A 57,671-nucleotide genomic window follows, 5' to 3' on the forward strand; every position below is an offset into this window, starting at 1 on the left:
ATGGCGGGCATGGTGATTTCCTCAGCGGGGTTGTGCTGTCCTGTATGCAGCGGCTGTGCCTATTATCTGTTCAGATCATGGTGACTGGCTACTAGTAGCCAGTCACGTTGAAACACAAGGGTTCGTGCGCCACGAAGAACCCCACGTCGCATCACACCGAGTCATTCCCGCGCAGGCGGGAATCCAGGCGTGTCCACAGCGTACTGCGGTCTAAGCGCCAGCCAGTCGGTTCAAATCATGGTGACTGGCTACTAGCCAGGGTCGCTTCGCTGGGTTTTGTGAGCGACTCTCAACCTGCCCGACACACATAAAAAACCGCCATCCCTGCACCGGCAGGCATGGCGGTTTTTTTGAGGGGGTGCTCAGCGCGCCGGCATCCATGCCGGCGCGCCGGGCTGTGCTTCGCCGCCCAGATCGGCCGGCAGCAGGCGTTGCAGCGCCTGCACATACTGTTGCAGCGCCGTCAGGCCGGCGGGCGTCAGCGCAAAAAACGACTGCGCGCGCGCGCCGCTGGCGTCCTTGCGCACGCAGACATAGTCTGCCGCCAGCAGTTTTTTCAGGTGGGCGTCCAGATTGCCGTCCGACACGCCCAACTGGCGCTTGAGCTCGCTGAAGGTTTGCTCGCCGGCGCCAGCCAGAAACGCCACCAGCTGGGTGCGCAGGGGTTGATGAAGCAAAGGGTCGAGAGGTTCCATACTGCACTTTCTGCAATCCACCAGACAGTATGCGCGCAAGCGCGCCACGCGGCCAGTGTGGACGGCGCTCACCCTGGCCAGCGGGATGGGCGCTTACTTGCCGGCGGCTTCGCCGCGCAAATCAAAGCGCGCTGCCAGCACCCCCGGACTGACGCCGTCGCGCGCCTGGCCATTGCTGCCCGGCACATCGCCCGGCAGCGAGAACACAATATTGCCGCCGATGCAGTCCTGACCGCGCTTCCAGATTTTGCCGTCAAAGCTCACTTGATCGCGGTAGACAAACACATCGCGCTTCACCCGCACGGTGAGCTTGGCTTGGTCGCTCTTGGCCAGCAGCGAGCCATCCACCTGCACATTCACCGGCAAATCCGCCCCGGCCGGATACAGCAGCACAAAATCCCGGTCAGCTGGCGCGGCCTGGCCGTAGCGCACTACCGGCAGGCGTTGAATATCAGTCGAGGACGGCGCGCCCAGGCCGGCGCAGGCGGTGAGCAGGGTGGCGCAAGCCAGCAGGGAAGCAGCACGGATCATCATGGTTATTCTCCTAAATTAGGCACTATTGCCGTCAAAAAGTCAGTTCACAGGCGCACGCAGCCCTCCGGCGCGCCATGCGGCTGGATATACACACAACACAGGGATGTTTTAAGAGCCGCTCACAAAATCCAGCGAAGCGGCCTTGGCTAGGCGTGTGACCGCAGACAGTACAAGCAGTACGGCAAGGTCACACAACAACGCCAGGGGGTTTTGTGAGCGGCTCTTAGAAAGGGCGCTGCCGTGTCAGGGTTGGCCGCCCACACGCACAATCAACTGGGTGCGCACCGCCGGCTGGCCGCCGGGCGGTAGATCCGCCTTGAGCCAGGGAATATTCAGCCAGCGGGTGTCGCGGCGCAGCCACGGCTCGCCAGGAATGCGCGCCTCGCCGCTGAGCTGGCCGTTTTTCAGCAGCACATCCACCGGCTGGCGCAAGGTCAGCGGCAACTGCACCGGGCTTGGGCTGGCGAACACATCGCCGGCCAGCTCGATTTGCACCGGAATCACCGTACCCACCGGCAGGCGCACCACTTGTGCGCCCGGCTGTGATTGGTGGAACTCGCGCAAGGGGGTAATCGGCAGCTCGACCGGCGGGGTTTGGTGCAGCAGTCGATCCAGCGTCAGCGGGGCCAGCACCACCACCGACAACCAGGCCAGCATCTGCCCCAGCCGCAGCGAAGCCGGGCGATGGCGGCCGTGGTCGAGCATCAGCGACAACATCGGCAGGCCCAGGCCAAACACCGCCGCCGCCACCCAGCGCATGCTGTCGTAGGGCAGCCGCGCCAGCAGGCTGACAATGCCCAGCGCAATGGTCAGCAGCCCCGCCCATTCCAGCAGCTCTTCAGAAAACAGCCCGTGCAGATACAGGCTGACGCCGAGAAACACCAGCCACACCGCACACACCATATAACCGCCGCCATAAAAAAACATGGCAAAGGTGGTCAGCGTGGCCAGGCCCATCAACAGCCATAACACCTTGACTACTTGACGGTGAATAAACGACCACGCCTCATCACGGGTTTGCTTGGCCTGTCGCGTCCAGTGCCAGTCCAGCGTGGCCACTGTGGCCAGCACCGTCAGCAACAGCGCCAGCCAGGCCAGCGCACGCTGGGTGAGGTCGGGAAACTGATCGGGGGTGAGAATGTGCTCAGACAGCACAAACAGCACAAACAGCACACCGGCCGGCACCCCCCATAACCATAGGGTGTGACGCTCCAGACGCAGATTGCGCTGGCCGGCGGTAAGCATGCTGTGAATGGCGTGTAATTGTTGGCTGGGGACGGTCATGGCGAGTCCTGGGCTAGGTCATCAGCGTGAACGTCATTGTGCCAGCGTCTGGTGTGAATGGCGTTCACTCTGTTTTACAGAGTTTATTACTCTGCAAAACAGAGTGTCAAGCAACAAGATGCCCAGTCAATCTGAAATCACGCGACGCTTCCCTTCCGGTGTGGTGCTGCTGGCAACAGTCGGGCCGCGCTACACCGCCAGAAGCCGCTTAGCGTTCAATCCCCGCCCAGCCGGCATCTGGATAACGCGCGCCGCTCACCTTGGCCGGGTCGAACATGGCGTCCAGCTCGGCTACCTCCGCCGCCGACAATGCCAACTCTGTGGCGGCGGCGTTGGCGCGCAGGTGCGGCAATTTGCGCGCACCGGGGATGGCGATCAGCTGCGGGTGCTTGTGCAGCAACCACGCCAGCGCCACCTGGGCGTGGCTGCACCCACGCGCGGCGGCAAACCCGCCCAGCGCATCCACCAGGCGCTGATTGGCCTGTGCCGCCTCGGCCTGAAAACGCGGGTTGTGCCGGCGAAAATCATCCTCGGCCAGGTTCTCCACCTGAAAATTATTGGCCAGAAACGCCCGCCCCAAGGGGCTGTACGCCACCAGGCTCACCCCCAGCTCGGCGCAGCACGGCAATAACTCGGCCTCGACCTCACGTTGCCACAGCGAATACTCGCTCTGCACCGCCGCCACCGGATGCACCGCCACCGCCCGCCGCAAGGTAGCTGCGGAGACTTCAGACAAACCAATCTGCGCCACCTTGCCGGCCTGCACCAACTCCGCCATCGCCCCGACCACGTCTTCAATCGGCACGGCAGGGTCGCGGCGATGGCAGTAATACAGCCCAATGCGCTCCACCCGCAAACGCTGCAAAGACGCCTCACACGCCGCGCGGATATAGCCCGGGCTGTTGTCGATGCGCCGGCCATACTCCCCCGGCTGGCGCACAATGCCAAACTTGGTCGCCACCACCACCTGCTCGCGCGCACTGGCGGCAAGCCCGCGCAAAAAACGCCCGAGCAAGGCTTCGTTATGGCCATGGCCATACGTGTCGGCGCTGTCGAACATCCTCACCCCCAAGGCCTGCGCCTCGTGCAGCACCGTCAGCGACACCTCATCATCACTGGGCCCATAAAACTCACTCATGCCCATACAACCCAAGCCAATGGCGGATACCGCCAGCTCGGACGCGCCGAGAAAACGTGTTTGCATATCGATCACTTTCAGGAAAAAACAGCCGCGCGGCGGGAAAAACCCCGCCTGCAGGATGCGCATATCGTGTGTGTGGGGGGGGGCGGGAGGCGCCAAGCATGGATGACCAGAAAACGCTTATTCAACGCTGAGCCGATAGCGCTTAGCCGCCGTTCACCCCCGTGTGGCGCGCCGAGCATCGCAGAAAATCAGGGAGGTTTCCGCCACGGCTAAGCGGCGGCGCAGCCGACGCGCCATTCCGTGGCGGCCCTGACTTTCGAGAAGCGCAGGGCACCCGAAGCCGCAGGCGTAGGGCGTGGCGCCCGGGTCGCCTTTCTTTTCCCCCTTTTCTTTGGCGAGACAAAGAAAAGGGGTCGGGTGCGGGGGGAACCCCCGCCCAATATTCAGCCCCAGCCTACCCGCGCGTCAGCGCGGCATCATCACAATCACGCCACCGTAAACCCCCCATCCACCGTCACCCCCTGCCCACTCACATAACTGGCCGCCGCCGACAACAAAAACGCCACCAAACCCGCCACCTCTTCCGGCTGTCCCGGCCGCCCGGCTGGTGTGGTTTGCAACACAGCCTCCAGGTTTTCCCGCCCGCCAAACCCCTGCTCCGCCATCGGCGTCACAATCGGCCCCGGATTCACCGCATTGATGCGCACCCCATGGGCAAAATTCTCCAGTGCCGCACTGCGCGTCAGCCCCAGCACCGCATGCTTGCTGGCCGTGTAGGCCGCTCCATTGGCAAACCCCACCTGCGCCACCACCGACGCCGTGTTGACAATCGCCCCGCCGCCCTGGGCGCGCAACACCGGAATCTGCGCCTTCATCGCCCAGAACATCGCCTGCACATTGGCCAGCATCACCTCGGCAAAATCCGCCGTGCTCAAGGTGTGCAAGGGGCCGGCGCGGCCCAGCACGCCGGCATTGTTAAACGCGCCATCCAGCCGGCCAAACTGGGCGACTGCAGCGTCCACCAGACGCGCGTGTTCGGCTTCCACGGTGATGTCGGCCGGGCATGCCCAGGCTTGTCCGCCTGCGGCACGCACGTCTACCGCCACGGCCTCCAGCAGATCCGCGCGCCGTGCTGTCAGGGTGAGGTGGGCACCGGCACGGCCCAGGAGCCGCGCCGTGGCGGCGCCAATGCCGGATGAGGCGCCTGTGATCAGAATGCTTTTGCCTGCCAGATCGGCCAAAAGAGAAGACATGTGCTGTACTCCTGTGTGAGAAAAATCGTCTACACAGGCTAATCGCCGGCTGGCTGTGCAACAATCCACGCCAGATTGCATGACTTGTTGAGGAAAATTCACTAATGCCGGCCACCAGCCTGAACGATTTGCATGCATTTGCCACTGTGGCCCGCTTGCGCAGCTTTCGCCAGGCTGCCGCCGAGCTGGCCGTCTCGCCTTCGGCGCTCAGCCATGCCTTGCGCGGGCTGGAAGCTCGGCTGGGAGTTCGCTTGCTCAACCGCACCACCCGCAGTGTGGCGCCGACTGAGGCGGGCGCACGTCTGCTGGCGCGCTTGGTGCCCGCGCTGGGCGATATTCAGACGGCGCTGGACGAGGTGAATGCCTTTCGCGATTCACCGTTGGGCAGCTTGCGCATCAATGCGCCGCGTGCCGCCTGCGAGCAGGTGTTGGCGCCTTTGGTATGCCGCTTTTTGGCCCGCCACCCCGGCATGCAGGTTGAGCTCGTGGCCGACGATGCCCTGGTAGACATTGTTGCTGCCGGGTTTGATGCCGGCGTGCGTTTTGGCGAGCGTTTGCAACAAGATATGGTGGCACTGCCGATCGGCCCGGTGCAGCGCTTTCTGGTGGTAGCTGCACCGGCCTATCTGGCCCGATATGGCACGCCTGCCACACCACACGCGCTGACCCGTCATTCCTGCGTGCGTCTGCGTTTTCCGAGTGGAGCGCTTTATCGCTGGGATTTTGCCCGCGATGGCGAAACACTTGGGGTCGAGGTGGACGGGCCGATCACCGTGGGGGAAATGCCTTTGGCGATATGCGCGGCAGAGGCGGGTATCGGCTTGGCTTATGTGCATGCCAGCTATGCCGCCCAGGCACTGGCCGACGGCCGTTTGGTGAGCGTGTTGGACGACTGGCGTTGCACTGACGAGCATTTTTATCTGTACTACCCGAGCCGGCGTTTGTTGCCGGCGGGCTTGCGGGCATTTGTGCAATGGGTGCGGGAATCTGGTGCTGAGGCTTGAATGCTCCGTGGCAGTGGTAGACCGGCTGCGGTGGTCCAGCTGTTTTTCTACGGTGTTTGTCTGGCCTTGCTGGTGTCTTTGTGCCATCGGAATGCTTCTGATGCATGATGTTTTTGGTTGGGTGTTTATGCGCTCAAGCGACTGTTTATTTTATATGCATTAATCGGCAACTCATTATCTATGGAGAATTTTGTTTTTTCTTGCCTAAAAGGCATATCCAATGAGTTAAGTTATTTATAGTGGCATGGTTTGTTTGGAAAATATTGAATAATGATGTGCTGTATGTCTTGGGAACGGTACTTGGTTGTGTTGTGCTTTTTACATGATTTTTGGCATGAAATCGCTAACTCATGGCTTGCTATGGACATAAAAATCTCGTAGATATACGATGCCAGCGTCAAGTGTTGACATGTCATGCGTGTCATGAGTACCCAAAGGCTTCAGCGGGTTTTGGGCCGGGATGATGTTTTTCGCATGCAGGGCAATCCATGGTTTGCTTGTGGCTGTCTCATTTGTCGGTGGCTGTGTTCGGCCCTGCACAGACATCTGTCTTACTCTTCAGGGTGATGATTGACCACGGAGCGTATCAATGGAATTCGTAGCCGGTAAAAAATACAAAATCGTCAACCGTGACAGCAAGCGCGTCTTGGCCGACAGTGGTGGCAAACTGATTGTGTATGATGGCCCGGATCAACCCGACCAATATTGGTTTGTGCTGGATTTTGGCGCGCAAGGTTATCGCCTGATGAACGCCGTGCACCTGGGCGCCGTTATTGCCGACAGCGGCGGCAACCCGATTGCTTACCAGGGCCCGGATCAGCCCGATCAGTACTGGAACATCTATCTGGATGGAGACGGCTACATCTTGCGTTGCCGCCCCAGCGGCGATGCGCTGGCTGATGTGAATGGTCTGCGTGTGTCGCCGGCTTCTGGCGGCGTGCAGTCCAACCAGCACTGGCTGTTTGTGTAATACCCCCTGCCGGCGCGTTCGCGCCGGCAAAGATGCAAGCCCGCTTTGTCGGGCTTGCACGCATGCCAGCCGGGTGCGAACATCGGCGCATTCCTCTTGCGTTCTACCCACGCGCCCATGACCGCCGCCACCCCGCCTGACGCCCCCGAATCGCCCCCCTCTTCTGCTGTGCCGCCTAAGCCGCGTCGTCGCTGGCCTTGGGCGCTGGCCGTGGTGTGCCTGTTGCCCTTGCTGCTGCTGGCCGCGCTGGGCAGCGAAGCCGGCTTGCGCGCGGCGCTGGCGGCGGCGCAGTCGCTCAGCGGCGGCGCCGTGCAGGTGGCGGCGCTGGACGGCAGCCTGGCCAGCGGCAACTTGCGCTTGCGCGGGGTGCTGGCGCGCACGGCCTTGAGCGAATATCAGCTGGATGAGTTGGCCCTGCGCTGGCGGCCAGCCGCGCTGTGGCGCGGTCGGCTGGACATTGACGCCCTGGAGCTGGGCGTGCTGCGCCTGCGCACCCTGGCCCCCGACCCCACCCCACCCAGCTTGCCCGCCGACCTGCGCCTGCCTCTGGCGCTGCATATCGAGCGCCTGCGCCTGGCGCGGCTGGAGGTTGGCAGCGTGGCGCTGGGGCCGCTGCTGGCCAAGGTGGATAGCGATGGCGAGCAGCATCGGCTGTGGGTCAGCGAGGCGCGCACGCCGTGGGGCGAGGGCCATGGCGAATTCACCCTGGCCGGCGCGCAGCCGTTTGCGTTGTCCGGGGTATGGCGGCATGGCGGCCAGCTGGACGGCGCGCCAATCAATGGTGAAGCGCGCTTGAGTGGGGATTTGCGCGCCTTGCAGCTGGCGCTGGCCTTGGGCTATCAGCACAGCGCGCTGGGCGCGCGCGCCACCTTGGCGCCGTTTGCCGCCCAGCCCTTTGCCCGCCTGCGCCAGGCCGAAGCCACGCTGGTGCGGCTGAATCCGGCGCAATGGCTGCCCGGCGCGCCCGAGGCGGATATTTCCTTGAGCGTGGCCAGTGCGCCGGTGTCGGCTGCGCGTCAGCGCTTGCGGCTGCGCGCCGACAATGCCTTGGCCGGCGATTGGGCGGCCAAGCGCCTGCCTTGGCTGGATGGCGACGCCGAACTGGACATCAACGCCGACGCGCTGACGCTGCGCCAGCTGACCGTGCATGCGTTGGATGGCGAATTCACTGGCAGCGGCCATTGGCGGCCTGAGGCCTTCAGCATGGACGGCGTGTTGCGCGGCCTGCGCTTGCAGCGCTTGGCCCCGGCGCTGCCGGACTGGCCGGCCGATGGCGCGGTGCAGTTGCGCGGCCGGCCAGACGCGCCGCAATTCAGCGTGCAACTGAACGACCGCCAGCAGCGCGAGTTGCGCGCTGAGCTGGCGCTGGCCGGCATCGGGGCGGCGCGCAAGCTGCTATTGAACACCCTGCAATTGCGCGATGGCCCCGCCCGGCTGGACGGCGCTGGCGAGCTGGCCTTGGCCGGCGAGCGGGCGTTTCGGCTGCAGGCCACGCTGCGCCAGCTGAATCCGGCGCGCTGGTCGCCGCAGCTGGACGCCGGTCAGCTCAACGCCGCCTTGAGCGTGCAAGGCGCGGCGCAGCCCTTGCGCGTGCAGGGCGAACTGACGCTGGCCGACAGCCAGTATCGCGGCCAGCCGGCGTCGGCGCGCTTGCGCGGCCAGTGGGACGGCCAGCGCGCGCATGGCCTGAGCCTGGACGCCCAACTGGGCGGCAACCAGCTGCACGCCGACGGCGCGCTGGGCGGCGAGCGCGACAGCCTGCGCTTCACCCTGGCCGCGCCCCGGCTGGAACAGCTGGGCAGCGGCTTTGCCGGCGAGCTGCAAGGCCAGGGCCAGCTATTGGGCCAGGGCTGGCGGCTGCGCCTGAATGGCGAATTGCGCGCCCGCCGACTGCGCGCGCCCGGCGGCGTCAGTGTGGATAGCCTGCAACTGCAAGCCCGGCTGCCGGATGATTTCAATCTGCCCGGCGAAGCCACGCTGGAGGCGCGGCAACTGCGCGCCGCCGGCTGGCAAATCAGCAGCGCGCAGGCGCGCTACCAGGGCCAGCGCGCGCGCCACACGCTGAGCGCCAGCGCGCGCGGCGATGGCCCGCAGGGCGAATTTGATGTGCAAGCCGCGCTGGAAGGCGGCTGGCAAAACGGCCAGGGCTGGCAAGGCCGGGTGCTGAAACTGAGTAATCAAGGCCGTTTGCCGCTGGCGCTGGACGCGCCGGCCAGCGTGCAAGTGCAGGACGCCCAACGCTGGCGGCTGAGCGGCGCGCGCCTGCGCGCCTTGGGCGCGCGGCTGAATATCGAGCAGCTGGCGCGGCGTGGCGCGCTGTGGAGCAGCCAGGGCCAGCTCAGCGCGGTGTCGCCAAGCGAGTGGCTGAAAAAATTCAACCTGGCCAGCCCACTGGACGGCCCGCTGCTGCTGGGCGCCGACTGGCGCGTGCAAGACAGCCAGGGCCGGCTGACGCTGCGCCGCGAAGCCGGCGATGTCTGGCCGGCAGGCCAGAGCGCGCGGCCTTTGCGGCTGGAGCAGGCGCAACTGCAATTCACCGTCTCGCCGCAGCGCTGGCAGGCGCAGGCCCAACTGCGCAGCGCCCATCTGGGTCGGCTGGACGCCAATGGCGACTGGCGGCCGGCGGCCAATGGTTTGCCCAATGCGCAAAGCCCGCTGCGGCTGGCCGTCAATGCTGACGCGCCAGACCTGGCCGCCTGGGCCACCTGGCTGCCGCCGGGCATGCGCGTGGGCGGACGGTTGGCCGCCAATGTCAGCGTGGAGGGCAGCCTGGCGGCGCCGCGCTGGCGCGGCGCGCTCAAAGGCGAGGCGCTGGCGCTCAGCCGGCCGGCCGACGGCCTGGCGCTGGAAAACGGCCAACTGCGCGCCAGCTTGCAAGACGAGCTGGTCAAGCTAGATACTCTCAGCCTGCGCGACCGCCAGGGCGGCGAGCTGAGCCTCAGCGGCCAGGCCAACTGGCGACGCCCGGGCAGCGCGCAGTTCACCCTGAATGTGCGCAAGCTGGCGGCGCTCAGCCACCCCAGCCGCAGCCTGAGCGTCAGCGGCCAGGCGCAGTTGCGCCAGCAGGGCAGCGGCTTGTTATTGTCTGGCGGCTTTACCGTCGATCAGGGCCGCATCACCCTGCCGGACAGCGATACCCCCAGCCTGGGCGACGATGTGGTGATTGTCGGCCGGCCGCGCGCCGAGCCAGACGCGCCGCTGGCCATCCCGGTGGCGGTGGCGCTGGATCTGGACCTGGGCGAGCAATTCCGTCTGAGCGGCAAGGGCCTGGACGTGAAACTGGCCGGCCGCCTGCGCCTGGCCGCCGACGCCGGCCAGGCCCCGCGCGCCACGGGCGCGGTGCGGGTGGTCAGCGGCCACTACGCCGCCTATGGCCAGCGGCTGGACATCAGCCGGGGCGTGCTGACCTTTGTCCGCCGCCTGGACGACCCCGGCCTGGACGTGCTGGCGGTGCGCAAGGGCCTGAGCGTGGAGCCAGGGGTAGAAATCTCCGGCACCGCCCAGGCGCCGCGCGTGCAATTGGTGTCCACGCCCGAGCTGCCCGATAGCGAAAAACTTTCCTGGCTGGTGCTGGGGCGCAGCGCCACCGCCTTGCGCGGCGGCGAAACCGATTTGCTGTTTTCGGCTGCCAGCACGCTGTTGGGCAGCTCCGGCGCGCTGGGCATCCAGCAACAGTTGGCTGCGCGCCTGGGGCTGGACGAGCTGAGCGTGGGCGCCGCCAGCAACCGGCCAACCGTGCAAAGCAGCAAAACCGTGGCCAGCCGCAATCCACTGGACAATCAAGTGGTGACCCTGGGCAAGCGCCTGGCCAGTGGCCTGTATCTGGGCTATGAGCAAAGCCTGACCGGCGTGGGCCAGGCGGTGAAGCTGACTTGGGAATGGTCGCGGCAGTGGTCGATGGTGCTGCGCGCTGGCGAGCAAAGCGCGCTGGATGTGGTGTATGGGCGCGGATTTGACTGAACAGCGCTGATTCGGTGCGCCGCTGGCCGTGCTTGAGGCCGCACCTCAGTCAAAGCCGCTACGCGGCATGGGCTTGCATGGTGCTGCCAAGTGCGTGGCGATCGTGCTGTGTGATATGGGTTAGCGCCGGATTTGCCTGGGGCGGACATCTGGAAAAACCTGCCCATCGCCAAGGCGGCTGCGCTACCATCCACAGTAAGAGCTGCTCACAATCCCCTGGCGTTGTTGCACGACCTTGCCGTGTCTGCCTGGCCGGGCGTGTTGGGCTGAGTTTTGTGAGTGGCCTAAGCATTGCCTGTCAGGCCGTGCGCCAAGTTTCGTTCATCTCGTCCTTCGGGCGGGCGTGTGTCGCCAGTCAGTCTGTGGCGACCTGTCTTGTGATGAGTGAGCTGTGCAGAGCCGACCAAGATCGGCCAGGCGTGTGGCGGGGTGGAGTGGCCCACTGGCAGGCTTCTGATGATGACCGGGAGACTATCATGCGCGTGCTGCTCGCCATCCTGTTGCCGTGTACCGCGTTTTTCCGTCTGCGCCGCACTGGGGCAGGCGTATTCAGCCTGTTGTTGCAACTGAGTGTGGTGGGTTGGCTGCCCGCCGCGTTCTGGGCGGTATATGTGCTGGGGCGAGCCAGCGCCAGCCATGGCCACGCCCGTCACCATGGCCACCATGCCACGCCGCATCCGCCGGTGGCGCGTCCCACACCGCCGGCTCCGCCGTCCATGCCCAGCCCGGCCGGGCGTGGCGCCGTCAGCGCCAAAATGCCGCGCCGCCGCTAGCCACGCCTTGCAAAGAGCCACTTGCCACGTCCAGGCAGATTTTGTCTGCGGCGCTTAACGTCGCTCACAAAACCCCCTGGCGTTGTGGTGTGCTTCCCGTACCGTCTGTGATTATCTGCTTGGTCAGAGCGGTTTTGTGAGTTTTGTCAGCAATTTTTAACCCGGCAGGCGTACCCAGGCCAGTTCTGGTGGCTGTTTCAACGATTGATAAATCACGCAGTAGCGCTCGGACAGCCGCAGCAGGGTGGCCAGTTTCTCGTCGCTGGCGTCGGTATCCAGTTCAAATGTCAGGCGGATGGCGGCAAAGCCCACTGGGGCTTCCTTGCTGACCCCCAGTGTGCCGCGAAAATCCAGTTCACCCTCGGCGCGTACCCGGCCGCCACGCAACGCAATGCCCATGGCCGTGGCCACGGCCTGCAAGGTGACGCCAGCGCAGGCAATCAGCGCTTCCAGCAACATTTCGCCCGAGCAGGCGTCTTCACCGCTGCCGCCTGCGGCCGGATGCAAGCCAGCCCGCAGGGTGGTGTGCGGCGTGCGGATGGTGACGGTCTGCTCGCCTGGGGCCAGCTCGCCGCTGGCGGACAGGGTCAGGCAGGCGCAGGCGGGGTCTTGCTGATAAGCGGTTTTCAGTGGCGCCTGGCGGGCTTTCAGTTCATCTGCATTCATGGTGAGGCTCCTCGTGACGTCCGTCGGGATGCGGACTGAACCAGCATGGCAGCATGTGTCAGGGCTATCGTCCATGCCACCTTGGTGCTGGGACGGCCTGCCATGGTCTAAACGTTGTAAAAAAACAACATTTTGCCCTGGGGTAGTGCAATACAGCGCACTTGTCATGCCTACTCAGAGCCGCTAACAAAACTCAGCGAAGCGCGCCTGGCTAGGCGCGCGGCCGCCGACAGTACAAGGAGTACGGCAAGGCCGTGCAACGACGCCAGGAGGGTTTTGTTAGCGGCTCTAAAATGCCACAGCCCCGGTGGCGATCACCGGGGCTGTGGCAGACGTGCGGGGTAGTTGGTTTATTTGCTCAGCGGAACCAGCAAGGGGGTAAAGCCCAGCGTCTTGAGCTTGGTCGAGGCTTCGTCAGCTTCGGCGCGGGTCTTGAACGGCCCCAGATGCACACGGGTTTCGGTGTGAGCTTCCACGCCGGCTTCTTTCAGCTTGGCCACCATTTTTTCGGCATTCGCCGTGTTGGTGAACAAGCCCAGTTGCACGCGATAGCCGGCCGAGCTGCCATCCGGCAGGGCGGTTTCTGGCTTGAACGCCTTTGGCCGCTCGGGTTCAGCCGGTTTGGCTTCTGCCTTGGCGGGTGCTGGCGCCGGAGCGGGTTCGGGCTTGGTTGGTTTGGCCGGCTCAGGGCGTGGCTCGGGCTTTTCTGCCGGCTTGGGCTCGGGCTTGGCCGGTGGCGCAGGCTTGTCGGCCGGTTTTTCTGCCGGTTTTTCTGGCTTGGCCGGGGGCTGGGCCGGTTTGGCTGCCGGGGCCGGCGGTGGCGGCGGTGCAGTCGGCTTGGGTGGCGGCGGCGCAGGTGCAGCATGAGGGGCCGGTGCTGGCGCCGGCTCAGGTTTGGGTGGGGCCGGCGGCGGTGGCGGCGGGCTGCTGATCTTGTCGGCTTCTTCCGGGCTTACCGCGTCTGGCGCCACCGGGCTGGGCGGCGGGGCTTCGGCTGGCGGCGGCGGTGGCGCATCCTTGATCTTGCCACTGGCCACGGTGGGGCTGACTTCCGGGGCGGGAGCTGCCGCACCAGACTTGGGCTTGTTGAAGTGATTGAATGCCGGCACGGCTGCCAGGGCAGCCGCAATGCCGATGCCGGCAATAATCAGCCGCTTGCGATTGGGATTGGCCGGTTTGGCGGTGCTGCCTGCCGGCGGCTTGCCACCCGCCGGCGGCGCGCCAGCAGGTTTGGAAGAAGCGGGTTTACCCTTGCCGCCGGCGGGGCTGGCGGCGCTGGTTTTGGGAGCGTTGCTGTCCGGTTTGGTCGTGTCGTTCATGTCGTCATCGCGGCCGAGAGCGGCAAAAAGCGCAAAAGCTGTTAGAATGCAGGGTTCTTCGCAACTGACTGGGCCACAAGCCCAAATCTGATGCGGCTAAAATCGAACAGGTTACTAGTGTAACCATTTGTCTTTTCACCTGGAGAAGTTTTTATGGCAATCGAACGTACGCTGTCCATCGTCAAGCCCGATGCAGTCGCCAAAAATGTCATCGGCCAAATCTACAGCCGCTTTGAAGCTGCTGGCCTGAAAGTGGTTGCCGCCAAGATGAAGCACCTGTCCCGCGCCGAAGCCGAAGGCTTTTACGCTGTGCACAAAGAGCGCCCGTTCTTCAACGATCTGGTCAGCTTCATGATCTCTGGCCCGGTGATGGTGCAAGTGCTGGAAGGCGAAGGCGCTGTGCTGAAAAACCGTGAGCTGATGGGCGCCACCGACCCGAAAAAGGCCGACGCCGGCACCATCCGCGCTGACTTTGCCGAATCCATCGACGCCAACGCCGTGCACGGTTCGGACAGCCTGGAAAACGCCGCGATCGAAATCGCCTACTTCTTCCCGGCTTCGGAAGTGTACGCCCGCTGATTTCCGCCCCTGCGGGCCGCGTGTGTGGCCCGCAACCTGACGCCCCGCCATGAAAACCAATCTGCTCGATTTTACCCTGCCGCAACTCACCGACCATTTCGCCGCCATGGGCGAGAAGCCGTTTCGCGCCACGCAAGTGATGCGCTGGATGCACCAGATGGGCACGGATGATTTTTCTGCCATGACTGATCTGGCCAAGACCTTGCGCGCCAAGCTGGAAGCCTGCGCCGAAGTGCGCGTGCCGCAGCTGATGACCGGGCAGGCCTCCACCGACGGCACGCGCAAGTGGCTGCTGGATGTGGGGACGGGCAATGGCGTGGAAACCGTGTTCATCCCCGAAGATGACCGGGGCACGCTGTGCGTGTCCAGCCAGGTGGGCTGCGCGCTGGAATGCACGTTTTGCTCCACCGGCCGTCAGGGCTTCAACCGTAATCTGTCCACCGCCGAGATCATTGGTCAGCTGTGGTGGGCGAACAAATCCATGGGCGTCACCCCGAAAAACGAGCGGGTGATTTCCAATGTGGTGATGATGGGCATGGGCGAGCCGCTGGCCAACTACGACAATGTGGTGGCGGCCATGCAGATCATGCTGGACGACCACGGCTACGGCCTGAGCCGCCGCCGCGTGACCTTGTCCACCTCCGGCCTGGTGCCGGCGCTGGACCGGCTGCGCGAAGATTGCCCGGTGGCGCTGGCGGTCAGCCTGCACGCGCCCAACGACGCGCTGCGCGACCAGATCGTGCCGATCAACAAAAAATACCCGTTGCGAGAACTGCTGGCCGCCTGCGAACGCTATTTGCAGCGCGCGCCGCGCGATTTCGTGACGTTCGAATATGTGATGCTTGACGGCGTGAACGACACGCCCGAACATGCACGGCAATTGCTTGCACTGGTGAAGGCCGTGCCGTGCAAGTTCAACCTGATCCCGTTCAATCCCTTCCCGAATTCCGGCTATGCCCGCTCCAGCGCCGGGGCCATTCGCACATTCCGGGAAATCCTGCAGGAAGCGGGTTATGTGGTGACGGTGCGCAAGACGCGCGGCGACGACATCGACGCCGCCTGTGGCCAACTGGCCGGCAAGGTGGAGGACAAAACCCGCCGCGCCGTGCGCTGGCTGTCGGATGCCGCGCCGGAGTGAACCTTGTCCCGCGCTGGCGGGTCTGCGCCAACAGCTGTATTTTATTGAACCCTTTTGCAAGCGGACTGTACTGAATGAGCGATATCCCCACGCCCGGCGCTGAATCGGCTACACACACAGCTTCTCCTGGCATGCTGCTGTCCAATGAGCGAGTCAAGCGCGGCTTGTCCTTGCAAGAGGTCGCCGACCGGCTCAAGCTGTCCCGCAAGCAACTGGAAGCCATCGAAAACGACGAATACGACAAGCTGCCCGGCCCGGCGTTTGCGCGTGGTTTTGTGCGCAATTACGCCAAGCTGCTGGGCCTGGATGTGGCCTTGCTGAATGCCTCGCTGGATGCCCATCTGCCGATGCCGCCGCTCAATCCGCCAGCGGCAGACGCCGCCCCGGCTGCGGCTGCGCAGGCGGCGTCCAGCCGCTCGCCAGCTGTCAATCCCACCCTGATCAAGGGCGCACTGGCTCTGCTGGTGCTGCTGCTGGCGGCAGGCGTGGGCTATCGCCTGCTCACCCAGGGCGCCAGCGCACCGGCCACGCCGCCACTGGCCGCGCCTGCTGTGGACAGCGCCTTGCCGCAGGCCGCGCTGAATCCTGAGCCGGCCAGCTCTGCCGCTCCGGTCAGCGCCGCTCCGTCGGTTGACAGCAAGCCTGCCGAACTCAAACCCGAGCCAGCCAAGCCCGAAGCGCTTGCCGTGGCGCCGGTGAAGCCGGCCGAGGTCAAGCCCGCAGAGGCCAAACCGACCAGCACCGACACCAGCACGGCGCAAGCCGCCGTCAGCGACACTGGCGCGGGTGAACTGGTGCTGAACGCCCGCGAGAAAGCTTGGGTGTCCGTGATCGACGCCAAGGGCAAAAAATTGCTGTACGGCCAGATCAGCGGCGAAAAACGCCTGGGCGGCGGCGCGCCGCCGTACAAGCTGATCATCGGCAATGCTCCGCAAGTGGAGCTCAATTACAAGGGCCAGGCGGTGCCGCTGGCCGACAAGACCAAGGGCAGCACCGCCAAGCTGGAACTGCAATGACCCCGGATGGCGTGAACCGATAAAATCATGAGCCTGACACCGATTATCCGCCGCGCCTCGCGGCAAGTCTGGATTGGTCATGTGCCGGTGGGCGGCGACGCCCCGGTGATGATCCAGTCGATGACCAACACCGACACCGCCGACGCCGCCGCCACCGCGCAGCAGGTGTTCGAGCTGGCCATGGCCGGCTCGGAGGTGGTGCGCATCACCGTCAACACCGCCGAGGCCGCTGCCGCCGTGGCCGAGATCCGCCAGCGTCTGGACGATCTGGGCTGCAATGTGCCGCTGGTGGGTGATTTTCACTTCAATGGCGAGCGCCTGCTGCGCGACTACCCGGACTGCGCACGCGCGCTGGCCAAATACCGCATCAACCCTGGCAATGTCGGCAAGGGCGCCAAGGGCGACGAGAAATTCGCCTTCATGATCCAGCAGGCCATCGAGCACGACAAGCCGGTGCGCATTGGCGTGAACTGGGGCAGCCTGGACCAAAGCCTGGCGGTGCGGCTGATGGACGAAAACAACCGCCGTGCCCAGCCTTTGCCGCCGGACGCGGTGATGCGCGAAGCGCTGATTGTCTCGGCGCTGGACAGCGCCGACAAAGCCATGGCGCTGGGCCTGGCCGCCGACAAGATTTTGCTGTCGTGCAAGGTCAGCCATGTGCAGGATTTGATCGCCGTTTACCGCGAGCTGGCGCGCCGTTGTGATTTTCCGCTGCATCTGGGCCTGACCGAGGCCGGCATGGGCTCGAAAGGCATTGTCGCCTCCAGTGCGGCGCTGGCCGTGCTGCTGCAAGAAGGCATTGGCGACACCATCCGCATTTCGCTGACCCCCGAGCCGGGCGCCCCGCGCGACAAGGAAGTGATCGTCGCCCAGGAACTGCTGCAAACCATGGGTCTGCGCGCCTTCACCCCGCTGGTCACCGCCTGTCCGGGTTGCGGGCGCACCACCAGCACCTTCTTCCAGGAACTGGCGGCGCGCATTCAATCCTGGCTGCGCGAGCAAATGCCGCAGTGGCGGCAACAATACCCCGGCGTGGAAACCCTGAATGTGGCGGTGATGGGCTGTGTGGTGAACGGCCCTGGCGAATCCAAGCTGGCCGACATTGGCATCAGCCTGCCCGGCACTGGCGAAGTGCCGGTGTGCCCGGTGTATGTCGACGGCGAAAAAACCGTCACCCTCAAGGGCGAGGGCATCGCCGATGAATTCCAGCGCATCGTCGCCGATTATGTGGCCAGCCGCTACGGCGAAGGCGGCCCCAAGCGGCGCAAGATTGTGCCCATCCAGCCGGCCTGAGCGCCGTGCTGATCCGCCTACCGAACAGCTATTGCATTGACTGAAAAAAACAACATGGCAGAAAAAATCCAGGCAATTCGCGGCATGAACGACATCCTGCCGGATGAATCGCACCAGTGGGAATTCCTTGAGCACACCGTGCGCAACTGGCTGTCCGACTACGGCTACCGCAATATCCGCATGCCGATTGTCGAAGACACCCGCCTGTTTGTGCGCTCGATTGGCGAGGCGACCGATATTGTCGAGAAGGAAATGTACACCTTCACCGACAGCCTCAACGGCGACAGCCTGACCCTGCGCCCGGAAGGCACCGCCTCGTGCCTGCGCGCGGTCACCGAACACAATCTGCTGTACAACACCACCCAACGGCTGTGGTATGTCGGCCCGATGTTCCGCCACGAGCGCCCGCAAAAAGGCCGCTATCGTCAGTTTCACCAGATCGGCGTGGAAGCGCTGGGCTTCAACGGCCCGGACATCGACGCCGAGCTGATCCTGATGACCGCCGACCTGTGGCAGCGCCTGGGCCTGGCCCCCTACCTCAAGCTGCACCTGAACACCCTGGGCTCCAGCGCCGAGCGCGCCGAGCATCGTCAGGCGCTGATTGCCTATCTGGAGCAGCACAAGGACGCGCTGGACGAAGACGGCCAGCGCCGCCTGTACAGCAACCCGCTGCGCGTGCTGGACAGCAAGACCCCGTCGATGCAGGCCATCTGCGACAACGCCCCGCGCCTGATCGACCACCTGGGCGAGGCCAGCCGCCGTCACTACGACGACTGGCGCGCCATGCTGCAAGCGGTGGGTATTGATTACGTGGAAAACCCGCGTCTGGTGCGCGGCCTGGATTACTACAATCTGTCGGTGTTCGAGTGGGTCACCACTGAACTGGGCGCGCAAGGCACGGTGTGCGGCGGCGGCCGTTACGACAGCCTGATCGAGCAGCTGGGTGGCAAGCCGGCGCCGGCCGTGGGCTTTGCCATGGGCGTCGAGCGGCTGATGCTGCTGTTGCAGGACAAAGCCCTGCTGCCGGCGGCGCCGGCCCCGGACGTGTATCTGGTCAACCAGGGCGAAGGCGCGGCGCTGTATGCGCTGACTGTGGCCCAGGCGCTGCGCGCCGCCGGCCTGAAGGTGATCCAGCACTGCGGTGAAGCCAGCTTCAAATCGCAATTCAAAAAAGCCGACGCCAGCGGCGCGGCAGTGGCCGTGGTGCTGGGCGACAATGAAGTGGCCCAGCAACAGGCCGTGGTCAAGCCGCTGCGCGGCGGCGGCGAGCAAACCACCGTTGCCCGCGCCGAGCTGGCCGCCGCAGTGGCCGCCCACCTTAACCGCTGAACGAGGAAGCCATGGCGTTTGATCTTCAGGAACAGGAACAGATTGACGAACTCAAGGCCTTCTGGCGCAAATGGGGCACACTGATCACCGGCGTGCTGGTGGCCGCTGCGCTGGGCACGGCCGGTGTGCAGGGCTGGCGCTGGTATCAGCATCGCCAGGCTGAATCGGCCGCTGCGCTGTACGGGCAGATGGAAGCGCTGGCGGCCAAGGGTGACACCGCCAAGCTGGTGAGCGCTGCCGAGCCGATCAAGCAGGAATATCCGCGCACCGCCTACGCCGCCCGCGCCGCGCTGGCCGCTGCCCGTGCTGCTTATGAAGCCAACGACGCCAAGACCGCCCGCGAACAGCTGAATTGGGTGCTGGAGCACGCCAGCGAGCCTGGCCTGAAGGCGGTGGCTCGCCTGCGCCTGGCCACGCTGGCGGTGGATGGCAAGCAATACGATGAGGCATTGGGCCTGCTGGGTGGCGAGCATGACACCGCCTTTGACGGCCTGTTCCTGGACGCCAAGGGTGATGCCCTGGCGGCCAAGGGCGATACTGCTGGCGCTCGCTCCGCCTATCGTGAAGCACTGAACAAGACCCCGGCTGATGCGCCGAACCGATCCTATCTTCAAATCAAGCTTGATGCGCTGGGAGGCGAATCTTGATGAACATGCCCGCAGGTCTGCGCCGTGTGGCGACCGTAGCCGCACTGGCCGCCATGCTTGGCGGCTGCTCGACTGTCACCGGATGGTTTACCGGCAGCGACAATGCCCCCAAGCCGACCCCGCTGCAAGCCATTCAGAATAACGTGACGCCGAAAGTGCGTTGGGACGTTTCGCTGGGCGGTTCTGCGGATTATGCCTTTACCCCGGCCTTGATGGGCGATGTGGTGTGGGCTGCTGGCCGTGATGGCCAGGTGGTGGGGGTGGACGTCAATACCGGCCGGCAAGTGGGTCGGGTGGACACCCGTCTGCCGCTGTCGGGCGGCATTGGCGCCAAGAACGGCGCGCTGTACGTGGCCACCACCGAAGGCGAGCTGGTGTCGCTGGACGAAAACGGCAAGATTCGCTGGCGCAGCCGCTTGACCAGCCAGGCGCTGGAAGCCCCGCAAAGCGATGGTCAGCGCGTGCTGGTGCGCACCAACGACGGCCGCCTGTCGGCATTTGACGCTGACAATGGCAAGTCGCTGTGGACCTTCCAGCGCCCGCAGCCGACGCTGACCGTGCGTAATTATGGCTCCACCACCCTGGTGGGCGGCGAAGCCGTGCTGCTGGGCATGCCGGGCGGCCGTCTGGCGGTAATTGGCGCCAATATGGGCGATCTGCTGTGGGAGGCTTCGGTCTCCACCCCGCGCGGCGCTTCCGAGCTGGAACGCATGGCCGATGTGGCCAGCCGCCCGGTGTTCGACCGTGGCCAGGTGTGTGCGGTGGCCTTCCAGGGCAAGCTGACCTGCTTTGACGCCCGCAGCGGCACGCCGATGTGGTCGCGCGATGTTGGCTCCAGCCAGGGGCTGACTGTGGACGCGGTCAATCTGTACGTCACCGGTGACGATGGCACAGTGTGGGCGTTTGACCGGGCCACTGGCCGCTCGGTGTGGACGCAGAACAAGCTGAAATACCGCAACGTCAGCGCGCCGGCCATGTTGGACCGTTTTGTGCTGGTGCTGGACGGCGAGGGCATTGCCCACTTGCTGTCTAACGAATCCGGCGAATTTGTCGGCCGCCAGTCGGTGGCCGGCGGCAAGACCCAGACCCAGCCGCAAAGCCTGGGCGACCGCGTGCTGGTGCAAACCCAGGGCGGCCGCGTGCTGGCGCTGAGCCTGTAACTTACTGAACCCACAGAGGCTGCTTGCGCCGTTCACGGCGCCGCCTGCCCACCCGCCACGGCCCGCCGGGAGCTTCCCGCCGGGTCGTCTGGCGCTGGCGCAGGCAAGTGCAGCCCGCAAGGAAAAATGGCAGTGAAACCCACTATCGCGCTGGTCGGACGGCCCAATGTCGGCAAATCGACGCTGTTCAACCGGCTCACCCGCAGTCGCGACGCCCTGGTGGCCGACATCCCCGGCCTGACACGCGACCGCCACTATGGCCACGGCCGTGGCGCCAGCAAACCGTATCTGGTGGTGGACACCGGCGGTTTTGAACCGATTGTCACCGACGGCATCATGCACGAAATGGCGCGCCAGACGCTTCAGGCCGTGGACGAAGCTGACGCGGTGATTTTTTTGGTGGACGCCCGCTCGGGCGCCACGCCGCACGACAAGATCATCGCCAACCAGCTGCGTCAGCTGGGCCGGCCGGTGTATCTGGTGGTGAACAAGGCCGAAGGCCTGCGCCGCGACATGGCCGGCGCCGAGTTCCACGAGCTGGCGCTGGGCGAGCCGTGGGCGATTTCTGGCGCGCATGGCGACGGCGTGCGTGAGCTGATCGAAGACGTGCTCGAGCACTTCCCCGACGCCAGCGAGGACGAAGACGCCCGCCAGCATCCCAAATTCGCCGTGATTGGCCGGCCGAATGTGGGCAAATCCACCCTGGTCAACGCCATTCTGGGCGAAGAGCGGGTGATTGCCTTTGACCAGGCCGGCACCACGCGCGACAGTATTTATATCGATTTCGAACGCGAAGCCAAACCGTATACCATTATCGACACCGCCGGCGTGCGCCGGCGCGGCAAGGTGGACGAGATGATCGAGAAATTCTCGGTGATCAAGACCTTGCAGGCCATCGAGGACGCCAATGTGGTGGTGCTGGTGCTGGACGCCCAGCTGGATGTTTCCGAGCAGGATGCCACCCTGGCCGGCTTTGCCCTGGAAGCCGGCCGCGCGCTGGTGGTGGCGGTGAACAAATGGGACGGGCTGGACGATTACGCCAAAGACTGTGTGCGCCGCGAAATCGACCGCAAATTGAACTTTTTGGGCTTTGCCAAGTTCCACTTCATCTCTGCCTTGCACGGCAAGGGCGTGGGCGATTTGTTCCGCTCGATCGATCAGGCTTATCAGGCCGCCATGGTGAAATTGTCCACCCCACGCCTGACCCGCGCGCTGGACGTGATCACCGAGCGCCAGGCGCCGCCGCGCAACGGCATGTCGCGTCCGAAGATGCGCTACGCCCACCAGGGTGGGGTGAATCCGCCTGTCGTGGTGATCCATGGCAGCAATCTGGTGAATATTCCGGACAGTTACACTCGCTATCTTGAACACAGCCTGTGCAAATTGTTCAAACTGGAAGGCACCCCATTGCGGGTTCAGTACAAATCGACGGACAATCCGTATGCCGAACGCAAGCAGGTCAGCGTGCATCCGGGGCGACGCGATCCGGTCAAGCCAGGAAAGCAGTTCAGGAAGAAATAACGCAGCAGGGGCAACGGTGCTCTGTCTGGCCATCGCCGGGCGGAGTATGGAATCCGGTGTTCGACAACATAACAATTTAACTTAACCTGGAGTCAATCCATGAGCGCCAAAGGGCAAATGCTACAAGACCCGTTTCTGAACATTCTGCGGAAAGAACACATTCCGGTGTCGATCTATCTGGTGAACGGCATCAAGCTGCAAGGCCAGATCGAATCGTTCGACCAGTATGTGGTGCTGCTGAAAAACACCGTCACCCAGATGGTGTACAAGCACGCCATTTCCACCGTGGTGCCGGCGCGCCCGGTGTCGGTGCCGTATGAAAACCCGGCTGCCGCACCCCAGGCCAATAGCTGATTGGCCCTCGCCCTGAATCCATCGACCGGCCGTTGCCCTGGCGCATTCCGGTTCCAGCCTGCTGGCCGGAACCACACGCAGGGTGCACCGGTCGATTTTCTTTGCAGGATGCAGCTCTCCCGTGTTTGAACGTCACGAATTTGGCGACCGTGCGGTCGTCGTGTGTCTGGACTTTGGCCTGGCCGATTTTGCCGAATCGGTGGCCGAGGCCGTCGAGCTGGTGCGCGGCGCTGGCGTCACCGTGCTGTCGGTGATTCAGGCCAAGCGCAGCCGTCCGGACGCCGCCCTGTTTGCCGGCAAGGGCAAAGTGGAAGAAATCGCCAGCGAAGTGCGCGGCCTGGAGGCCAATGTGGTGATTTTCAATCACCAGCTGTCGCCGGCGCAGCAGCGCAATCTGGAGCGCGAGTTTCAGTGTCGGGTGGTGGACCGCAACAGCCTGATTCTGGATATTTTTGCCCAGCGCGCGAAAAGCCACGAAGGCAAATTGCAGGTGGAGTTGGCCCAGCTGGATTATCTGTCCACCCGACTGGTGCGCGGCTGGACGCACCTGGAGCGGCAAAAAGGCGGCATTGGCCTGCGCGGCCCCGGCGAAACCCAGCTGGAAACCGACCGCCGCTTGCTGGGCAAGCGCGTCAAGCTGTTGCGCGACCGGCTGGCCACGGTGCAAAAGCAGCGCCAGGTGCAGCGGCGCAGCCGCTCGCGCTCGGGCGTGATGAGCGTGTCGATTGTCGGCTACACCAATGCCGGCAAATCCACCTTGTTCAACGCCCTGACCAAGGCCGGCGCTTATGCGGCGGATCAGCTGTTCGCCACCCTTGACACCACCAGCCGGCGGCTATACTTGAACGCCAGCTGTTCGGTGGTGCTGTCCGACACCGTGGGCTTTATCCGCGATCTGCCGCACTCGCTGGTGGCGGCGTTTCGCGCCACGCTGGAAGAAACCGTGCATGCCGATTTGCTGCTGCACGTGGTGGACAGCGCCAATGATCAGCGCGACCGGCAGATTGAAGACGTCAACAAGGTGTTGGCGGAAATCTCCGCCGACGGCATTCCGCAGCTGCTGGTGCTGAACAAGACCGACCTCAAGGGCTTGCCGGGCGGCATCGAGCGGGATGAAAATGGCAGTCTTCATGCAGTGCGCGTATCTGCGCTCACTGGCGAAGGGTTGGACGCCTTGCGCGCGGCGCTTGTGGAACTTGCGCCTGCCCCCAGCTTCTTAGCTGGACCCGCTTACGATATTCACGATACTTCGGAAAACACATGGCAATGAATGACAACGGCTGGCGCGGCGGCAAACGGGACAACAACGACGGCCCGCCCGACCTCGACGAAATTTTCCGTTCGCTCAACCAAAAGCTCTCGCGGCTGTTGGGCGGGCGCGGCGGCCAGGGCGGCGGCTCGCCCGATGGCGGACGCGCGCTGTTCAAGGGCGGCGCTTCGCTGCTGGCGCTGATTCTGGGCGGCGTATGGCTGGCTTCTGGTTTTTACGTGGTGGACGCCCGCGAAGTGGGCGTGGTGCTGCGCATGGGCAGCTTTAACCGCGTGTCCGACTCCGGCCTGCAATGGCACGCGCCGTATCCGTTTGAAAAAGTCGAAATCGTCACCCTGACCGAAGTGCGCAGCGTGGAAGTGGGCTATCGCGGCAACGCCAAGAACCGCATTCCCGAAGAATCGCTGATGCTCACCGAAGACCAGAACATCATCGACGTGCAATTGTCGGTGCAGTACGACGTCAAAGACCCGAAAGCCTTCCTGTTCAACAATGCCGCCAGCGACCGCGACGCCAAGGACATTGTCAAACAGGCCACCGAAACCGCCATCCGCGAGGTGGTCGGCCGCAACAAGGTGGATTTTGTGCTCAACGAAGGCCGCGCCCAAGTGGCGTCGGAAACCGCCGCCTTGATTCAGCAAACGCTGGACCGCTACAACCTGGGCGTGCGGGTGAGCAAGGTCAATATCAACGATGTGCAGCCGCCCGAGCAGGTGCTGGCGGCGTTTGACGACGCAGTCAAGGCCAGCCAGGACCGTGAAAAGCTGCGCAACGAAGGCCAGGCCTACGCCAATGACGTGATTCCCAAGGCCAGCGGCCTGGCGTCGCGGCTGATGGAAGAAGCCGAGGGCTACAAGCAGCGCGTGGTGTCCAACGCCGAGGGTGACGCCGCCCGCTTCAAGCAGGTGCTGGCCGAATACAGCAAGGCGCCGGGCGTGATGCGCGAGCGTCTGTATCAGGACATGATGCAGCAAATCCTCAGCAACAGCAGCAAGGTGCTGGTCGATCAAAAATCCGGCAGCAATCTGCTGTATTTGCCGCTGGACAAGCTGATTCAGCAGACCCATCCGCAACAAGCCGGCGCTGCGCCGCAAGCGGGCGCGCCTGCGGCCAATCTGCCGCCGCCGCCCACCACTGAACCGGCCAGTTCCGCCCCGGCTGGCGCCAACCGTAGCAGCAGCCGCGACGTGGTGCGCAGCCGCGAATTTGAGGAGCGTTGATTGATGGATCGTCTTATTCCCAGCCTGATTGCCCTGCTGGCCGTGCTGCTGGTGCTCAGCCTGTCGCTGTTCACCGTCGATCAGCGTCAGTATGCGATGGTGTTCCAGTTTGGCGAAGTGGTGCGGGTGATCAAAGAGCCTGGCATCCAGTTCAAGATCCCGATGTTGCAGAACGTGCGCTACTTTGACCGCCGCATTCAGACCATCGATCCGGACTCGCCCGAGCTGTTCAACACCCGCGAAAAGAAAAACGTGCTGGTGGACAGCTTTGTCAAATGGCGCGTGGTGGACGTCGAGCAGTTTTACAAATCGGTGGGCGGCAATGAAGCCGCTGCGGTGTCGCGCCTGCGCCAGACCATCAACGATGGCCTGCGCGCCGAGTTTGGCCAGAAAACCGTCACCGACGTGATTTCCGGCCAGCGCGACCAAGTGATGGAATCGGTGCGCAAGCGCGCCGACCTGGACGCGCGCAAGATTGGCGTGCAGCTCCTGGACGTGCGCCTGAAGCGGGTGGACTTCCCCGAGAAGATCAGCCAGTCGGTGTATGACCGCATGCAGTCCGAGCGCCGCGCCGTGGCCAGCCAGCAACGCTCGGAAGGCGCTGCCGAGGCTGAACGCATCCGCGCCGACGCCGAACGCCAGCGCGACATCATCCTGGCCGAAGCCTACCGCAAGGCCCAGGCCATCAAGGGTGAGGGCGACGCCCGCGCCGCCGCCATCTACGCCGAGGCGTATGGCAAAAACCCCGAGTTCTATGCGTTTTACCGCAGCATGGACGCCTACAAGCAAACCTTCCGCAACAAGAGCGATGTGCTGGTGCTCGACCCCAGCTCGCAGTTCTTCAAATACCTGAAGAATCCGGGCGCAGGCGCAAAGGCCACCCAGTAGGACGATTTCGGATTACAATAGCGGTTTGACCATTAAGCGGGGGCTCCTCCCCCGCTTTTTGCTGTGAATTCTCCCATGCGAAACTGGCTGCTCCCTGAAAACATCGCCGACATCCTGCCCGCCACCGCGCGCCAGGTTGAATCGGCCAAGGCGGCGATGCTCGAACGCTTCCGCACTTACGGATACGAGCTGGTCTGTCCTCCCCTGATCGAATACATCGATTCGCTGGTTTACGACGGCGACACCGCGCTGGTGATGAAGACCTTCAAGCTCGACGACCAGATGAGCGGCCGTCAGCTGGGCTTGCGCGCCGACATCACCCCGCAGGTGGCGCGCATCGACGCGCATTTGCTGTCCAGCCGCCAAGGCGTCACCCGGCTGTGCTACGCCGGCAGCGTGCTGCACACCGTGCCGGAAAGCGCCATGCGCTCGCGCGAGCCGCTGCAAATCGGCGCCGAGCTGTATGGCTCGTCCGACGTCGGCGCTGACCTGGAAATCGTTGACCTGATGCTCGCCTCGCTGGAAGGCGTGGGCGTGGGCGGCTTGACGCTGGACATCGGCCATGTCGGCATCTTCCGCGCGCTGGCCGCAGCGGCGGCGCTGCCGGCGCCGCTGACCGCCGAGCTGTTTGGCGTGTTGCAGGCCAAGGACATCCCCAGCGCCGAAACCCTGCTGGCCGGCGCCGCCGAGCCCTTCCGCAGCGCCTTGCTGGCCTTGCCGGGGCTATATGGCCCGGATGCGCTCAGCCGCGCCAGCCAATGCCTGCCGGCGCTGCCGGAAATCCGTCGGGCGCTGGCCGATATGCAGGCGGTGGCGGACAGCGTGGCCGGCCGCGCCACGGTGAACTTTGATTTGTCTGACCTGCGCGGCACGGCGTATCACACCGGCCTGATGTTCGCCGCCTACGCGCCGGGCTGGTCGGATGCGCTGGCGCGCGGCGGCCGCTACGACAATGTCGGCGACAAATTTGGCCGCGCCCGCCCGGCCACCGGCTTTAGCCTGGATTTGCGCGATCTGGTGCGTGTGCTGCCGCAGCGCAGCCCGGCCATGGGCATTCGCGTGGCCGGCGCTGACGCGGGCCGCGCGCGCGAGGCCATCGCCGCCTTGCGCACCGCTGGCGAAGTGCTGGTGATTGATTATCTCGGTGAATCAGCGACGGCGCTTAATTGCGACCGCGCGCTGGTCTGGCGGGCGGACGGCTGGCAAGTCGAACCGTTCGCTTCCCATTGAACTGCATTGTGTAAAGAGGTTTCTTCATGTCCAAGAACGTAGTCGTGATCGGCACCCAGTGGGGTGACGAAGGCAAAGGCAAGATTGTTGACTGGCTGACCGATCACGCCGAGGGCGTGGTGCGCTTCCAGGGCGGCCACAACGCTGGCCACACCCTGGTGGTGAATGGCAAGAAAACCGTGCTGCGCCTGATTCCGTCCGGCATGCTGCATCCTGGCAAGACCTGCTTTATCGGCAATGGCGTGGTGCTGTCGCCGGAAGCGCTGCTGAAGGAAATCGACGAACTGCAAGCCGCCGGCATCGACGTGGCCAGCCGCCTGAAGATTTCCGAAGCCTGCCCGCTGATCCTGCCCTACCACATCGCGCTGGACAAGGCGCGCGAAGCCGCCAAGGGCGAAAACAAGATCGGCACCACCGGCCGCGGCATTGGCCCGACCTACGAAGACAAGGTGGCCCGCCGCGCCATCCGCGTGCAGGACTTGTTCCACCCCGAGCGCTTTGCCGCCAAGCTGGGCGAAAACCTGGCTTACTATAACTTCCTGCTCAAGGAATACTTCAAGACCGACACCGTGGACTTCCAGGAAACCCTGGAGCAGACCATGCAGCTGGCCGAGCGCATCAAGCCGATGGTGGCCGACGTGTCGCGCACCCTGTACGAGCTGAACAAGAGCGGTAAATCCATCCTGTTCGAAGGCGCCCAGGGCACCCTGCTGGACGTGGACCACGGCACCTATCCGTTTGTCACCTCGTCCAACTGTGTGGCCGGCGCCGCCTCTGCTGGCGCTGGCGTCGCCCCGCAGATGCTCAACTACGTGCTGGGCATCGTCAAGGCGTACACCACCCGCGTCGGTTCTGGCCCGTTCCCGACCGAACTGTTCGACGACGTTGGCGCTGGCCTGGCCAAGCGCGGCAACGAGTTTGGCGCCGTGACTGGCCGCCCGCGTCGCTGCGGCTGGTTTGACGCCGCGCTGCTCAAGCGCTCGATCCAGATCAACGGCGTGTCCGGCCTGTGCGTGACCAAGCTGGACGTGATGGACGGCATGGACGAAATCCGCCTGTGCGTCGGCTACAAGAAAGACGGCCAGACTTACGACATCCTGCCGTTTGGCGCCGAGAACGTCGCCGGCTGCGAGCCGATTTACGAAACCTGGCCGGGCTGGAGCGAAACCACTTTCGGCGTGAAGCGTTACGAAGAACTGCCGGAAAACGCCCGCAACTACCTGCAACGGATTTCCGAGTTCTGCGAAGCGCCGATCGACATCATCTCGACCGGCCCGGATCGGGAAGAAACCATCGTACTGCGTCACCCGTTCGGCGCTTAAAGCTGTTTAACAAAACCCTCCTGGCGGTGTTGTGTGGCCTTGCCGTGCTATTGCACTGTCTGCGGCCACACGCCTAGCCAGGATCGCTGCGCTGGGTTTTGTCGGCAGTGTTGCTGCGACAGCGAATCGCTCAACACACCGCCCCCGCCCGGCTTGCCCGGCGGGGGCGGTGTGTTTTGGGGGGGCCATAACACGTCAGGTTTGGTCAGCTGTAATCAGCTGTAATCGTTTTCGGTGTCGGTGTTGCTTACAGTCATGCTCAACATGATCTGCGCCCGCCGTGCTTCACGGCGCCCGCGTGGCACTGAGTGAGGAGAACACGCCATGTCCGTCAAACCTGCCGTCAAACACGAACTTCACGCCTGTCAGCAGCAAGTGTCGCTCTTGCTGGATAGCCAGCGCGAACAGCGTTCCATTGGCATGGACAGCGAAACCTTGCAGCCTGATGCACTACTGGCGTTTTTTACCGAGCGCAATCTGCCGTTTGCTTACTATGTGCGCTCTTGCTCGGGTATCGCCATCGGCGAGGCCAGCGCCTACGAAAAAAACATCGCCACGCTGAATATGTATATGGCGCACCTGCGTGCCACCGAAAAAGCCCAGATCGACAACACCATCGCCACACTCAACGAATACAAATCACGCAACCAGGCCATTGGCCTGAGCGCCGACACCCTGCGCCCGGACCGTTTCATGAGCTTTTTTGCCGTGCGTGAGCTGCCGTTTGCCATGTATGTGCCGCAAGGCGAGCGCGCGCTGGGCGATCCGTCGGCGTATGAGCGCAATATCCGCGTGCTGGAACATTCGCTGGCCACGCTGCAAGCCTGAGCGTAGCCGCCGCCGTTGCTTGGCGGTGTCGGGGGCATGGCGCTGTGGTACAGTTGCGCTTTTGCCGTTTTTACTGCCCCCGCCATGTCCCAGCACGCTTTTTCCCCCGACAAGCACACCACGCTGTCCCCTCGGCAGTGGTACGAAGACGCCGCCCAAAAACCCGGATTCATCCGTGATGCCGCCCAATCCATGGCTATTGACCATCTGGATGCGCTGTATCAAGAACTGCTGGTGTTCAAGAAAAAGCGCCATTCGTTTCTGGGTAAATCCTTGCGCAAGCCCAGCATTCCGCGCGGGCTGTATTTCTGGGGCGGGGTGGGGCGCGGCAAGAGCTTTTTGATGGATGCGTTCTACGCCTGTGTGCCGTATCGGCGCAAACGGCGGATTCACTTTCACCATTTCATGATGGAAGTGCATAACGAGCTGAAAACCCTGACCAATGCCACCGACCCGCTGATCACCGTGGCCGAGCGCATCGCGCAGAAAACCCGGTTGCTGTGCTTTGACGAGTTTCATGTGTCTGACATTGCTGACGCCATGATTCTGGGTCGCTTGATGAAAGAGCTGTTCGAGCGTGGAGTGATTTGTGTGCTGACCTCCAATTACCCGCCGGACGAGCTTTACCCCAATGGCTTGCAGCGCATCAACTTTTTGCCGGCCATTGAGCTGCTGAAAAACTGGCTGACCGTGCTGAATGTGGATGGCGGCAATGACTACCGCCTGCGCGAGCTGACCCGCGAGCCCTTGTTCATTACCCCGCTGAAAGGCAGCCGCGACAAGCTGGATGTCTTGTACGAGCGCTTGTCGTCTGGCACCGGCAAAGAGCTCAAGCACGAAATTATTGTGTTCGACCGCAAAATCCGCGCCATCCGCCACTCGCCGGGGGCGATCTGGTTTGATTTCATGGAGATCTGCGGCGGCCCGCGGGCGCAGACCGATTATCTGGAAATCGCCCGCGAATACCAGACGGTGTTTGTCTCCAATGTGCCCAAGCTGGCTCCGCATCAATCCAGCGAAGCGCGCCGTTTTACCTGGCTGGTGGACGTGTTTTATGACCACCGCGTCAAACTGGTGCTGTCTGCCGAAGTTGAGGCTGAGCAGATTTATACCGACGGCGTGCAGTCCAGTGAGTTCTTCCGCACCGCCAGCCGGCTGACCGAAATGCAATCCACCTCGTATCTGGGCTTGCCGCACTTGTCTGACGTGTTCGAGCACACCCCAGCCGTCAATCTGGCCGAGTGAGCCCACGGCCGCCGCTGGCGCGGCGGCCGTGCCGGATCAGGCTACTTTGGCCAGTTCTGCCCGCATTGCGGCGATGGTCGCGGCGTAGTCGTCGGCGCCATAGATGGCCGAGCCCGCCACAAAGGTGTCGGCGCCAGCGGCGGCGATTTCGGCGATATTGTCCACCTTCACCCCACCGTCCACCTCCAGCCAGATGTCGCGGCCGGTGGCCTCGCGGTAGGCGTCGATGCGGCGGCGCGCTTCGCGCAGCTTGTTCAGCGCTTGCGGAATAAAGCTCTGGCCGCCAAAGCCGGGGTTGACCGACATGATCAGAATCATGTCCAGCTTGTCCATCACATGGTCCAGATGGTGCAGCGGGGTGGCCGGGTTGAACACCAGGCCAGCCTTGCAGCCACAGTCGCGGATCAGCGCCAGCGTGCGATCGACATGCTCGGAGCCTTCCGGGTGAAAGGTGATCAAGTTGGCGCCAGCCTTGGCGAACATCGGCACCAGGCTGTCCACCGGCTTGACCATCAAATGCACGTCAATCGGCGCCTGGGTCAGCGGGCGGATGGCTTCGCACACCAGCGGACCAATGGTGAGATTGGGCACGTAGTGGTTGTCCATCACGTCAAAGTGGATGATGTCGGCGCCAGCGGCGATCACATCGGTGACTTCCTGGCCCAGACAGGCGAAATTGGCGGAAAGAATGCTGGGAGCAATACGGAAAGTGCGCATGGTGGGTCTTGTAAACGGGGAAAGTGCCCGGATTTTACCCGATAGTCTCCGCTTGCCAGCTTGGTCAGCGGAAAAAACCATGTTGGCATGAATTTTTGTTCAGTTACTGACGATAGACTATAAAGAAATCATCCTGACTCTGGCTGACGCTGGCCGCGCGCCAGTGGGCGTTGTTAAGCAAACCTTCCCGGCTTGCCGGGTATGGCCACACGCCCAGCCAAGCGCGCTGTGCAGGGTTTGGTGAGAGTCAGGTGAGCGTTGGGGTTGTCCCGCGCCATTTGAACCGGATATCCCGGCGCGCCGGGTTTGCAAGTGAAAGGCTGTTTTTGTCATGACCTCCCCCATTCGTGTGGAACCGCAGGCGTACTACATCGCCGACCAATCTAACCCTGCCAACCACTGCTATGTGTTTGCCTACCGCATCCAGATTCACAACGACGGCGATGTCGGCGTGCAGCTGATCTCGCGCAGTTGGTACATCACCGACGCCAACAACCATGTGCGCGAAGTGCACGGCGAAGGGGTGGTGGGCGAGCAGCCGCGTCTGCAACCGGGCGAAACCTACGAATACGTCAGCGGCGCGGTGCTGGCCACCGCCCAGGGCACCATGCGCGGCAGTTATAATTTCACCGCCGACGATGGCCGCGAATTTGAAGCGCCAGTGCCGGAGTTCTTCCTGAACGGCGCGCAAGCGCTGCACTGATCGACATTCCCGACGGCGGCGGCTGCGGGCGTCGCCATTGGGCGACGCCCCCGCGCCGGCCTTGGCCGGCTTTCCTGACCGCGCCCCGACGGGACTGCCATGCGATTCACCCATTCCGGGCCTGCGCCCACCGAGCGTAACGACGCCAAAACCCTGAAAACCCTGCTGCCCTACTTGCTGGAATTCAAGGGCCGGGTGGCGTTGGCGCTGTCTTTGCTGATGCTGGCCAAGCTGGCCAATGTCAGCGTGCCGTGGTTTCTCAAGGATATTGTCGATCAGCTGTCGGCCACCCAGGCCGCGCTGGCCATGCCGCTGGGCCTGGTGGCGGCGTATGGCCTGGCGCGGTTGGCCACCAGCGTGTTTGGCGAGCTGCGCGACGCGGTGTTCGCCAAGGTCACCCAGCGCGCCATCCGCCGCATTGCCTTGCAAGTGTTCGAGCACCTGCACCGGCTGAGCTTGCGCTTTCATCTGGAGCGCCAGACCGGCGGCATGAGCCGCGATATCGAGCGTGGCACCAAGGGCATTGGCTTTTTGCTCAATTTCACCCTGTTCAATATCCTGCCCACCCTGGTGGAAATTGGCCTGGTGGCGGGCATTCTGCTGGTGAATTATCACTGGTCGTTCGCCGTGGTGACTTTTTTGACCATTGCGTCTTATATCGGCTTCACCCTCGGGGTGACCGAATGGCGCATGGTGTTTCGCCGCAGCATGAACGAGCTGGATTCGCAGGCCAATAGCAAGGCGATTGACGCGCTGCTCAATTACGAGACGGTCAAGTATTTTGGCAATGAGCGCTACGAAGTGGCCCGCTACGACGGCAATCTGGCCTCGTGGGAGCGCTCTGCGGTGCGCAACCAGACCTCGCTGAATTTTCTGAACGCCGGCCAGGGGGTGATCATCGCCGTGGGCGTCACCGTGCTGGTCGGCCTGGCCGCCCGTGGCGTGGTGGATGGCAGCATGAGCGTGGGCGATATGGTGCTGGTCAACGCCTATTTGATTCAGCTGTACGCGCCGTTGAATTTTCTGGGCTTTGTCTACCGCGAGATCAAACACTCGCTGGCCGATATGGAGCGCATGTTCACCCTGCTGGAGCAAGGCGAAGAAGTGGCCGACCGCCCCGGCGCGCAAACCCTGGCCACCCGCCAGGCGGCCATCCGCTTTGAGCAGGTGCAGTTTGGCTACGACGGCAAGCGGCAGATTCTGCACGACGTCAGCTTTGACATCCCGGCCGGCAAGACGGTGGCGGTGGTGGGGGCCAGCGGCGCTGGCAAATCCACCCTGTCACGGCTGTTGTTCCGTTTTTATGATGTGGGCGCCGGGCGCATCACCCTCAATGGCGTGGACATCCGCGAGCTGACCCAGGCCAGCCTGCGCACGCATATCGGCATCGTGCCGCAGGATACCGTGCTGTTCAACGACAGCATCTACTACAATATTGCATATGGACGCCCCGACGCCAGCCGCGAACAGGTGATCGAAGCGGCGCGCGCCGCGCATATTCACGATTTTGTCAGCCAGTTGCCCGACGGCTACGACACCGTGGTGGGCGAACGTGGGCTGAAGCTCTCTGGCGGCGAAAAGCAGCGGGTGGCGATTGCCCGCACCCTGCTGAAAAACCCGCCGATCCTGATCTTTGACGAGGCCACCAGCGCGCTGGATTCGCACACCGAAAAAGCCATCCAGGCCGAGCTGGCGGAGATTGCCGCCCAACGCACCACCCTGATCATTGCCCACCGGCTGTCCACCGTGGTGGACGCGCATCAGATTGTGGTGATGGAAGGCGGGCGCATTATTGAACAAGGCAGCTTCCGCGACCTGCTCGACCGTCAGGGCCGTTTTGCCCAGATGTGGCAGCTGCAATTGCAAGACGCCGACCATGCCTGAACCGACTTTGCCTTCCTTGCCCCTTGATTTGCCGCCCGCCGCGCTGTGGCGGCACTTTGCCACGCTGTGCCGGCTGCCGCGCCCCTCGCGCCACGAAGGCCAGGTGATGGACCACCTGTGCCGCTGGGCCAGCACGCGCAGCCTGAACTGGACGCAAGACGCCGCCGGCAATCTTTTGATCCGCAAACCCGCCAGCCCCGGCATGGCCGAACGGGAAACCGTGGTGCTGCAAGGCCATGTGGACATGGTGTGCCAGCAGGACGGCGACGCCCATGATTTTTTCAGCGACCCGATTCAGCCCTGGCTGGCCGACGATGGCTGGGTGCGCGCGCGCGGCACCAGCCTGGGCGCTGACAACGGCATTGGCGTGGCCGCCATGCTGGCGGTGCTGGAAAGCGATGACATCGCCCATCCGCCGCTGGAGGCGCTGTTCACCGTCAACGAAGAAGCCGGCATGGACGGCGCCCACGACCTGGCGGAAGACCTGCTCACCGGCCGCTTCTTGCTGAATCTGGACACCGAAGACTGGGGCGAGTTTTACATTGGCTGCGCCGGCGGCGAAGACGTGATTTTGCGCCGCCAGTGCGAGCGTGAGCCGCTGCCGCCCGAGCACAAGGCCTGGCGGCTGACCGTGCGCGGCCTGTGCGGTGGGCATTCCGGGGTGGACATCCACCGCTACCGCGCCAACGCCACCCGCCTGCTGGCGCGGCTGTTGTCCGAGCTGGCCGGGCGCTTTGGCCTGCGCGTTGGCCAACTGGCAGGCGGCGCGCTGCGCAATGTGATTCCGCGCGAAGCCAGCGCCACGCTGGCCGTGCCGGAAAGCAAGCTGGAAGCGCTGCAACACACCTTGCTGGACTGGCAAAAGCGGGTGGCCGCCACCCTGCCGGAATGGGACCACGGCCTGACCGTCACCCTTGGCCCGGCGCAGCTGAACGCGGTGCTGTCGCTGCACGACCAGGCGGTGCTGATCGATCTGCTCAACGCCCTGCCCGACGGCATGGCCGGCCTGAGCCCCGCCTTGCCCGATGTGGTGCACACCTCGTCCAATCTGGGCGTGGTCAGCCTGGACAATGGCCGCTTTCAGGCGGTGTCGATGGTGCGTTCACTGAGCGATGACGGGCTGGAAAGCCGGGTGACTTCTTTATTGGCCTGTGGCCGTCTGGCCGGCTGTTCGGGCGTGCGCGAGGGCTTTTACCCCGGCTGGACCCCGCGCCCGGAATCGCCGCTGCTGGCCTTGGCCAGCCAGGTGTATCAGCGCCAGCACGGGGCAAAGCCCAAGGTGAAAGTGATTCACGCCGGGCTGGAATGCGGGATTTTGCTGGGCAAATACCCAGACCTGGACATTATTTCGTTTGGCCCGGACATCCGCGGCGCGCACTCGCCGTCCGAGCGGGTAAATGTGGCGTCGGTGGCGCGCTTCTGGGATTTTCTGTGCGAGCTGCTGGCGCAGATTCCTGCGCGACGGCTGGACTGAGTCAGATAACCGGACAAGAAAAAACCCGCTGATATTCACCAGCGGGTTTTTTCTTGTCCGGCCCACCGCCGAGGGTGGACCAGGTTTCAGGCTTACTGAGCGGCAGCTTCGCTCGGTGCCGGTGCGGCAGCGGCGGCTTCTTCGTTCAGCACGGCCTTGATCGACAGGCGGATGCGGCCGCGCTCGTCGGTTTCCAGCACCTTCACGCGCACTTGCTGGCCTTCCTTGAGGTAGTCGCCGACATTGGCGATGCGCTCATTGGCGATCTGGCTGATGTGCACCAGACCATCGCGGCCCGGCATGATCTGCACGATGGCGCCGACGTTCTTGTCCAGAATCTTCATCACCGTGCCTTCGTAGATCTTGCCGATTTCCACTTCGGCAGTGATCTGTTCGATGCGGCGCTTGGCGGCTTCGGCGCCTTCGCCGGACACCGAAGCGATGGTGATCAGGCCGTCTTCGCCGATGTCGATGCTGGTGCCGGTTTCTTCGGTGATCGAACGGATCACCGAGCCACCCTTGCCGATCACGTCGCGGATTTTCTCCGGATTGATCTTCATGGTGTACAGGCGCGGGGCGTGGGCGGACAGCTCTTGCGGGGCGTCCACGGCATTCTTCATCAGGCTGAGGATGTGCAGACGGCCTTCTTTGGCCTGATCCAGCGCCACGCGCATGATTTCCTTGGTGATGCCCTGGATCTTGATGTCCATCTGCAGCGCGGTCACGCCGTTGGCGGTGCCGGCCACCTTGAAGTCCATATCGCCCAGGTGATCTTCATCGCCCAGGATGTCGGTCAGCACGGCAAAACGGTTGCCTTCCAGAATCAGGCCCATGGCGATGCCGGCCACGTGGTCTTTCAGCGGGACGCCAGCGTTCAGCATGGCCAGGCAGCCGCCGCACACCGAAGCCATCGACGAGGAGCCGTTGGATTCGGTGATTTCCGACACCACGCGCATCGAGTAGCTGAACTCGTCAGCCGGCGGCAGCGCGGCCACCAGGGCGCGCTTGGCCAGGCGGCCGTGGCCGATTTCGCGGCGCTTGGGGCTGCCGACGCGGCCGGTTTCGCCGGTGGAGTACGGCGGGAAGTTGTAGTGCAGCATGAAGCGTTCGGTGTATTCGCCAGCCAGGGCGTCAATCACCTGCTCGTCCTGCTTGGTGCCCAGCGTGGTCACCACCAGCGCCTGGGTTTCGCCGCGGGTGAACAGCGCCGAGCCGTGGGCGCGCGGCAGCACGCCGGTGCGGATGCTGATCGGGCGCACGGTGCGGGTGTCGCGGCCGTCGATGCGCGGCTCGCCGGCCAGGATCTGGCCACGGACGATTTCGGCTTCCAGGTTCTTGAAGATGCCCTTGATCTCGTTGGCGGTCAGGGTGTCGGTGTCTTCGGTGATCAGCGCGGCCTTGACCTTGTCCCAGGCTTCGTTCAGCTTTTGGCTGCGCACTTGCTTTTGGCGGATGGCGAAGGCGGCCTTGATGTCGGCGCCGGCGATCTCGCGCACTTGGGCGATCAGCGCTTCGTTGCGCACCGGCTCGGCCCAGTCCCACAGCACCGGGTTGACTTCGTCAGCCAGGGCGTTGATGGCGTTGATGGCGGCTTGCATTTGCTCGTGGCCAAACACCACGGCGCCCAGCATCACGGTTTCGGCCAGTTCGCGGGCTTCGGATTCCACCATCAGCACGGCGCGCTGGGTGCCGGCCACCACCAGATCGAGTTCGCTGGTTTGCAGCTCGGTCTTGGTTGGGTTCAGGATGTATTCGCCATTGGCGTAGCCCACGCGGGCGGCGCCAATCGGGCCCTGGAACGGCAGGCCGGACAAGGCCAGTGCGGCAGAGGCGCCCAGCATGGCCGGGATGTCAGCGTCCACTTCCGGGTTCAGCGACACCACGGTGGCGACGATTTGCACTTCGTTGTAGAAGCCTTCCGGAAACAGCGGGCGGATCGGGCGGTCGATCAGGCGGCTGGTGAGGATTTCTTTCTCGGACGGACGGCCTTCGCGCTTGAAGAAACCACCGGGGATTTTGCCGGCGGCGTAGGTGCGTTCCTGGTAGTCCACGGTCAGCGGGAAGAAATCCTGGCCCGGCTTGACGCCCTGCGCGCCCACCACGGTGACCAGCACCACGGTGTCGTCCATGGACACCATCACGGCGCCGGAGGCCTGGCGGGCGATTTCGCCGGTTTCAAGGGTGACGGTGTGACGACCGTACTGGAAAGTCTTGCTGATTTTATTGAACACGATGTGTGACTCTTGGTGAGGATTGCCGGACACCCGGCAAAACAACGGGAACCCCTAGCTATTGGGGCCGCAAGCGACGCCAATGCCTAGAGGCTCCCCCCGTTGCGACAACAGACGCGGCAGGCGCCGCGCCATGCGAGACATATGCGCCCCGCAAAAGCCAAAAAGTCGCAGCAGGCGCTGCGACTTTCTGGCAAAACCACGTAATTACTTACGCAGACCCAGACGGGTGATCAGGGTGCGATACGCTTCAGCGTCTTTTTTCTTCAGGTAGTCCAGCAGCTTGCGGCGGCGGCTCACCATCTTCAGCAGACCACGACGGCTGTGGTGGTCTTTGGTGTTGGCCTTGAAGTGCGGGGTCAGATCGTTGATGCGTGCGGTCAGCAGGGCCACTTGCACTTCAGGGGAACCCGTGTCGCCAGCGGCGCGTTGGAAATCTTGAACGATACCTGCTTTTTGTTCGGTAGAAACAGCCATGAAACACTCCAGATAAAATATTGGGCTTGCGCCCGGTCAAGACGCGGCGAGCCTAAACCCCTCCGCGCTCCCTGCCTTTGCTTGAGAGTCGCTCACAAAACCCGCCTGGCGTTGTTGTGTGACCTTGCCGTACTTGTTGTACTGTCTGCGGTCACACGCCTAGCCAGGCCCGCTGCGCTGAGTTTTTTGAGCGACTCTGAGAGCCGCTCAAAAACCTGCTTGGCGTTGTGGTGTGACCTTGCCGTGCTATTTGCACTGTCTGCGGTCACACGCCTAGCCAGGCCTGCTGTGCTGAGTTTTGTGAGCGACTCTTGTCCGCTCAGGCTGCTGGCGAGAACGCCAGCAATCGGTCCGGCCACAACAGGCCATCGGCCCGCATGCGACCGATTCCGACAAACCGTTGTTGGGAATCGTATAAACGGCAGCCTTGGATTATCGCATCTTTTTCGGCGACATGCACCGGCTGGCCATGACAAATTTTGTGCGTTTCCGCGTCGTTCAGGGTGTGGATGGGCAGGTGGTTCACCAGGATATCCACGGGCAGCAGCATGGCCATGCGCGCCTCGGGCGTCATCTCCACCAGCGTATCCAGCGCGATGGCGTCGGCGATGTCAAAGCCGGCGGTGCGGGTGCGGCGCAGGCCGGCCAGGTGTGCGCCGCAGCCCAGCTTGGCGCCCAGGTCGGCGGCCAGCGTGCGCACATAGGTGCCCTTGCTGCATTGCACGTCCAGCACTGCGTCTTGGCCGTCAAAGCTGAGCAGCTCCAGCCGATGAATCACCACTTGCCGTGGCTTGCGCTCGATTTCCACCCCTTGTCGGGCGTATTCGTACAGCGAGCGGCCTTGGTGTTTGAGCGCGGAATACATCGGCGGCACTTGCTCGATTGGCCCGGTCAGGCTGGCCATGGCCGCCAGCAGGCCGGCCTGGTCAAAATCAATCGGCCGCTCGCCGGGGGTGAACTCGCCTTCCAGGTCGCCGGTGCTGGAATAGTGGCCAAATCGCACGGTGGCGGTGTAGCCCTTGTCGGCGTCCAGCAGGTGGGCGGAAAACTTGGTGGCTTCGCCCAGGCACACCGGCAACAGGCCGGTGGCCAGCGGGTCGAGCACGCCGGTGTGGCCGGCTTTTTCGGCGTGGTAGTGCCAGCGCGTGGTTTGCAGCGCCTTGTTGCTGGACATGCCCAGCGGCTTGTCCAGCAACAGCACGCCATGAATCGGCCGCTTGGGCGGCTTGGGCAGTCTGCTTACAGTCATTGAAGTCATCACATCGGCGGCCGGCGCGGATGGCCGGCCAAAACGGGCGTCAGTCCTGGGCGGGCGCGTCGGTGTTGTCGTCGTCAACGCGGCTGGCGGCGTCGTCCTGCGCCACTTGGTTGATCAGCTGGGTCATGTGTACGCCGCGCTCGATCGAGTGGTCGTACACAAAGTGCAGTTGCGGCACGGTGAACAGCTTGATGCGGCGCGCCACTTCCGAGCGCAGAAAGCCCGCAGCGCGCTCCAGCGCGTGTTGTGTGGTGTCCAGATCGCTGCTGGTCATCAGCGTGTAAAACACCTTGGCGTGCGAATAGTCGCGGGTGACGTCCACGCCAGTGATGGTGACCCAGCCCACGCGCGGGTCTTTCAACTCGGTGCGGATGATGTCGGCCAGTTCGCGCTGCATCTGCTCGGAGATGCGGTCAGCGCGGGAAAACTGTTTTTTCGCCATGGGGTCTCTCCTGATGGCCGAGACGGGCCGGCCATGAAAAAAGGGGCGGGCTTCGCCGCCCGCCCCCGGTCGATCTGGCTGCGCTTACAGCGTGCGGGCCACTTCGACGATTTCGAACACTTCCAGTTGGTCGCCTTCCTGGATGTCGTTGAAGTTCTTGATTTGCAGGCCGCATTCGTAGCCTTGCTTGACTTCCTTGACGTCGTCCTTGAAGCGCTTGAGCGATTCCAGCTCGCCCTGATGCACCACCACGTTCTGGCGGATGATGCGCACCGAGGAGCCGCGCTTGACCATACCGTCGGTGACCATACAACCGGCAATCGAGCCAACCTTGGACACCGTGAACACCTGACGGATTTCCACCGTGCCGATGACTTGTTCCTTGCGCTCCGGCGCCAGCATGCCCGACAACGCTGCCTTCACTTCATCGATGGCGTCATAGATGATGTTGTAGTAGCGGATTTCCACATCGTTGGCTTCGGCCTGCTTGCGCGCTTGCGCGTCGGCGCGGGTGTTAAAGCCAATGACAATGGCGCTGGAGGCTGCCGCCAGGTTGACGTCGGATTCGGTGATGCCGCCCACGGCCGAGTGCAGGATGTTGACGCGCACTTCGTCGGTGGACAGTTTTTGCAGCGAACCGGCCAGCGCTTCGCAAGAACCCTGCACGTCGGCCTTGATGATGACCGACAGGGTTTGCACTTCGCCTTCGGCCATCTGGGCAAACATGTTTTCCAGCTTGGCGGCTTGTTGCTTGGCCAGACGCACATCGCGATACTTGCCTTGACGGAACAGGGCGATTTCACGCGCCTTGCGCTCGTCGGTCAGCACCATCACGTCTTCACCGGCCGCCGGTACTTCCGACAGACCGAGAATTTCCACCGGGATGGACGGGCCGGCTTCGGTAACCGGCTTGCCGTTTTCGTCGTTCATGGCGCGTACGCGGCCAAACACGGTGCCAGCCAGCAGCACATCGCCCTTCTTCAGGGTGCCAGACTGCACCAGGATGGTGGCCACGGCGCCGCGACCCTTGTCCAGGCGGGCTTCCACCACGATGCCCTTGGCCGGTGCTTCGCGCGCGGCTTGCAGCTCCAGCACTTCGGCTTGCAGCAGAATGGCTTCCAGCAGGCCGTCGATATTGGTGCCTTGCTTGGCAGACACTTCAACAAACTGGGTATCGCCACCCCAGTCTTCCGGCGCCACGCCGTGAGCAGACAGCTCCTGACGGATGCGCTCGGGGTTGGCGCCTTGTTTATCGATCTTGTTCACCGCCACCACCATCGGCACACCTGCTGCCTTGGCGTGGTGGATGGCTTCGATGGTTTGCGGCATCACGCCATCGTCAGCGGCCACCACCAGCACCACGATATCGGTGGCCTTGGCGCCACGGGCACGCATGGCGGTAAACGCTTCGTGACCCGGTGTATCCAGGAAGGTCACCATGCCGCGCGGGGTATCCACGTGGTAGGCGCCGATGTGCTGGGTAATGCCGCCGGCTTCGCCCGCCGCCACTTTGGCGCGACGGATGTAATCCAGCAGCGAGGTTTTACCGTGGTCAACGTGACCCATCACCGTCACCACCGGCGCGCGCGATTCCAGCACGGCTTCGTGGTGTTCGCCACCAACGTCGTCCAGATAGGATTCCGGGTCGTCCAGCTTGGCCGGCTTGGCCAGGTGGCCCATTTCTTCCACCACGATCATGGCGGTTTCCTGGTCCAGCACCTGGTTGATGGTGACCATCATGCCCATCTTCATCAGGGTCTTGATCACCTCAGCGGCCTTCACCGCCATCTTGTGGGCCAGTTCGGCCACCGAGATGGTTTCCGGCACCAGCACTTCGTGCACGATCGGCTCGGTCGGCGCCTGGAACTGATGCGCACCCTGAGCGTGCTTGTTGCCCTTGCCGCCCTTCTTGGATTTCCAGTCGTTGCGGCTGTCGCTGCTGCCCTTGGTTTTCAGGCCGCCGCGCTTCTTGGCGCCATCGTCCCAGCTGTCCTTGCCGCCGGCTTTCTTGTTGCCACCACGGCCCGGAGCGTCGTTGCCACCGGCCGGTTTGGCGGCGCCCGGCGCACCTGCTGCAGCGGCCGGCGCCGGACGTGCAGCGCCTGCGGCGCCTGCCGGTTTGGCCGGTTTGTGCAGCACGCTGCCGTGGGCCGGTTTCGGCGTTTTCTCGCCTGCGGCAGCAGCCGGGGCGGCCGGCTTGCTGGCAGCCTGTTTGGCAGCAGCTGCGTCGGCTTCGGCTTGCTGGCGGGCGACCAGACGGCGCGCTTCGCGTTCCTGACGTTCGCGAATCAGCGCTTCCTGGGCGGCGCGCAGCTTGTCCTGGCGACGAGCTTCGTTCTCACGGGCAGCAATTTCTTCCGGGGTGAGAATCAGCGCCGGATTGACCGGTGCGCTGGCTTGCGGCGCGTTCATCTGGGCGGCAGCGGCAGCGGCCGGCGACAGGCGCGGGGTTTGCGGCGCGCTGTTGCGTGGGCCGCGGTTGTCACGGTCGCGGCCACGGTTGTCGCGGTTGTCACGACGGCCGTCATCACGACGACCCTGACCAGCAGGTTTTTGCGCCGGGTTGCTCGGGCGGGCAGCCTGGGGTTGACTGGCCGGACGGGCCTCGGCGGGTTTGGCTTCCGGTTTCGCTTCCGGTTTGGCTTCGGATTTCACTTCTTTGGCTTCAATGGCCGGGGCAGCAGCAGGGCTGGCCGGCTCGACAGTGGGCGCCGGGGTCGGCGTCACGGTTTCGACAACAGGCGCGGCGGTGGCGGTCGGTGCGGCGACCGGGGCTTCAGCCTGGACCGGGGCCGCCGGTTCGGCGGCGGGGGTGTTCACCGGGGCCGGCTCGGCGGTCACGGCGGCGGGTACGGCAACGGCAGGGGCGTTCTTGGCAGCTTCTTCTTCCGGCAACACCACCACGCGCTTTTTGCGCACCTCCACTTGAATCGTGCGCGATTTGCCAGTGCTGTCGGCCTTGCGAATCTCGGAGGTTTCCTTGCGCTTGAGGGTGACGCGGTTGTCTACGGTGCCGCCATGGGCGCGACGCAGATGGTTGCGCAGCTGGGTTTTGTCCTGTTCGGTCAGCACGTCTTCCATCGAAGACTTGCCCACGCCGGCCGCGCGCAGCTGTTCAAGGAGGTGATCCGGTTGCAAGCCTAATTCACTGGCAAATTGTTTTACATTCGTTTCAAGCATTCGCGTTCCTAAATATCCCTATCTTTTCGCCTGGCCCGGCCGCAGGGCAGGCGTACCGCCCGCCGTCGTTCACATGGCCATCATCATTCTTCACTAAACCAGTGCTCACGCGCTTTCATGATCAGCGCAGTGGCAGCATCGGCTTCCATGCCGGTCATTTCGACCAGATCGTCCACAGCCAGGTCGGCCAAATCGTCGCGGGTGGTGATGCCGTGTTCGGCCAACTGACGCACCAGGTCGCTATCAATGCCTTCCAGGGTCTTGAGCTCTTCAGAGACGCTCTCGACTTTTTCTTCCGAAGCAATGGCCTGGGTCAGCAGGGCATTGCGTGCGCGGCTGCGCAGTTCATTGACGGTTTCTTCGTCCAGCGCGTCAATTTCCAGCATCTCGGCCAGCGGCACATAGGCCACTTCTTCCAGCGTGGTGAAGCCTTCGCTGATCAGCACTTCGGCCATTTCTTCGTCCACGTCCAGCGAGTTGATGAACAGGCTGCGCAGCGCGGCGTCTTCGGCTTCGTGTTTCTCGGCGGCTTCGTCAACGGTCATGATGTTGAGAATCCAGCCGGTCAGCTCGGAGGCCAGGCGCACGTTCTGGCCGCCGCGGCCAATCGCCAGCGCCAGTTGGTCTTCTTCGACCACCACGTCCATGCTGTGCTTTTCTTCATCGACCATGATGCGCTGCACTTCGGCCGGCGACAGCGCGTTGATCACATAGGTGGCTTGTTCCGGCGACCACAGCACGATGTCCACGCGCTCGCCGGCCAGTTCGCTGGTGACCGCCTGCACGCGCGAGCCGCGCATGCCGATGCAGGTGCCTTGCGGGTCGATGCGCGGGTCGTTGGCTTTCACCGAGATCTTGGCGCGACTGCCCGGGTCGCGCGCGGCGCCACGGATTTCCAGCAGGCCTTCTTCGATTTCCGGGACTTCCAGTTCGAACAGTTTCTTGACGAACTCGGCCGAGGTGCGCGACAGCACCAGCTGCGGGCCACGACCACCGCGATCCACACGCAGCAGATAGGCGCGCACCGGGTCACCCACGCGCAGGTTTTCCTTGGGGATCATCTGTTCGCGCGGCAGCACGGCTTCCAGCTTGCCGATTTCGATGATGGCGTTGCCGCGCTCCATGCGCTTGATATTGCCGCGCACCAGGAAGTCATTGCGTTCCAGGAAGTCGTTCAGCACCTGTTCGCGTTCGGCGTCGCGGATTTTTTGCAAAATCACCTGCTTGGCGGTTTGTGCGCCAATGCGGCCAAATTCGATGGCTTCCAGCGGTTCTTCGTAGAAGTCACCAAGCTCCAGGCCAGCATGACGCTCGTCCAGGTCGCTGACTGCCACCTGGCGCGACGGGTATTCGTGGTCGTTATCTTCGACAAGCTGCCAGCGACGGAAGGAATGATAGTCGCCAGTGTTGCGGTCGATTTCGACGCGCACGTCAATGTCTTCCTGATTGCTTTTTTTCTTGGTGGCGGAGGCCAGCGCCAGCTCCAGCGCGCCAAACACGATTTCCTTGCTGACGTTCTTTTCACGCGCCAGCGCATCCACCAGCAGCAAAATCTCTCGACTCATCTAAACATTCTCTCCGCATCGGCCGGCGATGTGTTCGCCAACCCTGACGCCGGATGGCGCGGGGCCCATCGGCTTGTGTGATTGTCTTCCTCGGCGCCGCCGCCTGCCGGGCGGCGCATTCAACCTGGCTTAGAACTCGGGGTCGAGTCGTGCCTTGTCGATGCTGGCCAGCGGAATGCTTACCAGTTTGCCTTCCACTTCCAGGCGCAGGGCGCTTTCTTCCACGCCGCACAGGCGGCCGTGGAAATTCTTGCGGCCTTCCAGCGGCATGCGGGTTTTCACCTTGGCCAACTGACCGGTGAAGCGGACGAAGTCCTGTTCTTTTTTCAGCGGGCGATCCAGGCCCGGCGACGACACTTCCAATCGGTCGTAGTCAATGTTTTCCACCATGAACAGGCGGGTCAGGTGATTGCTGACCAGCACGCAGTCATCCACGGTAATGCCTTCCGGCTTGTCGATGAACAGACGAAAACCGCCCGATCGGGTCAATTCGAGGTCGACAAATTCGTACCCGAGCCCGACGAGCGTGCTTTCCAGCAACGCGCGAACATCCATGTTTTTTCCACAAATAAAAAATGGGCGAAACGCCCACACTGATGCCGTTGATTATAACAGACTCTTGAAAGAAAAAGAAACTGCTGGTCATCACCGACCAAGTGTGGCAGAAAATGTGGCCTCCGACAAGTATCTGAACTTGACGAAAGCATGAGTGGTGCCGCAGCCTGCAAGTGGGATTTAGCGCCGCTAACAAAACCCTCCTGGCGTCGTTGCGCAGCCGTATTTCTTGTACTGCCCGCCGCCGCACGCTTGACCGGGAACGCGGTGCTCAGGCTTTGTACGCGACTCTTAACGCGACAGGGTGGACAGAAGCCCAGCGGTCATGCCATATTTCAAACAATCGTTTGTAACACGGCTCGTGCCGGACAACGATGCGGCATCTATAGTAAAAGTCACCTCGCCTGCCCTGCAAGCGCCAGCGAGCGACGCCCGCCAAAGCATACTGACCGACCTGCTGCTCGCCGCACACAGCCAGGACGGCGCCACCTCAAAGACGATGGAGAAACAAGACAATGGACAAAGTCTGGCTGAAGAATTATCAACCCGGCGTGCCCGCCGAAATCGACATCAACCAGTTCCAGTCGGTTTCGGAAGTGTTTGCCCGCAGTGTCGAGCGTTTTCGAGACCGGCCGGCGATGGCCAATATGGGCAAAGTGTACACCTATGGCGAGCTGGACGCCCTGACTGTTCGTTTTGCCTCGTTCCTGCAAAATACCCTCAAGCTGCCGATGGGCGCGCGGGTGGCGGTGATGATGCCCAATCTGCTGCAATACCCGGTGGCGGTGTTCGCCATCCTGCGCGCCGGCTACACCGTGGTCAATGTCAATCCCTTGTATACCCCGCGTGAACTGGAGCACCAGCTTAACGACGCTGGCGTGGATACCATCGTTATCCTGGAAAATTTTGCCAACGTGCTGCAACAGGTGATCGCCCGTACTGCGGTCAAGCATGTGGTGCTGACCCGCATTGGCGACTTGCTGGGCGCGCCCAAGTCCTGGCTGGTGAACTTTGCCGTCAAGCACGTTAAGAAGATGGTGCCAGCCTGGAAGCTGCCGGTGACGCCGATCTTGTTTAATGATGCGCTCAAGGCTGGCGCCGCGCAGCCGCTCAAGCCAGTGAGCATTGGCCATGATGATGTGGCGTTTTTGCAATACACCGGCGGCACCACCGGCGTGGCCAAGGGCGCCATGTTGCTGCATCGCAATATTGTCGCCAATATGCTACAGGCTGGCGGCTGGGTGAAGCCTGCCGTGCGCGAAGGCCAGGAAGTGATTGTCACCGCCCTGCCGCTTTATCATATCTTTTCGCTGACCGCCAACCTGATGGTGTTCACCGAAATTGGCGCGCTGAACATCCTGATCACCAACCCGCGCGACATCCCGGGCTTTATCAAGGAAATCAAGCAATACCCGGTGACGGCGATGACCGGGGTGAACACCCTGTTTAATGCTCTGCTCAATCACCCGGATTTTGCTTCGGTGAATTTTTCCACCTGGCGACTGGCGCTGGGCGGCGGCATGGCGGTGCAAAAAGCCGTGGCCGACAAATGGAAGGCGCTGACCGGCGTGCCGCTGATTGAGGCCTACGGCCTGACCGAAACCAGCCCGGCGGCGTGCATGAACCCGCTGGACCTAACCGAATACAATGGCACGATTGGCGTGCCCATCCCTTCTACCGAGATCCAGATTCGTGACAGCCAGGGCCATGAGGTGGCGTATGGCGAATCCGGCGAGCTATGCATTCGCGGCCCACAGGTGATGAAGGGCTATTGGCGGCGTCCGGATGAAACCGCCAAGGTGATCGACGAGCAGGGCTTTCTGGCCACCGGCGATATGGCGATGATGACGCCGGAGGGCTTTGTCAAACTGGTGGACCGCAAAAAAGACATGATTCTGGTGTCGGGCTTTAATGTCTACCCGAATGAAGTCGAAGACGTGGTGGCCAGCCATCCGGGCGTGCTGGAGGTGGCCTGCGTGGGCGTGGCGGACGAGAAATCCGGCGAGCTGGTCAAGGTGTTTGTGGTGCGCAAGGACCCGGCGCTGACCGAGAAAGACATCCTCGCCCACTGCAAGGCCAACCTGACCGGCTACAAGGTGCCCAAGTTTGTCGAGTTCCGCGACGAACTGCCCAAGACCAATGTCGGCAAAATCCTGCGCCGCGCCTTGCGCGACGAGAAGCCCGGCATGACCGCCAACAAGGGATAAGCGCTGCGCACACCCTGCGCCATGGGCCCGGCCAGCCATGCTGCCGGGCCCATGGCTTGTCTGCGGCGGCATTCCGGCTACACTGCCGGTTTTGCCCCTGGAGCTTTCCCCATGTCCACCCCCGTTCTGTATGGTATTCCCAATTGCGACACCATGAAAAAAGCCCGCGCCTGGCTGGCGGCACAAGGTATCGAGGTGACGTTTCATGACTATAAAAAGCTCGGCATCACCGCTGAAGTCATTGAGGGCTGGCTGGCGCAGGGCGCTACGCTGGATGCGCTGGTCAATCGTAAGGGTACCACTTGGCGCAAGCTGGATGAGGCCAGCCGGGCACAGGCTGAACACCGGGAGGGCGCGATTGCCTTGCTGCTGGCACAGCCTTCGCTGATCAAGCGCCCGGTGCTGGTGCAGGCCGGTCGGGTGGAGGTGGGGTTCAGTGAGGCGGCGTATCAGGCGTTGTTTGCGCACTGAGTCAATGTTACGGGCGGGATCGGCCAGAAAACTGTACTGGCTGATCCCGCCCGTTTTTGATTGGTCGGCTCCTCCCGTGAGGTGAGAAAACCCTTCTGGCGTGGTGAGCCGACCTTGCCGTACTGCTTGTACTGTTTGCCGTCGCGTGTCTGGCCAGGCGTGGCGCTTAGCCGAAGTGGCAGACGTAATGCAGGGTGTCGGTCACCGTGATGTCAAACGCGCTGTCGCCTGGCACCGAGAATGACTGGCCTGCGCCATAGTTTTGCGCTGTGCTTTCGCCTTTGAGCTGAACGCTGCACTGGCCGGCCAGCACTTCCATGATTTCTGGTGCGCCGGTATTGAAGGTCAGCGTGGCGCCCGGCAGGATCACCCCCACCGATTTGCGTACGCCGTCAGCCAGAATCAGGCTGTGGCTGACGCAGCGACCGTCAAAATAGACGTTGGCTTTTTTGATTACGCTGACGTTGTCAAACTGTTCCATTTGTAGATTTTCCCTTAAATAACAATCAAAAAACCGGGATGCGCAGTGTACCTGAGTTCTGTGTGTGCTGACATCCCGTGCTGCATACCTGGTGTCTGTTTTGCTCTGTCATCATCGTCATGACAAGTGCTCGTATGTGGTGATCTGCTGAGGATGTGCTGCTGGTTCTATCTTGCAGCGCAACAGTTGACGCGCAACACATCAGTCTTCTGCTTTGCCGCTGAGGACTGTTCTGGCCATCGTTGTCTGCGTGATTTTCTGCCCACTTGCCCGGGCTTGCCGGTGTTGCCCGTGCAGCAGAGCGTGCTGAAAGGGTGCATCTGCTGCCGCCATGGCTGGACGTTTCTGCCGGTGTGGCAGTTTTTGCCATCAGGCATGCAAGGCCCGGTTGCAAAACAAACGTTCAGTCAGCAAGGAAAATTTTGTGAAATTTGGTAAAAAATTTCAAGAACTAGCAATTTTCTGGCTTATCAGCAAGTAGTCAGATCAATTGGCCCGTTTGCTGCTTATCTTTACGCTGCGGTGCAGCATGAAATGGCGTGCCCGGCTCTGGTGCGCCTTTGATGATAAAGTCATTTTTATGAATTTATCGGAGCTGGTAAGCATATTTACGTATTTACTTTTTTCTGGGGCAATGGTCATATAACCAGGCCAAAAGCAACAGCAAGAAATATGTTGTATGCATTCGTTTGTCTCGGGTGCTGACGAGGAATAAAAGGGGAGTCCCGTCAGCGCATGCCTGTGACAAGTGACCAGCCAGGCCGGCGTGCTAGCTGACGCCAGCCTGACGATGCGAGCACTGCCTCATGCATCACCAGACTGACTGTTTCATTGGAAGAATGACGCAAGGTTGGCCCGGATCTGTATTTGCCACCTTGCGCCCTGGACCGAAATCAGTTCGCAGGAGAACAATGATGAATAGCACCCCCCACGTGAAGACCGGACTTGTCCTGGGCGGCGGCGCCCCTAATTCCAGCCTGATTGCTGGCGCACTGGTGGCGTTTGCCGAGCGCGAAATGGAGTTTGACGTGATGTCGACTTCTGGCGCAGGCGCGCTGATGGGTCTGTTGTACAACTGCCCGCGTGGTGGCGACCGCATCGAGGCGCTCACCCGTTGGTCGCAGATTGGCGTGTCTGACGAGCTTTATCAGTTCTTTCCCGTCAACCACAAGGTATTCATGAAGCCGGGCGACCATGCGCACCAGTTCCGTCAGGCGATGTCGGGCAATCCGTGGATGAAATGGTGCCAGAGCATGTTCCCGCAAGGCGGCCTGCTCAGCGACATGATGCAGCTGACCTGGGCGTCGATGTGCCCGAGCAACCTCAGCAAAAAAAGCCTGGGTTTGTGCGCTCACCTGCCGTTTGTCGAAGACTACGTCGATTTTGATCTGGCCCATCACCACGCTGGCGAGTTTTATTTCAATGCCTTCAATCTGGACCAATCCAAAATGGAAGTCTGGGGCAAGGAAAAACTCTCGGCCGAGCGCATCCGCGCGGCGTTTTCTTTCCCGTTCATCTACCCGCCGTACGAACTGGATGGCCAGTGGTATATCGAAGGCGCTTCAATCGAGCCGCTCAACTTTGAAGTGATGACCCGCCCCGAGGTGGAAGACCACGTTGATGTGGTGATTGTCGCCGACATCCTGGGCAGCTATCGCTTGTTGCAAAAACCGCGCAATCTGTACGATGCTTGGGTGAAATCCATCATCACCCCGCTGGTGAAGATCGCCCACAGCGACACCCAGATGTACAAGATGCAAATGGCCCAGCATGGCAAAACCGTGCTGCAACTGGACTTCTACAAGAATGTGCCGGACGCCTGGCTGCCGGAAATCTTTGACTGGTCGGAAAGCAACCTCAAGCGCCTGTTCGAGGTGGGCTACCAGACTGGCCAGGAATTCCTGGAAGAACACGGCCTGCTCTTGGGCCTGCTGCCGGCCACCGGCAAACCTGCCCGCGTGCATCATGCTGCGGTGCGGCAAAATCACCACACTCTCCCAGACTTGCGCATGCCAGCTGGCGCATTGATTTGAAAATGCCCCTGCCATGACTTAAAGTGTCTCTGCACCCGCATGGCAAGCAAACCCACCGCACAATCCCGGCTTTGCCGGGATTGTCACGTCTGGCGCACACGTGTGCGGGAATCCCCTGCGGCGCCATCCCCGCCACCTCCAACGACCGCTCTTTATCCAGGGGCGTACCGTGGCTGGCTGGGCGTTCTCTCCATCCCCTCTATAAGGAAACAGGCATGACAGCCAAGGTGAATCCGCAACACAAACACAAAAAAGCCCTGCTGATTGGCGGCGGTGCGCCCAACTCCACGCTGATGGCCGGCGCCTTGGTGGCGTTTCTGGAAAAAGGCGCAGAATTTGACGTGATTTCCGCCTCTGGCGCAGGCGCGCTGATGGGCTTGTTGTATGCTGCGCCGAAAAACGGCAACCCGCGCCAGGCGCTGGAAGACTGGGCCAAGGTGGGCGTGTCTGACGCCATTTACAATCGTTTTCCGGTGAACTTCAAGGTGTTCATGAAGCCGGGCGAGCAAGCCGCCGCCTACCGCGACTGGATCATGAACCGCAACCCGTTCACCAAGCCGCTGTACGACCCGTCCTCGCCGATGGGCCATGGCTTTTTCTCGGACATGGCCAAGCTGTTCCTGGCCACCATGTCGCCGTCGGACCTGAGCGGCAAAAGCCTGGGCATGTGCGCCCACCTGCCGTTTGCCGAGCAGGTGATCGACTTTGACGCCATTCCCAAGCTCAAGCCTGAGTTCTATATCAACGCCTACAATATGAACCGTGCGGAGATGACCATCTGGGGCAAGGGCGACATCACCCCGGCCCATCTGCGCGCGGCGTTTTCCTTCCCGCTGATCTACCCGCCGTACACCCTGAATGGCGAGGACTACATCGAAGGTGCGGCGATTGATACGCTGAACTTCAAGGCGCTGGTCAACGACAACGAAGACGCCAAGCAAAAAGGCCTGCACTGCGACCTGGACACCCTGGTGATTTTCGACATCCTCGGGGCCGATCAACTGATTCGCAAGCCGCGCGACCTGTACGATGCCTGGGTGGGTTCGATCATCACCCCGCTGGTGGAAATCGCCAAGGACGATATCAGCCTGTTCCAGTATCGGCACAATATCGACCACAAAACCGGCAAGGAAAAGCGCAAGCTGCTGAAGGTGGATCTGATGGGCGGCATCCCCAAAGAGCATTGGCCGCAAGTGATGGACTGGTCGGCCAGCAATCTGGAGCTGCTGTTCAAGGTGGGCTACGAAGCCGGCCTGAAGTTCTGCGACGAAAACGCCGAACTGTTGGATCTGCCGCAAGCCAAGGCCAAGCAAGCTGCTCCGGCTGAAGCTGCGGTCTGACACCCCGCGCTTTTGCTTTGACGTAAAAACATACGCCCCGCCGGGCAACCGGGTGGGGCGTATGTTTTTTACTGCCAGATTTGCGTCAATCAGCCGGCGTAGCGTTCCAGGCCGGCAAATGCCGGGTGGCCGGCGTCATGGCGGCGCACCACCAGCACGTCTTCCAGCTTTTCCACCTGTTTGACGATCTGCTCCAGACGTTCGTCTTCGTTGATCTGCAACCAGATGCGGCTGGTTTCGCCACTGCCCACCGGCACGCAGATGATGCCTTCCACATTGTAGGCGCGGCGGGAGAACAGCCCCACCACATGCGACATCACGCCAGGATGGTTATTCACGTCGATTTCCAGCACCGGACGAGTGAGTTGTTCTGCGGTCATGGTTAACCTCCGATCATTTCTTTGTTGGCGGCGCCCGGCGGCACCATCGGGTAGACTTTTTCCTTCACGTCGATGCTGGCGTGAATCAGGCACGGGCCGGGCGCATTCAGCGCCTGCTTGAGCGCGGCGCGCGGGTCGGCGGCGGCGTCCAGATCCAGCTCGGCAATGCGAAAACCACGGGCGATTTGCAGGAAGTCCGGCTGGGCGATAAAGCGCGAAGCAAAAATGCGCTCGCCGTAGAACAGCTCCTGCTGCTGGTGCACCAGGCCCAGCGAGGCGTTGTTCATCAGCACCACTTTCACGTTCAGCCCGGCTTCGGCCAGGGTGGCAAATTCCTGAATATTCATCAAGATACTGCCGTCACCGGAGAAGCACACCACGGTGCGTTCCGGGTTGGCCAGCGCCGCGCCGATGGCGGTGGGCAGGCCAAAGCCCATGGTGCCCAGGCCGCCAGAGGTCAGCCATTGGCGCGGGCGGCGCAGCGGGTAGGCTTGCGCCACCCACATCTGATGCTGGCCGACGTCGGTGGCGACAAAGGCGCTGTCGTCCAGCGCGTCGGCCACTGCCTGCACCAGGCCGTAATGGCTGCGCGGGTCGTCCAGGCCGGGCAATTGCAGCGGCCGCTCGGCCTTGAGCTGGGCCACGCGCTGGTTCCAGTCTTCGCGCAGGGTGGCTTGCACCTGCGGCAGCAATTGCGCCAGCACTGCGCCGACATCGCCGGCGATGCCGATGTGGGCGGTCTTGATCTTGTCCAGCTCGGACGGGTCGATGTCGATGTGAATAATCGCCGCATTCGGGCAGAATGCCGCCACCTTGCCGGTGGCGCGGTCGTCAAAGCGCGCGCCCACGGCAATCAGCAGGTCACATTCTTCCAGCGCCAGATTGGTGTACGGCGCGCCGTGCATGCCCAGCATGCCCAGCGACAAGGGGTGGTCCACCGGCATGGCGCCCAGCGCCATCAGCGTCATGGTGGTCGGCAGGCTGGCTTGCTCGGCCAGGGTCACGGCGGCTTCGGAGGCGCCAGAGTGCACCACACCGCCGCCCAAATACAGAATCGGGCGCTTGGCCTGGTTGATCATCTGCGCCGCCTGGGCGATTTTGTCGGCGTCCGGCGCCGGCGCGGCCTGGGCGCAACCCGGCTCGGGCCAGCGGCTGACGGCAATGCGCTGCAATTGCACGTCTTTGGGGATGTCCACCAGCACCGGGCCGGGGCGGCCAGACAGCGCCAGCGAGAAGGCGCGCGGAATCACTTCCAGCAGCGCTTCGGCGCTGTCCACCAAAAAATTATGCTTGGTGATCGGCACGCTCAGGCCATAGGTGTCCACTTCTTGAAAGGCGTCGGTGCCGATCATGCTTTGCGGCACCTGGCCGGTGATGGCCACCAGCGGGATGGAATCCAGCTTGGCGTCGGCAATCGCGGTCAGCAGATTGGTGGCGCCCGGGCCGGACGAAGCCAGGCACACCGCTGCCTGGCCGGTGGTGCGCGCCATGCCCTGGGCGATAAAGCCGGCGCCCTGTTCGTGACGGGCCAGCACGTGGTGGATTTCGGTGGACGCCGACAGGGCGTCGTAAAACGGCAGGATGGCGCCGCCGGGAATGCCCGACAGCACGCGCACACCCTGGCGCTCCAGCAAACGAACGGTTAATTCAGCGCCGGTCAACCATTCGGCTTCGCCGTGCGCGGCAGTGTTGGAAGAGGCATGCATGCCTTGTTCTCCATATTGCAGGCCGGGCGACGCAGGCGGGAAAAGCACAAACCCCCGCGAGCGTCACGCCGGCGGGGGTTTGGTTGGATTCGGATCGTCCTGAACGCTATCCAGCAGCCCGCGGCGTGTGGTCTAGGACCACTACGCTTACCACTACGCCGGACAGCAGCACGCCTGCCGGCAAGGGCGACAGGGACAGCAGAGGGCGCAGGGCGGTTTGGGGCATGGATGCAGGCTTCAAAAAGACAAACATTCGATTTTGTAAACGCTTCTTTGTAGAGGCGCCTACAAAAACCCCTGGCTGTATGGCCCCGCTGGTGTTCGCTCGGCGGGGCAAGGCGTCGGGGACGCTTCGCGTCATTGTGTGAGCGCTTCTATGCGGGGCAGTGTGCCGCGATTTGCCGGGCAATGCAAGCGCCTTGCACTGCAACATGACGGGCAGGTCGCCAAAAAGCCACAGCGCCCGGCCGGTGAGTGCGCCGCGCCATCAAGGCAGGGTATTCAGATACATGGTCTTGCCGTCGTACAGATAGATGGCGCCTTTGATCAGGCGATACAGAAACCAGATGCCTGCCACCGCCAGCACGATCAGACCCACGCCAAACCATGAGGTGGCCAGACCCAGCACACCCCACAGCAAGGAAAACCAGAAGGTGCGCATCTGCCAGCGAAAATGGGATTCCAGCCAGGTGCCGCGCACGTCGTCCAGTTTGATGTAGTTGATGATGATGGCGATCAACAAGGTGACCCCTACGAAAAGAGAGGCTACTTGCAGACTGTAGACGATGATGGTCCATTTGCGGGCTTCGTGTTCACGCAGGGGCGTGGAGGGCGAGTCAAGACGCATGGTGATGGCGTGCGCGGCAGCGCGGTGTCCTGGGTGAAGGTGGAACCTGCATTGTCATGGATTTTTGCTTTCTTGCAAATCTGCCTGTCTGGTCGCCGGTCTGTCTGTGCCATCACCCAGCACATATTTGATGTGGGTCAATATATATAATTTTTAAACTGAAGCATACTGTGCACAGCAAATAAACAAACTTGGCATACAGGTCGGCTACGACCGGGGGAGGTTAACATGGCATTGATGAAAGAGCTGCTGTCGTCTGATGTGGGTATTCTGAGCCTGATCACCATCGTCGTCACCTGTGTGGTGGTGGGTACTGCTATCACGTTCTTTATCAAGAAGTCCCACGAATAGTTTTTACTGCATATAGCGTGGGTAAAATTCACGCGCTATATGCCTGATTGCCTGTCGTCCGGGGGGATGACGGACAACGGCCCGTCGATGTCTTGCATCGTCGGGCCGTTTTCTTTTTTAAGAATCAGTATGTTGATTTTTTTCTGGCTGTGGCGTTCTGTGTGTGCTGCGCGATCTGCCTTGTGCCGCGTGGGTGATGAGGGATCTGTGGCGTGTCAATACAGTACCTTTGTCAGATGCATGGAACGACTCGCGCTGGGCCAAAATCTGCTGAATTGTGCGCTGATTTTCCTGGCTTGATGGATGTACTGTGTATGCAATAAAACCAGTTTTCTGGGTCTTGCTTCAGGAAAGCTTTTGGGTGGTGTGCGCATTCTCCCTGATTTAGTAAAATACATTGCTTGTCATATGACGATGTATGTTATTGGCTATGTCTGTAAGGGTTCTTGTCTCTTGCGCTCAGATGCGGTGCCTGTCTGCCCCGTGTCGTTTCCATACCGTCAAACAGTCATCAAGTTCTGCTATGGTGCAGATCAAGACTGGCTAGCAAAACTCTCCTGGCGTTGTTGTGTGGCCTTGCTGCACACCCGTACTGTGTACGGCCACACGCCGGCCAAGAACCGCAAGAACCGCTGTGCTGAGTTTTGTTGGCCGCTCTCACTCAGCTTCCGTAAGTTGTGCTGGCGGAAGAAGGGGCGATGCCATTGTTTTTGCCGGTGGCTTCCTGGCTTGGTGAGGGAGGGAAATTCCCCGCGCGCCAAGTATTTATTGCTACAATCCGCGTCCTTTTTTCGCGCCCGCCAGGTCCGCCGGCCGCATGCCGCGCGGCCGAGCCTTTCGCCTCGATTCGGCCCCAAGCCGTGAAGCGGGCGCTGTGTGACTGGATCAATCGACGCGGCCGCCCTGCGGCCCCACGAAAGGACTCTATTCATGGCTTGGACCATTGCAGACAGCCGCAGTATGTACGGCATTCGCCATTGGGGCGCCGGGTATTTTGATATCGGCGACAACGGCCAGGTGTGCGTGCACCCACGCGGCAAGCACGACGACGCCTCGCTGGATCTCTACCAGCTCACCCGCGACCTGCGCGCGCGCGGCCTGGCGCTGCCCTTGCTGGTGCGCTTTCCTGACATTCTGCAACATCGGGTGCGCCGCATCATCGGCGGCTTTGATCAGGCGCGGGAAAAACTCGGCTACGAAAACGGCTATACCCTGCTCTACCCGATCAAGGTCAACCAGCAAGAAGCGGTGATCAAAAGCATGATCGCCGACCCCTCCCTGGCCATTGGCCTGGAAGCCGGCTCCAAGCCCGAGTTGATGGCGGTGCTGGCCTTGGCGCCGTCGGGCGGCACCATTGTCTGCAATGGCTATAAAGACCGTGAATTTGTCCGCCTGGCGCTGATTGGCCAGAAGCTGGGCCACAAGATTTTCATCGTCATCGAAAAAGAAGCAGAAGTGCCGCTGGTGATCGAAGAATCCAAGCGCTTGGGGCTGACGCCGATGGTGGGCCTGCGCGTGCGCCTGTCGGCGTTGTCGCACGGCCAATGGGCGGACAGCGGCGGTGAAAAAGGCAAGTTTGGCCTGTCGGCGGCGCAGGTGCTGTCGGTGATTGGCCGTTTTGTCGATGCCGGCATGCAAAACGCCATCCGCCTGATGCATTTTCATATGGGTTCGCAAATCGCCAACATCAGCGACTATCGGCTGGGCTTTCGCGAGGCGGTGCGCTGGTATGGCGAGCTGATCAATATGGGCTTGCCGGTGGACCATGTGGACGTGGGCGGCGGTCTGGCGGTGGATTACGACGGCACCCATTCGCGCAACCCGTGGTCGGTGAACTACACCATTGGCGAATACGCGGAAACCATCGTCGGCATGATGCATGAATTCTGCGACGCCCACGGCCTGCCGATGCCGCATTTGCTGTCTGAGTCTGGCCGGGCGCTGACCGCGCATCACGCCGTGCTGATCACCAATGTCACCGACGTCGAGCAGCCGATTGACGCCGTGCCCAGCGTGGACACGCTGGAAGAGCTGGCCGACCCGCTGCACAAGCTGTACGAGCTGGCGCTGACCGGCGATATCGAACTGGCGGCAGAAACCTATTACCGCGCCGGCCAGTATGTGGCCACCGTCACCGAGCTGTACACCGACGGCAAGCTGAGCCTGGCGGAAAAAGCCTTTGCCGAGCAATGCTACGCCGCGCTGTGCCGCCGCCTGCACCGCGCGCTGACTGCCGCCCAGCGTTCGCACCGCCAGGTGTACGATGAGCTGCACGACAAGCTGGCGGACAAGTATTTCTGCAATTTCTCGGTGTTCCAGTCGCTGCCGGACACCTGGGGCATTGGCCAGCTGCTGCCCACCGTGCCTTTGCACCGGCTGGACGAGCAGCCGCTGCGCCGCGCCGTGCTGCAAGACCTGACCTGCGATTCGGACGGCAAAGTGACGCAGTATGTTGATCACCAAAGCATTGAATCATCGATGCCGGTGCACGACCTGAAGCCGGACGAGGAATACCTGATCGGTGTGTTCCTGGTGGGCGCCTACCAGGAAATTCTGGGCGATATGCACAATCTGTTTGGCGACACGGATTCAGTCAACGTCTACACCGAGGATGATGGTTCGCTGCGCATCGAAGGTGTGGAAGTACACGACACCATCGAAGACATGCTGCGCTATGTGCATTTGCAGCCGGAAGACCTGATCAGCCGTTATCTGGACAAAATCGTG

The 57,671-nt window shown here is 62.6% G+C and carries 48 protein-coding genes (1 of these 48 running past the window's edge); 29 read left to right on the plus strand and 19 right to left on the minus strand.

Annotation, left to right across the window (positions count from 1 at the left end; all coding sequences use genetic code 11):
• Positions 1 to 362 precede the first annotated feature (362 nt).
• The 5 genes from DFR34_RS13600 to DFR34_RS13620 form a co-directional block, all read right to left on the minus strand.
• Entirely contained in the window at positions 363 to 695 is a 333-nt protein-coding gene (locus tag DFR34_RS13600; RefSeq protein ID WP_110391712.1) for a transcriptional regulator, read from the minus strand.
• 93 nt (positions 696 to 788) lie between these two features.
• Positions 789 to 1,229, minus strand: a complete 441-nt coding sequence (locus DFR34_RS13605; protein ID WP_110391713.1) for a hypothetical protein — start codon at positions 1,227 to 1,229, stop codon at positions 789 to 791.
• A gap of 243 nt (positions 1,230 to 1,472) precedes the next feature.
• Positions 1,473 to 2,513, minus strand: a complete 1,041-nt coding sequence (locus tag DFR34_RS13610) for an MFS transporter permease (RefSeq protein WP_110391714.1) — start codon at positions 2,511 to 2,513, stop codon at positions 1,473 to 1,475.
• A 208-nt stretch (positions 2,514 to 2,721) separates the two neighbouring features.
• On the minus strand, positions 2,722 to 3,717 hold the full coding sequence (locus tag DFR34_RS13615; protein ID WP_110391760.1) for an aldo/keto reductase: 996 nt from the start codon (positions 3,715 to 3,717) through the stop codon (positions 2,722 to 2,724).
• A gap of 425 nt (positions 3,718 to 4,142) precedes the next feature.
• Positions 4,143 to 4,910 (minus strand): SDR family NAD(P)-dependent oxidoreductase, encoded by a 768-nt coding sequence (locus DFR34_RS13620; protein ID WP_110391715.1) that lies wholly within the window; start codon positions 4,908 to 4,910, stop codon positions 4,143 to 4,145.
• Positions 4,911 to 5,014: 104 nt separating this feature from the next.
• Between DFR34_RS13620 and DFR34_RS13625 the strand changes: the two genes are divergently transcribed.
• From DFR34_RS13625 to DFR34_RS17815, 4 genes are all read left to right on the plus strand, one after another.
• Positions 5,015 to 5,914: a LysR family transcriptional regulator gene (locus DFR34_RS13625; protein WP_110391716.1), complete on the plus strand. Its 900-nt coding sequence runs from the start codon at positions 5,015 to 5,017 to the stop codon at positions 5,912 to 5,914.
• A gap of 589 nt (positions 5,915 to 6,503) precedes the next feature.
• On the plus strand, positions 6,504 to 6,884 hold the full coding sequence (locus tag DFR34_RS13630; protein WP_110391717.1) for an RICIN domain-containing protein: 381 nt from the start codon (positions 6,504 to 6,506) through the stop codon (positions 6,882 to 6,884).
• A 96-nt stretch (positions 6,885 to 6,980) separates the two neighbouring features.
• A complete protein-coding gene (locus tag DFR34_RS13635; RefSeq protein ID WP_158281836.1) occupies positions 6,981 to 10,844 on the plus strand; it encodes a translocation/assembly module TamB domain-containing protein in 3,864 nt (1,287 codons plus the stop codon).
• A 476-nt stretch (positions 10,845 to 11,320) separates the two neighbouring features.
• On the plus strand, positions 11,321 to 11,617 hold the full coding sequence (locus DFR34_RS17815) for a YqaE/Pmp3 family membrane protein (protein WP_110391719.1): 297 nt from the start codon (positions 11,321 to 11,323) through the stop codon (positions 11,615 to 11,617).
• Positions 11,618 to 11,773: 156 nt separating this feature from the next.
• On the opposite strand, the gene DFR34_RS13645 is transcribed toward DFR34_RS17815, so the two are convergent.
• Together DFR34_RS13645 and DFR34_RS17415 are read right to left on the minus strand one after the other, a co-directional pair.
• Positions 11,774 to 12,283, minus strand: coding sequence for an OsmC family protein (locus DFR34_RS13645; protein ID WP_110391720.1), 510 nt, complete (start codon positions 12,281 to 12,283; stop codon positions 11,774 to 11,776).
• Between the two features lie 350 nt (positions 12,284 to 12,633).
• Positions 12,634 to 13,602 (minus strand): SPOR domain-containing protein, encoded by a 969-nt coding sequence (locus DFR34_RS17415; RefSeq protein ID WP_110391721.1) that lies wholly within the window; start codon positions 13,600 to 13,602, stop codon positions 12,634 to 12,636.
• Positions 13,603 to 13,755: 153 nt separating this feature from the next.
• Here DFR34_RS17415 and ndk point away from each other — a divergent pair, with 153 nt between their 5' ends.
• From ndk to zapE, 16 genes are all read left to right on the plus strand, one after another.
• Positions 13,756 to 14,181, plus strand: a complete 426-nt coding sequence (gene ndk, locus DFR34_RS13655) for a nucleoside-diphosphate kinase (protein WP_110391722.1) — start codon at positions 13,756 to 13,758, stop codon at positions 14,179 to 14,181.
• 49 nt (positions 14,182 to 14,230) lie between these two features.
• Entirely contained in the window at positions 14,231 to 15,319 is a 1,089-nt protein-coding gene (gene rlmN, locus DFR34_RS13660) for a dual-specificity RNA methyltransferase RlmN (protein WP_110391723.1), read from the plus strand.
• A gap of 74 nt (positions 15,320 to 15,393) precedes the next feature.
• Positions 15,394 to 16,335: a helix-turn-helix domain-containing protein gene (locus tag DFR34_RS13665; RefSeq protein ID WP_110391724.1), complete on the plus strand. Its 942-nt coding sequence runs from the start codon at positions 15,394 to 15,396 to the stop codon at positions 16,333 to 16,335.
• Positions 16,336 to 16,362: 27 nt separating this feature from the next.
• On the plus strand, positions 16,363 to 17,628 hold the full coding sequence (ispG, locus tag DFR34_RS13670; RefSeq protein WP_110391725.1) for a flavodoxin-dependent (E)-4-hydroxy-3-methylbut-2-enyl-diphosphate synthase: 1,266 nt from the start codon (positions 16,363 to 16,365) through the stop codon (positions 17,626 to 17,628).
• Positions 17,629 to 17,682: 54 nt separating this feature from the next.
• Positions 17,683 to 18,957, plus strand: a complete 1,275-nt coding sequence (gene hisS / locus DFR34_RS13675; RefSeq protein WP_110391761.1) for a histidine--tRNA ligase — start codon at positions 17,683 to 17,685, stop codon at positions 18,955 to 18,957.
• An 11-nt stretch (positions 18,958 to 18,968) separates the two neighbouring features.
• Entirely contained in the window at positions 18,969 to 19,604 is a 636-nt protein-coding gene (locus DFR34_RS13680; RefSeq protein ID WP_110391726.1) for a YfgM family protein, read from the plus strand.
• Positions 19,604 to 20,764 carry an outer membrane protein assembly factor BamB gene (bamB, locus tag DFR34_RS13685; RefSeq protein WP_245906895.1) on the plus strand — a complete coding sequence of 387 codons (1,161 nt, stop codon included), beginning with the start codon at positions 19,604 to 19,606 and terminating at the stop codon, positions 20,762 to 20,764. The genes DFR34_RS13680 and bamB overlap by 1 nt, the downstream gene beginning before the upstream one ends.
• Before the next feature lie 132 nt (positions 20,765 to 20,896).
• A complete protein-coding gene (gene der, locus DFR34_RS13690) occupies positions 20,897 to 22,285 on the plus strand; it encodes a ribosome biogenesis GTPase Der (protein ID WP_110391763.1) in 1,389 nt (462 codons plus the stop codon).
• A gap of 99 nt (positions 22,286 to 22,384) precedes the next feature.
• Positions 22,385 to 22,639, plus strand: coding sequence for an RNA chaperone Hfq (gene hfq / locus DFR34_RS13695; protein WP_110391727.1), 255 nt, complete (start codon positions 22,385 to 22,387; stop codon positions 22,637 to 22,639).
• 121 nt (positions 22,640 to 22,760) lie between these two features.
• On the plus strand, positions 22,761 to 23,909 hold the full coding sequence (gene hflX / locus DFR34_RS13700) for a GTPase HflX (protein WP_110391728.1): 1,149 nt from the start codon (positions 22,761 to 22,763) through the stop codon (positions 23,907 to 23,909).
• A complete protein-coding gene (gene hflK / locus DFR34_RS13705; protein WP_110391729.1) occupies positions 23,900 to 25,129 on the plus strand; it encodes an FtsH protease activity modulator HflK in 1,230 nt (409 codons plus the stop codon). Before hflX ends, hflK begins: the two co-directional genes overlap by 10 nt.
• Before the next feature lie 3 nt (positions 25,130 to 25,132).
• Positions 25,133 to 26,017 carry a protease modulator HflC gene (gene hflC, locus DFR34_RS13710; protein WP_110391730.1) on the plus strand — a complete coding sequence of 295 codons (885 nt, stop codon included), beginning with the start codon at positions 25,133 to 25,135 and terminating at the stop codon, positions 26,015 to 26,017.
• A 75-nt stretch (positions 26,018 to 26,092) separates the two neighbouring features.
• Entirely contained in the window at positions 26,093 to 27,247 is a 1,155-nt protein-coding gene (locus tag DFR34_RS13715) for an ATP phosphoribosyltransferase regulatory subunit (RefSeq protein WP_110391731.1), read from the plus strand.
• Positions 27,248 to 27,273: 26 nt separating this feature from the next.
• Positions 27,274 to 28,569, plus strand: coding sequence for an adenylosuccinate synthase (locus tag DFR34_RS13720; protein WP_110391732.1), 1,296 nt, complete (start codon positions 27,274 to 27,276; stop codon positions 28,567 to 28,569).
• A gap of 324 nt (positions 28,570 to 28,893) precedes the next feature.
• Positions 28,894 to 29,397 carry a hypothetical protein gene (locus tag DFR34_RS13725; protein ID WP_110391733.1) on the plus strand — a complete coding sequence of 168 codons (504 nt, stop codon included), beginning with the start codon at positions 28,894 to 28,896 and terminating at the stop codon, positions 29,395 to 29,397.
• Between the two features lie 84 nt (positions 29,398 to 29,481).
• The gene (gene zapE / locus DFR34_RS13730; RefSeq protein ID WP_211309421.1) at positions 29,482 to 30,642 is read left to right on the plus strand and encodes a cell division protein ZapE; all 1,161 of its coding nucleotides are present in this window, start codon (positions 29,482 to 29,484) and stop codon (positions 30,640 to 30,642) included.
• 36 nt (positions 30,643 to 30,678) lie between these two features.
• Here the strand turns inward: zapE and rpe are convergent, their stop codons facing one another.
• Positions 30,679 to 31,359 carry a ribulose-phosphate 3-epimerase gene (rpe, locus tag DFR34_RS13735; RefSeq protein WP_110391734.1) on the minus strand — a complete coding sequence of 227 codons (681 nt, stop codon included), beginning with the start codon at positions 31,357 to 31,359 and terminating at the stop codon, positions 30,679 to 30,681.
• Positions 31,360 to 31,690: 331 nt separating this feature from the next.
• Here rpe and apaG point away from each other — a divergent pair, with 331 nt between their 5' ends.
• From apaG to DFR34_RS13750, 3 genes are all read left to right on the plus strand, one after another.
• Positions 31,691 to 32,062, plus strand: a complete 372-nt coding sequence (apaG, locus tag DFR34_RS13740) for a Co2+/Mg2+ efflux facilitator ApaG/CorD (RefSeq protein ID WP_110391735.1) — start codon at positions 31,691 to 31,693, stop codon at positions 32,060 to 32,062.
• A gap of 99 nt (positions 32,063 to 32,161) precedes the next feature.
• On the plus strand, positions 32,162 to 33,946 hold the full coding sequence (locus DFR34_RS13745) for an ABCB family ABC transporter ATP-binding protein/permease (protein WP_110391736.1): 1,785 nt from the start codon (positions 32,162 to 32,164) through the stop codon (positions 33,944 to 33,946).
• A complete protein-coding gene (locus tag DFR34_RS13750) occupies positions 33,939 to 35,420 on the plus strand; it encodes an aminoacyl-histidine dipeptidase (protein ID WP_110391737.1) in 1,482 nt (493 codons plus the stop codon). Before DFR34_RS13745 ends, DFR34_RS13750 begins: the two co-directional genes overlap by 8 nt.
• Positions 35,421 to 35,512: 92 nt before the next feature.
• Here the strand turns inward: DFR34_RS13750 and pnp are convergent, their stop codons facing one another.
• From pnp to rimP, 7 genes are all read right to left on the minus strand, one after another.
• Positions 35,513 to 37,651: a polyribonucleotide nucleotidyltransferase gene (pnp, locus tag DFR34_RS13755; RefSeq protein ID WP_110391765.1), complete on the minus strand. Its 2,139-nt coding sequence runs from the start codon at positions 37,649 to 37,651 to the stop codon at positions 35,513 to 35,515.
• 207 nt (positions 37,652 to 37,858) lie between these two features.
• Positions 37,859 to 38,128 carry a 30S ribosomal protein S15 gene (gene rpsO, locus DFR34_RS13760; protein ID WP_110391738.1) on the minus strand — a complete coding sequence of 90 codons (270 nt, stop codon included), beginning with the start codon at positions 38,126 to 38,128 and terminating at the stop codon, positions 37,859 to 37,861.
• 319 nt (positions 38,129 to 38,447) lie between these two features.
• Positions 38,448 to 39,377 (minus strand): tRNA pseudouridine(55) synthase TruB, encoded by a 930-nt coding sequence (gene truB / locus DFR34_RS13765; RefSeq protein WP_110391739.1) that lies wholly within the window; start codon positions 39,375 to 39,377, stop codon positions 38,448 to 38,450.
• Positions 39,378 to 39,426: 49 nt separating this feature from the next.
• Positions 39,427 to 39,828 carry a 30S ribosome-binding factor RbfA gene (gene rbfA, locus DFR34_RS13770; protein WP_110391740.1) on the minus strand — a complete coding sequence of 134 codons (402 nt, stop codon included), beginning with the start codon at positions 39,826 to 39,828 and terminating at the stop codon, positions 39,427 to 39,429.
• A gap of 84 nt (positions 39,829 to 39,912) precedes the next feature.
• Positions 39,913 to 43,008 carry a translation initiation factor IF-2 gene (infB, locus tag DFR34_RS13775; protein ID WP_110391741.1) on the minus strand — a complete coding sequence of 1,032 codons (3,096 nt, stop codon included), beginning with the start codon at positions 43,006 to 43,008 and terminating at the stop codon, positions 39,913 to 39,915.
• Positions 43,009 to 43,091: 83 nt separating this feature from the next.
• Complete coding sequence (nusA, locus tag DFR34_RS13780) at positions 43,092 to 44,573, minus strand: transcription termination factor NusA (protein WP_110391742.1); 1,482 nt, start codon at positions 44,571 to 44,573, stop codon at positions 43,092 to 43,094.
• A gap of 129 nt (positions 44,574 to 44,702) precedes the next feature.
• The gene (gene rimP, locus DFR34_RS13785) at positions 44,703 to 45,128 is read right to left on the minus strand and encodes a ribosome maturation factor RimP (protein ID WP_110391743.1); all 426 of its coding nucleotides are present in this window, start codon (positions 45,126 to 45,128) and stop codon (positions 44,703 to 44,705) included.
• Between the two features lie 515 nt (positions 45,129 to 45,643).
• Here rimP and DFR34_RS13790 point away from each other — a divergent pair.
• Positions 45,644 to 47,335 carry a long-chain-fatty-acid--CoA ligase gene (locus DFR34_RS13790; RefSeq protein WP_110391744.1) on the plus strand — a complete coding sequence of 564 codons (1,692 nt, stop codon included), beginning with the start codon at positions 45,644 to 45,646 and terminating at the stop codon, positions 47,333 to 47,335.
• 111 nt (positions 47,336 to 47,446) lie between these two features.
• Positions 47,447 to 47,806, plus strand: a complete 360-nt coding sequence (locus DFR34_RS13795) for an arsenate reductase (RefSeq protein WP_110391745.1) — start codon at positions 47,447 to 47,449, stop codon at positions 47,804 to 47,806.
• A 166-nt stretch (positions 47,807 to 47,972) separates the two neighbouring features.
• Here DFR34_RS13795 and ppnP read toward each other — a convergent pair whose 3' ends face one another.
• The gene (gene ppnP, locus DFR34_RS13800; protein ID WP_110391746.1) at positions 47,973 to 48,287 is read right to left on the minus strand and encodes a pyrimidine/purine nucleoside phosphorylase; all 315 of its coding nucleotides are present in this window, start codon (positions 48,285 to 48,287) and stop codon (positions 47,973 to 47,975) included.
• Positions 48,288 to 49,201: 914 nt separating this feature from the next.
• Between ppnP and DFR34_RS13805 the strand changes: the two genes are divergently transcribed.
• Both DFR34_RS13805 and DFR34_RS13810 read left to right on the plus strand, forming a co-directional pair.
• Positions 49,202 to 50,320: a patatin-like phospholipase family protein gene (locus DFR34_RS13805; protein WP_211309422.1), complete on the plus strand. Its 1,119-nt coding sequence runs from the start codon at positions 49,202 to 49,204 to the stop codon at positions 50,318 to 50,320.
• Positions 50,321 to 50,535: 215 nt separating this feature from the next.
• Positions 50,536 to 51,660 carry a patatin-like phospholipase family protein gene (locus tag DFR34_RS13810; RefSeq protein WP_110391748.1) on the plus strand — a complete coding sequence of 375 codons (1,125 nt, stop codon included), beginning with the start codon at positions 50,536 to 50,538 and terminating at the stop codon, positions 51,658 to 51,660.
• An 89-nt stretch (positions 51,661 to 51,749) separates the two neighbouring features.
• On the opposite strand, the gene ilvN is transcribed toward DFR34_RS13810, so the two are convergent.
• From ilvN to DFR34_RS13825, 3 genes are all read right to left on the minus strand, one after another.
• Positions 51,750 to 52,040, minus strand: coding sequence for an acetolactate synthase small subunit (ilvN, locus tag DFR34_RS13815; RefSeq protein WP_110391749.1), 291 nt, complete (start codon positions 52,038 to 52,040; stop codon positions 51,750 to 51,752).
• Positions 52,041 to 52,042: 2 nt separating this feature from the next.
• Positions 52,043 to 53,746, minus strand: a complete 1,704-nt coding sequence (gene ilvB, locus DFR34_RS13820; protein ID WP_110391750.1) for an acetolactate synthase large subunit — start codon at positions 53,744 to 53,746, stop codon at positions 52,043 to 52,045.
• Positions 53,747 to 54,233: 487 nt separating this feature from the next.
• Positions 54,234 to 54,593 (minus strand): DUF4870 family protein, encoded by a 360-nt coding sequence (locus DFR34_RS13825; RefSeq protein ID WP_110391751.1) that lies wholly within the window; start codon positions 54,591 to 54,593, stop codon positions 54,234 to 54,236.
• 228 nt (positions 54,594 to 54,821) lie between these two features.
• Between DFR34_RS13825 and DFR34_RS13830 the strand changes: the two genes are divergently transcribed.
• Positions 54,822 to 54,944: a DUF3149 domain-containing protein gene (locus DFR34_RS13830; protein WP_110391752.1), complete on the plus strand. Its 123-nt coding sequence runs from the start codon at positions 54,822 to 54,824 to the stop codon at positions 54,942 to 54,944.
• Between the two features lie 930 nt (positions 54,945 to 55,874).
• Positions 55,875 to 57,671, plus strand: the 5' portion of a protein-coding gene (gene speA, locus DFR34_RS13835) for an arginine decarboxylase (RefSeq protein WP_110391753.1). Its footprint extends 87 nt past the window's final position; the window shows 1,797 of its 1,884 coding nt (coding positions 1-1,797); its start codon is at positions 55,875 to 55,877; its stop codon lies beyond the right edge, outside the window.

This window comes from Rivihabitans pingtungensis, from assembly GCF_003201855.1.
Classification (GTDB): Bacteria; Pseudomonadota; Gammaproteobacteria; order Burkholderiales; family Aquaspirillaceae; genus Rivihabitans; species Rivihabitans pingtungensis.

What these genes read in the sequence shown, in the direction of transcription:
- DFR34_RS13600 (WP_110391712.1), bottom strand. Translation starts at nt 695, where the DNA reads ATGGAACCTCTCGACCCTTTGCTTCATCAACCCCTGCGCACCCAGCTG.
- DFR34_RS13605 (WP_110391713.1), bottom strand. Translation starts at nt 1,229, where the DNA reads ATGATGATCCGTGCTGCTTCCCTGCTGGCTTGCGCCACCCTGCTCACC.
- DFR34_RS13610 (WP_110391714.1), bottom strand. Translation starts at nt 2,513, where the DNA reads ATGACCGTCCCCAGCCAACAATTACACGCCATTCACAGCATGCTTACC.
- DFR34_RS13615 (WP_110391760.1), bottom strand. Translation starts at nt 3,717, where the DNA reads ATGCAAACACGTTTTCTCGGCGCGTCCGAGCTGGCGGTATCCGCCATT.
- DFR34_RS13620 (WP_110391715.1), bottom strand. Translation starts at nt 4,910, where the DNA reads ATGTCTTCTCTTTTGGCCGATCTGGCAGGCAAAAGCATTCTGATCACA.
- DFR34_RS13625 (WP_110391716.1), top strand. Translation starts at nt 5,015, where the DNA reads ATGCCGGCCACCAGCCTGAACGATTTGCATGCATTTGCCACTGTGGCC.
- DFR34_RS13630 (WP_110391717.1), top strand. Translation starts at nt 6,504, where the DNA reads ATGGAATTCGTAGCCGGTAAAAAATACAAAATCGTCAACCGTGACAGC.
- DFR34_RS17815 (WP_110391719.1), top strand. Translation starts at nt 11,321, where the DNA reads ATGCGCGTGCTGCTCGCCATCCTGTTGCCGTGTACCGCGTTTTTCCGT.
- DFR34_RS13645 (WP_110391720.1), bottom strand. Translation starts at nt 12,283, where the DNA reads ATGAATGCAGATGAACTGAAAGCCCGCCAGGCGCCACTGAAAACCGCT.
- DFR34_RS17415 (WP_110391721.1), bottom strand. Translation starts at nt 13,602, where the DNA reads ATGAACGACACGACCAAACCGGACAGCAACGCTCCCAAAACCAGCGCC.
- ndk (WP_110391722.1), top strand. Translation starts at nt 13,756, where the DNA reads ATGGCAATCGAACGTACGCTGTCCATCGTCAAGCCCGATGCAGTCGCC.
- rlmN (WP_110391723.1), top strand. Translation starts at nt 14,231, where the DNA reads ATGAAAACCAATCTGCTCGATTTTACCCTGCCGCAACTCACCGACCAT.
- DFR34_RS13665 (WP_110391724.1), top strand. Translation starts at nt 15,394, where the DNA reads ATGAGCGATATCCCCACGCCCGGCGCTGAATCGGCTACACACACAGCT.
- ispG (WP_110391725.1), top strand. Translation starts at nt 16,363, where the DNA reads ATGAGCCTGACACCGATTATCCGCCGCGCCTCGCGGCAAGTCTGGATT.
- hisS (WP_110391761.1), top strand. Translation starts at nt 17,683, where the DNA reads ATGGCAGAAAAAATCCAGGCAATTCGCGGCATGAACGACATCCTGCCG.
- DFR34_RS13680 (WP_110391726.1), top strand. Translation starts at nt 18,969, where the DNA reads ATGGCGTTTGATCTTCAGGAACAGGAACAGATTGACGAACTCAAGGCC.
- bamB (WP_245906895.1), top strand. Translation starts at nt 19,604, where the DNA reads ATGAACATGCCCGCAGGTCTGCGCCGTGTGGCGACCGTAGCCGCACTG.
- hfq (WP_110391727.1), top strand. Translation starts at nt 22,385, where the DNA reads ATGAGCGCCAAAGGGCAAATGCTACAAGACCCGTTTCTGAACATTCTG.
- hflK (WP_110391729.1), top strand. Translation starts at nt 23,900, where the DNA reads ATGGCAATGAATGACAACGGCTGGCGCGGCGGCAAACGGGACAACAAC.
- hflC (WP_110391730.1), top strand. Translation starts at nt 25,133, where the DNA reads ATGGATCGTCTTATTCCCAGCCTGATTGCCCTGCTGGCCGTGCTGCTG.
- DFR34_RS13715 (WP_110391731.1), top strand. Translation starts at nt 26,093, where the DNA reads ATGCGAAACTGGCTGCTCCCTGAAAACATCGCCGACATCCTGCCCGCC.
- DFR34_RS13720 (WP_110391732.1), top strand. Translation starts at nt 27,274, where the DNA reads ATGTCCAAGAACGTAGTCGTGATCGGCACCCAGTGGGGTGACGAAGGC.
- DFR34_RS13725 (WP_110391733.1), top strand. Translation starts at nt 28,894, where the DNA reads ATGTCCGTCAAACCTGCCGTCAAACACGAACTTCACGCCTGTCAGCAG.
- zapE (WP_211309421.1), top strand. Translation starts at nt 29,482, where the DNA reads ATGTCCCAGCACGCTTTTTCCCCCGACAAGCACACCACGCTGTCCCCT.
- rpe (WP_110391734.1), bottom strand. Translation starts at nt 31,359, where the DNA reads ATGCGCACTTTCCGTATTGCTCCCAGCATTCTTTCCGCCAATTTCGCC.
- apaG (WP_110391735.1), top strand. Translation starts at nt 31,691, where the DNA reads ATGACCTCCCCCATTCGTGTGGAACCGCAGGCGTACTACATCGCCGAC.
- DFR34_RS13745 (WP_110391736.1), top strand. Translation starts at nt 32,162, where the DNA reads ATGCGATTCACCCATTCCGGGCCTGCGCCCACCGAGCGTAACGACGCC.
- DFR34_RS13750 (WP_110391737.1), top strand. Translation starts at nt 33,939, where the DNA reads ATGCCTGAACCGACTTTGCCTTCCTTGCCCCTTGATTTGCCGCCCGCC.
- rpsO (WP_110391738.1), bottom strand. Translation starts at nt 38,128, where the DNA reads ATGGCTGTTTCTACCGAACAAAAAGCAGGTATCGTTCAAGATTTCCAA.
- truB (WP_110391739.1), bottom strand. Translation starts at nt 39,377, where the DNA reads ATGACTGTAAGCAGACTGCCCAAGCCGCCCAAGCGGCCGATTCATGGC.
- rbfA (WP_110391740.1), bottom strand. Translation starts at nt 39,828, where the DNA reads ATGGCGAAAAAACAGTTTTCCCGCGCTGACCGCATCTCCGAGCAGATG.
- infB (WP_110391741.1), bottom strand. Translation starts at nt 43,008, where the DNA reads ATGCTTGAAACGAATGTAAAACAATTTGCCAGTGAATTAGGCTTGCAA.
- nusA (WP_110391742.1), bottom strand. Translation starts at nt 44,573, where the DNA reads ATGAGTCGAGAGATTTTGCTGCTGGTGGATGCGCTGGCGCGTGAAAAG.
- rimP (WP_110391743.1), bottom strand. Translation starts at nt 45,128, where the DNA reads ATGGATGTTCGCGCGTTGCTGGAAAGCACGCTCGTCGGGCTCGGGTAC.
- DFR34_RS13790 (WP_110391744.1), top strand. Translation starts at nt 45,644, where the DNA reads ATGGACAAAGTCTGGCTGAAGAATTATCAACCCGGCGTGCCCGCCGAA.
- DFR34_RS13795 (WP_110391745.1), top strand. Translation starts at nt 47,447, where the DNA reads ATGTCCACCCCCGTTCTGTATGGTATTCCCAATTGCGACACCATGAAA.
- ppnP (WP_110391746.1), bottom strand. Translation starts at nt 48,287, where the DNA reads ATGGAACAGTTTGACAACGTCAGCGTAATCAAAAAAGCCAACGTCTAT.
- DFR34_RS13805 (WP_211309422.1), top strand. Translation starts at nt 49,202, where the DNA reads ATGAATAGCACCCCCCACGTGAAGACCGGACTTGTCCTGGGCGGCGGC.
- DFR34_RS13810 (WP_110391748.1), top strand. Translation starts at nt 50,536, where the DNA reads ATGACAGCCAAGGTGAATCCGCAACACAAACACAAAAAAGCCCTGCTG.
- ilvN (WP_110391749.1), bottom strand. Translation starts at nt 52,040, where the DNA reads ATGACCGCAGAACAACTCACTCGTCCGGTGCTGGAAATCGACGTGAAT.
- ilvB (WP_110391750.1), bottom strand. Translation starts at nt 53,746, where the DNA reads ATGCATGCCTCTTCCAACACTGCCGCGCACGGCGAAGCCGAATGGTTG.
- DFR34_RS13825 (WP_110391751.1), bottom strand. Translation starts at nt 54,593, where the DNA reads ATGCGTCTTGACTCGCCCTCCACGCCCCTGCGTGAACACGAAGCCCGC.
- DFR34_RS13830 (WP_110391752.1), top strand. Translation starts at nt 54,822, where the DNA reads ATGGCATTGATGAAAGAGCTGCTGTCGTCTGATGTGGGTATTCTGAGC.